This is a genomic window from Pseudomonas sp. EL_65y_Pfl1_R83 (assembly GCF_963970695.1).
Taxonomy (GTDB): Bacteria; Pseudomonadota; Gammaproteobacteria; order Pseudomonadales; family Pseudomonadaceae; genus Aquipseudomonas; species Aquipseudomonas tritici.
Genome location: NZ_CAXAQI010000003.1, coordinates 113,652 through 171,322, shown reverse-complemented (window position 1 = coordinate 171,322; position 57,671 = coordinate 113,652). Strand labels below are relative to the sequence as shown.

At 57.3% G+C, this 57,671-nt stretch carries 49 protein-coding genes and 1 pseudogene (2 of these 50 cut by a window edge); 25 read left to right on the top strand and 25 right to left on the bottom strand.

The genetic code is table 11. The features are described from left to right. The 5 genes from AACY08_RS05185 to rplM form a co-directional block, all read right to left on the bottom strand. Window positions 1–476 carry the 5' portion of a cytochrome c1 gene (locus tag AACY08_RS05185; RefSeq protein WP_065879619.1) on the bottom strand. 304 nt of this gene lie to the left of the window's left edge, so only the first 476 of its 780 coding nucleotides appear in the window; it begins with the start codon at window positions 474–476; its stop codon lies off the left edge, out of view. Continuing rightward, window positions 476–1,687, bottom strand: coding sequence for a cytochrome b (locus tag AACY08_RS05180; protein ID WP_032877803.1), 1,212 nt, complete (start codon window positions 1,685–1,687; stop codon window positions 476–478). The genes AACY08_RS05185 and AACY08_RS05180 overlap by 1 nt, the downstream gene beginning before the upstream one ends. Beyond that, entirely contained in the window at window positions 1,684–2,280 is a 597-nt protein-coding gene (gene petA, locus AACY08_RS05175) for a ubiquinol-cytochrome c reductase iron-sulfur subunit (protein ID WP_339417458.1), read from the bottom strand. The genes AACY08_RS05180 and petA overlap by 4 nt, the downstream gene beginning before the upstream one ends. A gap of 265 nt (window positions 2,281–2,545) precedes the next feature. Continuing rightward, window positions 2,546–2,938 (bottom strand): 30S ribosomal protein S9, encoded by a 393-nt coding sequence (rpsI, locus tag AACY08_RS05170; RefSeq protein WP_003216038.1) that lies wholly within the window; start codon window positions 2,936–2,938, stop codon window positions 2,546–2,548. 14 nt (window positions 2,939–2,952) lie between these two features. Beyond that, on the bottom strand, window positions 2,953–3,381 hold the full coding sequence (gene rplM, locus AACY08_RS05165; RefSeq protein WP_003171742.1) for a 50S ribosomal protein L13: 429 nt from the start codon (window positions 3,379–3,381) through the stop codon (window positions 2,953–2,955). A 248-nt stretch (window positions 3,382–3,629) separates the two neighbouring features. Between rplM and AACY08_RS05160 the strand changes: the two genes are divergently transcribed. Then, entirely contained in the window at window positions 3,630–4,670 is a 1,041-nt protein-coding gene (locus AACY08_RS05160; protein ID WP_339417456.1) for an NADP(H)-dependent aldo-keto reductase, read from the top strand. A 127-nt stretch (window positions 4,671–4,797) separates the two neighbouring features. Here the strand turns inward: AACY08_RS05160 and AACY08_RS05155 are convergent, their stop codons facing one another. After that, complete coding sequence (locus tag AACY08_RS05155) at window positions 4,798–5,934, bottom strand: acyl-CoA dehydrogenase family protein (RefSeq protein WP_339468453.1); 1,137 nt, start codon at window positions 5,932–5,934, stop codon at window positions 4,798–4,800. Window positions 5,935–6,154: 220 nt separating this feature from the next. Between AACY08_RS05155 and AACY08_RS05150 the strand changes: the two genes are divergently transcribed. Further along, on the top strand, window positions 6,155–7,075 hold the full coding sequence (locus tag AACY08_RS05150) for a GlxA family transcriptional regulator (RefSeq protein ID WP_339455585.1): 921 nt from the start codon (window positions 6,155–6,157) through the stop codon (window positions 7,073–7,075). Between the two features lie 67 nt (window positions 7,076–7,142). Here the strand turns inward: AACY08_RS05150 and zapE are convergent, their stop codons facing one another. From zapE to AACY08_RS05135, 3 genes are all read right to left on the bottom strand, one after another. Next, a complete protein-coding gene (gene zapE / locus AACY08_RS05145) occupies window positions 7,143–8,237 on the bottom strand; it encodes a cell division protein ZapE (protein WP_012722199.1) in 1,095 nt (364 codons plus the stop codon). A gap of 79 nt (window positions 8,238–8,316) precedes the next feature. Continuing rightward, entirely contained in the window at window positions 8,317–9,672 is a 1,356-nt protein-coding gene (locus AACY08_RS05140; protein WP_339468450.1) for a tryptophan--tRNA ligase, read from the bottom strand. Window positions 9,673–9,696: 24 nt separating this feature from the next. Then, a complete protein-coding gene (locus AACY08_RS05135) occupies window positions 9,697–10,326 on the bottom strand; it encodes an alpha/beta hydrolase (RefSeq protein ID WP_049710016.1) in 630 nt (209 codons plus the stop codon). 147 nt (window positions 10,327–10,473) lie between these two features. Between AACY08_RS05135 and AACY08_RS05130 the strand changes: the two genes are divergently transcribed. After that, a complete protein-coding gene (locus AACY08_RS05130; protein ID WP_004372274.1) occupies window positions 10,474–10,911 on the top strand; it encodes a YhcB family protein in 438 nt (145 codons plus the stop codon). Window positions 10,912–11,094: 183 nt separating this feature from the next. On the opposite strand, the gene AACY08_RS05125 is transcribed toward AACY08_RS05130, so the two are convergent. From AACY08_RS05125 to AACY08_RS05115, 3 genes are all read right to left on the bottom strand, one after another. After that, the gene (locus tag AACY08_RS05125) at window positions 11,095–12,819 is read right to left on the bottom strand and encodes an ABC transporter ATP-binding protein/permease (RefSeq protein ID WP_339468448.1); all 1,725 of its coding nucleotides are present in this window, start codon (window positions 12,817–12,819) and stop codon (window positions 11,095–11,097) included. A 100-nt stretch (window positions 12,820–12,919) separates the two neighbouring features. Further along, entirely contained in the window at window positions 12,920–13,480 is a 561-nt protein-coding gene (locus AACY08_RS05120) for a response regulator transcription factor (RefSeq protein WP_339417449.1), read from the bottom strand. Beyond that, window positions 13,473–14,735: an ATP-binding protein gene (locus AACY08_RS05115; protein WP_314569373.1), complete on the bottom strand. Its 1,263-nt coding sequence runs from the start codon at window positions 14,733–14,735 to the stop codon at window positions 13,473–13,475. Before AACY08_RS05115 ends, AACY08_RS05120 begins: the two co-directional genes overlap by 8 nt. A 198-nt stretch (window positions 14,736–14,933) precedes the next feature. Between AACY08_RS05115 and AACY08_RS05110 the strand changes: the two genes are divergently transcribed. The 10 genes from AACY08_RS05110 to AACY08_RS05065 all read left to right on the top strand — a co-directional run bounded on the left by AACY08_RS05110 (window position 14,934) and on the right by AACY08_RS05065 (window position 28,335). Next, window positions 14,934–15,647, top strand: a complete 714-nt coding sequence (locus AACY08_RS05110; RefSeq protein WP_339468446.1) for an SIMPL domain-containing protein — start codon at window positions 14,934–14,936, stop codon at window positions 15,645–15,647. Between the two features lie 90 nt (window positions 15,648–15,737). Next, the gene (locus tag AACY08_RS05105) at window positions 15,738–17,339 is read left to right on the top strand and encodes an ABC transporter substrate-binding protein (RefSeq protein ID WP_339468444.1); all 1,602 of its coding nucleotides are present in this window, start codon (window positions 15,738–15,740) and stop codon (window positions 17,337–17,339) included. A gap of 258 nt (window positions 17,340–17,597) precedes the next feature. Further along, entirely contained in the window at window positions 17,598–19,226 is a 1,629-nt protein-coding gene (locus AACY08_RS05100; RefSeq protein ID WP_339468442.1) for an ABC transporter substrate-binding protein, read from the top strand. A 364-nt stretch (window positions 19,227–19,590) separates the two neighbouring features. Continuing rightward, window positions 19,591–21,135: an ABC transporter substrate-binding protein gene (locus tag AACY08_RS05095; protein ID WP_445261419.1), complete on the top strand. Its 1,545-nt coding sequence runs from the start codon at window positions 19,591–19,593 to the stop codon at window positions 21,133–21,135. A 170-nt stretch (window positions 21,136–21,305) separates the two neighbouring features. Beyond that, on the top strand, window positions 21,306–22,700 hold the full coding sequence (locus AACY08_RS05090) for an OprD family outer membrane porin (RefSeq protein WP_339468439.1): 1,395 nt from the start codon (window positions 21,306–21,308) through the stop codon (window positions 22,698–22,700). Window positions 22,701–22,780: 80 nt separating this feature from the next. Continuing rightward, the gene (locus AACY08_RS05085) at window positions 22,781–24,376 is read left to right on the top strand and encodes an ABC transporter substrate-binding protein (protein WP_339468437.1); all 1,596 of its coding nucleotides are present in this window, start codon (window positions 22,781–22,783) and stop codon (window positions 24,374–24,376) included. Between the two features lie 76 nt (window positions 24,377–24,452). Further along, window positions 24,453–25,463 (top strand): ABC transporter permease subunit, encoded by a 1,011-nt coding sequence (locus AACY08_RS05080; protein ID WP_003171721.1) that lies wholly within the window; start codon window positions 24,453–24,455, stop codon window positions 25,461–25,463. A gap of 10 nt (window positions 25,464–25,473) precedes the next feature. Next, entirely contained in the window at window positions 25,474–26,385 is a 912-nt protein-coding gene (locus AACY08_RS05075) for an ABC transporter permease subunit (RefSeq protein ID WP_339437877.1), read from the top strand. A gap of 10 nt (window positions 26,386–26,395) precedes the next feature. Next, window positions 26,396–27,364 (top strand): ABC transporter ATP-binding protein, encoded by a 969-nt coding sequence (locus tag AACY08_RS05070; RefSeq protein ID WP_339417438.1) that lies wholly within the window; start codon window positions 26,396–26,398, stop codon window positions 27,362–27,364. Further along, entirely contained in the window at window positions 27,364–28,335 is a 972-nt protein-coding gene (locus tag AACY08_RS05065) for a peptide ABC transporter ATP-binding protein (RefSeq protein WP_016976250.1), read from the top strand. The genes AACY08_RS05070 and AACY08_RS05065 overlap by 1 nt, the downstream gene beginning before the upstream one ends. A gap of 147 nt (window positions 28,336–28,482) precedes the next feature. On the opposite strand, the gene AACY08_RS05060 is transcribed toward AACY08_RS05065, so the two are convergent. Continuing rightward, a complete protein-coding gene (locus tag AACY08_RS05060; protein WP_339468436.1) occupies window positions 28,483–28,740 on the bottom strand; it encodes a hypothetical protein in 258 nt (85 codons plus the stop codon). 533 nt (window positions 28,741–29,273) lie between these two features. Between AACY08_RS05060 and AACY08_RS05055 the strand changes: the two genes are divergently transcribed. The 4 genes and pseudogenes from AACY08_RS05055 to AACY08_RS30355 form a co-directional block, all read left to right on the top strand. Further along, the gene (locus tag AACY08_RS05055) at window positions 29,274–30,374 is read left to right on the top strand and encodes an alpha-xenorhabdolysin family binary toxin subunit A (protein WP_339468435.1); all 1,101 of its coding nucleotides are present in this window, start codon (window positions 29,274–29,276) and stop codon (window positions 30,372–30,374) included. A 17-nt stretch (window positions 30,375–30,391) separates the two neighbouring features. Next, the gene (locus AACY08_RS05050; RefSeq protein WP_339468434.1) at window positions 30,392–31,393 is read left to right on the top strand and encodes an alpha-xenorhabdolysin family binary toxin subunit B; all 1,002 of its coding nucleotides are present in this window, start codon (window positions 30,392–30,394) and stop codon (window positions 31,391–31,393) included. A gap of 204 nt (window positions 31,394–31,597) precedes the next feature. After that, entirely contained in the window at window positions 31,598–32,587 is a 990-nt protein-coding gene (locus AACY08_RS05045; protein WP_339468432.1) for a hypothetical protein, read from the top strand. A 277-nt stretch (window positions 32,588–32,864) separates the two neighbouring features. Further along, a pseudogene (locus tag AACY08_RS30355) lies at window positions 32,865–33,230 on the top strand (phosphatase domain-containing putative toxin); the annotation flags it as partial. Between the two features lie 131 nt (window positions 33,231–33,361). Here AACY08_RS30355 and AACY08_RS05040 read toward each other — a convergent pair. Together AACY08_RS05040 and AACY08_RS05035 are read right to left on the bottom strand one after the other, a co-directional pair. After that, window positions 33,362–33,607 carry a hypothetical protein gene (locus AACY08_RS05040; RefSeq protein ID WP_339468430.1) on the bottom strand — a complete coding sequence of 82 codons (246 nt, stop codon included), beginning with the start codon at window positions 33,605–33,607 and terminating at the stop codon, window positions 33,362–33,364. 156 nt (window positions 33,608–33,763) lie between these two features. Next, a complete protein-coding gene (locus AACY08_RS05035; RefSeq protein WP_339417435.1) occupies window positions 33,764–35,347 on the bottom strand; it encodes a peptide chain release factor 3 in 1,584 nt (527 codons plus the stop codon). A gap of 359 nt (window positions 35,348–35,706) precedes the next feature. Between AACY08_RS05035 and AACY08_RS05030 the strand changes: the two genes are divergently transcribed. The 5 genes from AACY08_RS05030 (at window position 35,707) to AACY08_RS05010 (ending at window position 40,708) form a co-directional block, all read left to right on the top strand. Then, window positions 35,707–36,396, top strand: coding sequence for an ABC transporter permease (locus AACY08_RS05030; protein WP_339468670.1), 690 nt, complete (start codon window positions 35,707–35,709; stop codon window positions 36,394–36,396). A gap of 19 nt (window positions 36,397–36,415) precedes the next feature. After that, complete coding sequence (locus tag AACY08_RS05025; RefSeq protein ID WP_339468428.1) at window positions 36,416–37,309, top strand: glycine betaine ABC transporter substrate-binding protein; 894 nt, start codon at window positions 36,416–36,418, stop codon at window positions 37,307–37,309. A 15-nt stretch (window positions 37,310–37,324) separates the two neighbouring features. After that, window positions 37,325–37,978 (top strand): ABC transporter permease, encoded by a 654-nt coding sequence (locus tag AACY08_RS05020; RefSeq protein WP_339417433.1) that lies wholly within the window; start codon window positions 37,325–37,327, stop codon window positions 37,976–37,978. Then, window positions 37,975–39,132 (top strand): osmoprotectant ABC transporter ATP-binding protein OsmV, encoded by a 1,158-nt coding sequence (locus AACY08_RS05015; protein ID WP_339468427.1) that lies wholly within the window; start codon window positions 37,975–37,977, stop codon window positions 39,130–39,132. Before AACY08_RS05020 ends, AACY08_RS05015 begins: the two co-directional genes overlap by 4 nt. A 412-nt stretch (window positions 39,133–39,544) precedes the next feature. Beyond that, complete coding sequence (locus AACY08_RS05010) at window positions 39,545–40,708, top strand: type III PLP-dependent enzyme (protein ID WP_032861941.1); 1,164 nt, start codon at window positions 39,545–39,547, stop codon at window positions 40,706–40,708. 49 nt (window positions 40,709–40,757) lie between these two features. Here the strand turns inward: AACY08_RS05010 and AACY08_RS05005 are convergent, their stop codons facing one another. Continuing rightward, window positions 40,758–41,507 (bottom strand): tetratricopeptide repeat protein, encoded by a 750-nt coding sequence (locus AACY08_RS05005; RefSeq protein ID WP_339417431.1) that lies wholly within the window; start codon window positions 41,505–41,507, stop codon window positions 40,758–40,760. A gap of 1 nt (window position 41,508) precedes the next feature. Next, window positions 41,509–42,189: a Fe2+-dependent dioxygenase gene (locus tag AACY08_RS05000; RefSeq protein WP_339468426.1), complete on the bottom strand. Its 681-nt coding sequence runs from the start codon at window positions 42,187–42,189 to the stop codon at window positions 41,509–41,511. A gap of 204 nt (window positions 42,190–42,393) precedes the next feature. On the opposite strand from AACY08_RS05000, the gene AACY08_RS04995 reads away from it, so the two are divergent. Together AACY08_RS04995 and AACY08_RS04990 are read left to right on the top strand one after the other, a co-directional pair. Next, on the top strand, window positions 42,394–44,679 hold the full coding sequence (locus AACY08_RS04995; RefSeq protein ID WP_339468425.1) for a TonB-dependent receptor: 2,286 nt from the start codon (window positions 42,394–42,396) through the stop codon (window positions 44,677–44,679). 136 nt (window positions 44,680–44,815) lie between these two features. After that, a complete protein-coding gene (locus tag AACY08_RS04990) occupies window positions 44,816–47,341 on the top strand; it encodes a sulfite reductase flavoprotein subunit alpha (protein ID WP_339468424.1) in 2,526 nt (841 codons plus the stop codon). A gap of 70 nt (window positions 47,342–47,411) precedes the next feature. Here the strand turns inward: AACY08_RS04990 and AACY08_RS04985 are convergent, their stop codons facing one another. From AACY08_RS04985 to AACY08_RS04955, 7 genes are all read right to left on the bottom strand, one after another. Continuing rightward, window positions 47,412–48,953, bottom strand: a complete 1,542-nt coding sequence (locus tag AACY08_RS04985; protein WP_339468423.1) for an alkaline phosphatase D family protein — start codon at window positions 48,951–48,953, stop codon at window positions 47,412–47,414. A gap of 79 nt (window positions 48,954–49,032) precedes the next feature. After that, window positions 49,033–50,016 (bottom strand): guanitoxin biosynthesis L-arginine gamma (S) hydroxylase, encoded by a 984-nt coding sequence (gene gntB, locus AACY08_RS04980; RefSeq protein ID WP_339468422.1) that lies wholly within the window; start codon window positions 50,014–50,016, stop codon window positions 49,033–49,035. Between the two features lie 203 nt (window positions 50,017–50,219). Then, window positions 50,220–51,335 carry an aminotransferase class V-fold PLP-dependent enzyme gene (locus tag AACY08_RS04975; protein WP_339468420.1) on the bottom strand — a complete coding sequence of 372 codons (1,116 nt, stop codon included), beginning with the start codon at window positions 51,333–51,335 and terminating at the stop codon, window positions 50,220–50,222. Next, the gene (locus AACY08_RS04970) at window positions 51,332–52,552 is read right to left on the bottom strand and encodes an MFS transporter (protein ID WP_339468418.1); all 1,221 of its coding nucleotides are present in this window, start codon (window positions 52,550–52,552) and stop codon (window positions 51,332–51,334) included. Before AACY08_RS04970 ends, AACY08_RS04975 begins: the two co-directional genes overlap by 4 nt. Then, window positions 52,549–53,853, bottom strand: coding sequence for a hypothetical protein (locus AACY08_RS04965; RefSeq protein ID WP_339468417.1), 1,305 nt, complete (start codon window positions 53,851–53,853; stop codon window positions 52,549–52,551). Before AACY08_RS04965 ends, AACY08_RS04970 begins: the two co-directional genes overlap by 4 nt. Further along, window positions 53,850–54,971, bottom strand: coding sequence for a threonine aldolase family protein (locus AACY08_RS04960; RefSeq protein ID WP_339468416.1), 1,122 nt, complete (start codon window positions 54,969–54,971; stop codon window positions 53,850–53,852). Before AACY08_RS04960 ends, AACY08_RS04965 begins: the two co-directional genes overlap by 4 nt. After that, entirely contained in the window at window positions 54,922–55,884 is a 963-nt protein-coding gene (locus tag AACY08_RS04955; protein WP_339468415.1) for a proline dehydrogenase family protein, read from the bottom strand. The genes AACY08_RS04960 and AACY08_RS04955 overlap by 50 nt, the downstream gene beginning before the upstream one ends. A gap of 458 nt (window positions 55,885–56,342) precedes the next feature. Here AACY08_RS04955 and AACY08_RS04950 point away from each other — a divergent pair, with 458 nt between their 5' ends. Then, window positions 56,343–57,284 (top strand): LysR family transcriptional regulator, encoded by a 942-nt coding sequence (locus AACY08_RS04950; protein WP_339468413.1) that lies wholly within the window; start codon window positions 56,343–56,345, stop codon window positions 57,282–57,284. 108 nt (window positions 57,285–57,392) lie between these two features. Here AACY08_RS04950 and AACY08_RS04945 read toward each other — a convergent pair whose 3' ends face one another. After that, window positions 57,393–57,671 carry the end of a PTS fructose-like transporter subunit IIB gene (locus AACY08_RS04945; protein ID WP_339468411.1) on the bottom strand. The gene runs 1,428 nt beyond the window's last position, so only the last 279 of its 1,707 coding nucleotides appear in the window; its start codon lies off the right edge, out of view — the gene reads right to left on this strand; it ends in the stop codon at window positions 57,393–57,395.

Genomic DNA, 57,671 nt, shown 5'->3' with positions numbered 1-57,671 from the left:
CCTTGCAGGCCGACCAGAACGTTAGGCATGCCGACGTTCGGGAACACGCGGTTGTTGACCTGGTAAGGACGCGCCGGGTCTTCATAAAAGGATTTCAGGTAGCCATACAGCCAATCGGTACCGCGCACGCGCGCCACCAGGGTCAGGTCAGGCGGTGCAGCACCGAACCAGGCCTTGGCATCCGCAGGCTTCATGCCGATGTTCATGTGGTCGCCGATCTTGGCACCGGTGAACACCAGCTTCTCCAGCATCGTTTCATGAGGAATGCCGAGGTCATCGGCGACACGCTCATAACGCTGGAACTTGGCGCTGTGACAGCCCATGCAGTAGTTGGCGAACGTCCGCGCGCCGTCTTGCAGGGCGGCTTTATCCGAGACGTCGATATCGACTTTTTCCAGTTCCGGGCCGCCGTGTTCGGCAGCGAAGGACAGTAGCGGCAAGGCCGCAAGCATCAATGCAACAAATAACTTTTTCATCAGCCAGTCACCCTTTCCGGAACCGGTTTGGTCTTCTCGAGCCGGGTATAGAACGGCATCAGAATGAAGTAGGCGAAGTACAGGAAGGTGCAGACCTGCGACAGCAACGTACGCTCAGGCGTCGGCGCCAATACGCCCAGCACACCCAGGATCACGAACGAAATGCAGAACACCCACAGCCAGATCTTGCTCAGCCAGCCCTTGTAGCGCATGGACTTGACCGGGCTGCGGTCGAGCCAAGGCAACACGAACAGCACCGCAATGGCCGCGCCCATGGCGATCACGCCCATGAGTTTGTCGGGGATTGCGCGCAAGATTGCGTAGAACGGCGTGAAGTACCAGACCGGGGCAATGTGCTCAGGTGTCTTGAAGGCGTTAGCCTGTTCGAAGTTAGGTTTCTCCAGGAAATAACCGCCCATCTCCGGGAAAAAGAACACGATCGAGCAGAACACGAACAGGAACACCACTACGCCGACAATGTCTTTGACGGTGTAGTAAGGGTGGAACGGAATGCCGTCCAGCGGGATGCCGTTTTCGTCCTTGTGCTTCTTGATGTCCACGCCATCAGGGTTGTTGGAACCCACTTCGTGCAGCGCCAGGATGTGCAGCACTACCAGGCCGAGAATCACGATCGGCAGGGCAACAACGTGCAGCGCAAAGAAGCGGTTCAAGGTAATACCAGAGATCAGGTAGTCACCGCGAATCCACTGGGTCAGGTCGTTGCCGATTACCGGGATCGCGCCGAACAACGAGATGATCACCTGGGCGCCCCAGTACGACATCTGGCCCCAGGGCAGCAGGTAGCCCATGAAGGCTTCGGCCATCAGCGCCAGGTAGATCAGCATGCCAAAGACCCACACCAACTCGCGCGGCTTCTGGTACGAACCGTAGAGCAGGCCACGGAACATGTGCATATACACGACGATAAAGAACGCCGACGCGCCCGTGGAGTGCAGCAGGCGCAGGATCGAGCCGTACTCGACGTCACGCATGATGTATTCGACGGAAGCAAACGCTTCCTCCGCCGACGGCGTGTAGCTCATCGTCAGCCATACGCCGGTGACGATCTGGTTGACCAGCACCAACAGGGCCAGGGAGCCGAAGAAGTAGAAGAAGTTGAAGTTTTTCGGCGCGTAATATTTGCTGAGATGGTCTTCCCACATTTTAGTGGCGGGGAAGCGCGCATCTACCCAATCCATGAACTTACTCATGACGCGTTCTCCTTATCGAGGCCAATGACAATGATGTCGTCAGATTCGTACTCGTGCGGAGGAACCGGCAAGTTCAAAGGCGCAGGCTGGGACTTGTAGACGCGGCCGGCGAGGTCGTAGTGGGAACCGTGGCAGGGGCAGAAATAACCTCCGACCCAATCCTTGCCCAGGTCCACAGGAGCGACTTCCGGGCGGAAGGTCGGCGAGCACCCCAGGTGGGTGCACAGACCAACCACCAGCAGGATCTCTGGCTTGATCGAACGTGCTTCGTTCTTGGCGTAGGCGGGTTGGTCGGACTTCTCGGACTTCGGGTCAGACAACTGGCCCTCGATCTTCTTGAGATTCCCCAGGATTTCCTCTGTACGACGAACAATGAAAACCGGCTGGCCGCGCCATTCAGCAATCATCTGCTGGCCTGGCTCGATTTTGCTGATATTCACCTTCACCGGTGCACCTGCGGCTTTCGCCTTGGCACTGGGAAACCATGACCCCACGAACGGGACCGCAGCCCCCACCGCTCCTGCAGCACCCACCACGGATGTGGCTGCTACCAAGAAGCGACGCCGGCCTGCATTCACGCCGTCATTGCTCATTCAGTCCTCTCCCATCAGCTTTTTGGCCTGTTAAATCAGGCGTCTACTAAGTATTAAATCTGAACTTATAAAAATTTTGCCGAATGGTAATGAAAAGCCCCACGTATGACAAGGGAATTGCCCGGGGCTCCGCCTCCAGGCCTTGTAGTATAGGGGGTCTACGGATGTGGCAAGTTGTCACGGCGATTTTTATGCATAAATCGCAGGCAATAAAAAACGCCCAGCTCCGTGAGGAGGCTGGGCGCTTTGTGGAACGTAAAGCGAATTAACGCTTCGAGTACTGCGGACGCTTACGCGCTTTACGCAGACCGACTTTCTTACGTTCAACTTCACGGGCATCACGAGTCACGAAGCCAGCTTTGCGCAGAGCGCCACGCAGGGTTTCGTCGTACTGCATCAGAGCGCGAGTGATACCGTGGCGGATTGCGCCAGCTTGACCACTTACACCGCCACCGATAACGGTGACGTAGATGTCGAACTTTTCAACGGTCTCGGTCAGTTCCAGCGGCTGACGAACTACCATGCGGGCAGTTTCGCGACCGAAGAAGTTTTCCAGAGTGCGGTTGTTGATCGAGATGTTACCAGTGCCCGGACGCAGGAAAACGCGTGCGGTTGCGGTTTTGCGACGGCCAGTGCCGTAATTTTGAGTCGCCGACATAATGAACTATTCCGTTAAAACTTCAGTTCTTGGGGCTGCTGAGCAGCATGAGGGTGTACAGCGCCCGCATAGACTTTCAGCTTGCGAAACATATCGCGACCCAGTGGGCCCTTCGGCAGCATGCCTTTGACCGCGATTTCGATCGGGGCTTCAGGCTTCTTGGAAATCAGACCTTCGAAGTTCGAAGACTTGATACCGCCTGGGAAACCGGAGTGACGGTAGTACATTTTGTCTTGCGCTTTGTTGCCGGTAACACGTACCTGCTCAGCGTTGATGATCACGATGTAGTCACCGGTGTCAACGTGAGGGGTGTACTCAGGCTTGTGCTTGCCACGCAGACGGCTGGCGACTTCAGTGGCCAGACGACCCAGGGTCTGACCAGCGGCGTCGACGACAAACCAGTCGCGCTGAACTGTTTCCGGTTTTGCAGTAAAAGTTGTCATTCTTTAATAGCCTCAGGGGCCGCCCTGTAAATTAGACGGCGGATCTTACTGAATAGTGCGTACTTTGACAAGTCAAAGGCAGCCGGATACAGACGCTATCGGGGGCTCGGGTCGGCGCGTCCGTTCAACGGCAAGATTCTTCGGCAGACGGCGCATCACTTCCACTGCAGAAAGAGGTGGGCAATTATGCAGATTGCGAAAAAAAATTCAACCTGCTTTTATGATTGTTTTCCCTGAAGGAGTACCCGATGGATTATCGACAGCTGGGCCGTACGGATCTGAATGTGAGCGCGATAGCCTTGGGCACCATGACCTGGGGCGAGCAGAACAGCGAGGCAGAGGCCTTCGCACAGATCGAGCGAGCCAAGGCCGCGGGGATAAACTTCCTCGACACGGCCGAAATGTACCCGGTGCCGCCCAAGGCCGACACCTATGCCACCACCGAGCGTTATATCGGTAATTACTTCAAAAGCCGTGGCGACCGCGCCGACTGGATCCTTGCCAGCAAGATCGCCGGCCCCGGCAACACCATTGATTACATCCGCGACGGCCACCTGCGCCACAACCGCAAGCACATCGTTGAAGCCCTGGATGCCAGCCTCAAGCGCCTGCAGACCGACTGGATCGACCTTTACCAACTGCACTGGCCGGAGCGCAGCACCAACTTCTTCGGCCAACTGAGCTACAAGCACAAGGACGAAGACGACCTCACCCCGCTGGAGGAAACCCTCGAAGCGCTGGACGAGCAAGTGAAAGCCGGCAAGATCCGCCACATCGGCCTGTCCAATGAAACGCCGTGGGGCACCATGAAATTCCTCGCCCTGGCCGAAGCCCGTGGCTGGAGCCGCGCGGTGTCGATCCAGAACCCGTACAACCTGCTCAACCGCAGTTTTGAGGTGGGTTTGGCGGAAGTCGCGATTCGTGAGCAGTGCGGTTTGCTGGCGTATTCGCCACTGGCGTTCGGCATGCTCAGCGGCAAGTACGAGAACGGCGCGCGCCCTGCAAAAGCACGACTGACGGAATACAGCCGCTTCAGCCGCTACTTCAACCCGCAGTCGGAAGCGGCGTGCAGTCGTTATGTGGCGCTGGCTCGGGAGCATGGTCTGGACCCGGCACAGATGGCCTTGGCGTTTGTCACGCAGCAGCCGTTTGTGACCAGCAACATCATCGGGGCGACAAGCCTGGAGCAGTTGGACAGCAACATTGCCAGTGCTGATCTGAAGCTCACGAAGGAGGTGCTGGAAGGGATTGAGGCGATTCAGAAGGATCACCCAAATCCTGCTCCCTGATTGACCGGTAGACCGCTATCGCAGGCAAGCCAGCCCCCACATTTGACCGAGTACATCCATTTGTAATGCGGTTGAATGTGGGAGCGGGCTTGCTCGCGAAGAGGTCCTAAGCATCGCTACAAAACCATCAAAGCGCCCGCGCAATAATTTCCTTCATGATCTCATTGGTCCCCGCATAAATCCGCTGCACCCGCGCATCCGCCCAGGCCCGGGTGATCGGGTATTCCCACATGAAGCCGTAGCCGCCGTGCAGCTGCACGCACTCGTCGAGCACCTTGCACTGTAAGTCCGTGGCCCAATACTTGGCCATCGCTGCCGTAGGCACATCCAGCTTGCCTTCCAGGTGCAACGCCATGCACTTGTCCACAAACACGCGGCCGATCTGAATCTCGGTGGCCATCTCCGCCAGCTTGAAGCGGGTGTTCTGGAAGTCCGCAATCGCCTTGCCGAACGCCTTGCGCTCGCGGGTGTATTCCAGGGTCCACGCCAACGCCGCCTCGGCCGACGACAGCGCGCCGATCGCCACCGTCAATCGCTCCTGAGGCAACTCCTGCATCAAGTACGCGAAGCCCATGCCCGCCTGGCCCAACAGGTTTTCCTTGGACACACGCACGTCCTGGAAGAACAGCTCCGATGTGTCCTGGGCCTTCATGCCTACCTTCTCCAGGCGCTTGCCCTTGGCGAACCCCGGCGTGTCGGCTTCCACCAGAAACAGACTGATGCCTTTGGCGCCGGCCTTGGGGTCGGTCTTGGCGACGACTATTACCAGCTCGGCCAGATAGCCGTTGGTGATGAAGGTCTTGGAACCATTGATCACATACTCATCGCCCTCCAGCACCGCCGTGGTCTTGACCCCTTGCAGGTCGGAACCCGCCCCCGGTTCAGTCATGGCAATAGCCGTGACCCTCTCGCCGGAGATCAACTTGGGCAGGTATTTGTGCTTCAGCGCCTCACTGCCGTAATGCAGGATGTAAGGCGCCACAATATCCGAGTGCAGGGAAAAACCGATGCCAGTGAGGCCCAGCCGGCTGATCTCCTCGATCACCACCGCGCTGTACAAAAAGTCCGCGCCCAGCCCGCCGTATTCCTCCGGCAGATGAGAACACAGCATCCCCGCCTCCCCCGCTTTGCTCCACAAATTTCGGTCGATGTAGCCCTGTTTCTCCCATTGCCCATGGAACGGCGCGGCGTCTTTTTCAAGGAAGGTACGCACGCTTTCGCGGAAGAGTTCGTGTTCCGGGCTGAACAAGGTTCTGGGAATCATGGGTCACCTGCATGGATTGTCGGACAAAGACGAACCCACAGAGACTATGCCGCGAAGGCATCACGGGACACTGGACACATGCGACAAAAAATAAGACGATCCAGCCGTCTGGTGACCACTTTCCCCTATAAGAATAAATGAAATTATGTCTAACCAAATCTCCACGCCGTTGCGGCGCATCAGCATTTTGGCCATTGATCGGGTATTCGCTTCAACCCTCATGCAAGCCAAGGATTTTTTCCACCTCGCCAGCCTGCGTTACGGCAAGCAACTGGGCCAGGGCCTGACCCCTGCGTTCGAGACAAGGCTGGTCAGCCCCGACGGGCACTCGGTGCGCAGCTTCAGTGATGTGATCATGCCGGTGGACGGCGGCCTGGAAGACGCCGACATCATCGTATTACCGGCCTTCTGGGATGACTTCGACGCCTTGTGCGCGCGCTACCCTCAAGTGCTGCCGTGGCTGCGCGAGCAACATGCCCGCGGTGCGGTGTTGTGCGGCGAAGCCACCGGGGTGTTCTGGCTGGCGGAAGCCGGCCTGCTCGACGGCAAGGAGGCGACCACCTACTGGCGTTTCTTCAACGCCTTCAGCGAGCGCTTCCCCAAGGTCCAGCTCAACCAGGACAAGCACCTCACCGACGCCGACAACCTGTATTGCGCTGGCGGCACCACCTCGGCGTGCGACCTCTACATCTACTTGATCGAGCGTTTCTGCGGCGCCAACATCGCCCAGGCCGTGGCCCGCGACATCCTCTACGAAGTGCAGCGCAGCTATGCACCTGGACGCATTGGGTTTGGCGGGCAGAAGCTGCACCAGGACGTGATCATCCTGCAGATCCAGCATTGGCTCGAAGAGCATTTCGCAGACAAATTTCGCTTCGAAGATGTGGCACGGGAACACGGCATGAGCATCCGCAATTTCATGCGCCGCTTCCAGACCGCCACGGGTGACAAGCCGCTGCATTACCTGCAGCGGCTGCGAATTGAGACGGCGAAGGGACTGCTCTCGGGCAGCCGCAAGAGCATCAAGACCATCAGTTATGAGGTGGGTTATGACGATGCGAGTTTCTTTGCGCGGCTGTTCAGGCAGCACACCGAACTGTCGCCGAACCAGTATCGCCAGCAGTTCCAGCAGGCTGCCTAAGTTAGGTTGAACGCGGTAAAAATGTGGACGCGGGCTTGCTCGCGGCCACATTTGATTTACATCATTCTTAAGGTTTGTGACCGCGCGACAGGAACTCGTGGGACTGCATTTCCAACAAGCGGCTCAGCGTGCGCTGGAACTCAAAGTTCAAACGACCGCCGGTATACAGGTCCTTCAGCTCGACTTCCGCCGAAATGATCAGCTTGACGTTACGGTCGTAGAACTCGTCGACCATATTGATAAACCGTCGCGCGATGTCGTCGGTGGTCACGCTCATCTGCTCCACGCCGCTCAAAATCACCGCGTGAAAGATCTTGCCCAGTTCGATGTAGTCGTTCTGGCTACGCGGGCCGTCGCACAGTTGGCGGAACTCGAACCAGGCCACATCATCGCAGGTACGCAATGCGATGATTTCGCGGTTCTCGATCATCAGCTTGTCGTTTTCCACCGCCTGGGTGCATTCCGGCGTCAGCGCACGGAAGCTTTTTTTCAAGCTTTCATGGGCCGCTTCGTTCAACGGGAAGTGAAACAGCTCCGCTTGCTCCAGGTGGCGCAGGCGGTAGTCGACGCCGCTGTCGACGTTGACGATCTCGGTGTTCTGCTTGATCAGCGCGATGGCCGGCAGGAAGCGTGCGCGTTGCAGGCCGTCCTTGTACAAACCGTCAGGCACGATGTTCGAGGTGGCGACCAGCGTCACGCCGTTCTTGAACAGTTCTTCCATCAGCGTGCCAAGGATCATGGCGTCGGTGATGTCGGAGACGAAAAATTCATCGAAGCAAATCACCCGCGCCTCATCAGAAAAGCGCTTGGCGATGATGGTCAGCGGGTTTTTCTCGCCCGGCAGGGTCTTCATCTCTTCGTGCACACGCTTCATGAAGCGGTGGAAGTGCGTCCGCACCTTTTCCTTGAACGGCAGTGCTTCGAAGAACGTATCGACCAGGTAGGTCTTGCCACGGCCCACGCCGCCCCAGAAATACAGGCCCTTGACCGGCGTGTGGTCTTTTTTGCCAAACAGCTTGCTGAACATACCTGGCTTGCTTTGCGAGGCCGCGACCAGGTCGTCGTACAGGCGCTGCAAATGACGCACTGCCGTTTCCTGGGCCGCGTCATGGAAGAACTCAGGGCGTTTCAAATCAGCTTGATATCGTTCTAGGGGCGTCATAATTTCGTTAGCAAGGCAACAAAAACGGGCCGTCACTGTAACGACGGCCCTGGATAATGGCAATCAACCCTTGGTCGGGTTAATCCTCGAGGGGGGTCAACGCGACGCGCAGCGCGGCGATGGCGGCATCGCGGGACGCTTCGTCGGCGAACTCGGCGCTGTCCGCTACCGCGCTTCCGTCCAGCCATACGCTGAAGCTCACGGCCTCAGGGCGCACATCCAGCGCGTCACCGTTTTGCAGTTGCTTGGTCACGGCACCGGCGGCCTTGCCGTCGGCGAAATGACGCGACAGCAATAATTGCTCGCCATCGGCGGCCAACAGGCGGAAGCGGAAGCTGCCGTCGTCTTCGCGAAAGCTCACAAAGCGCGCGGCTTTTGCGGCTTTCTTCTTCGCAGCGACCGGCGCCGCAGCTTGCTCGACAAACGAACGCAGGCCAACCGCTTCACGCAGCTCGGCGAGGAACGGCGCCGCCACGGCACGGGCCTTTTTGGCGCCGACCAGCAGCAGGTCTTCCATATCCGATGGGCGCGACATCAGCGCGTGGTAGCGCTCGCGCGCTTCGCCCAACTGCCCATCCAGCAGCTGGAACAGACGGCTTTTCGCCTCACCCCAGCCCAGGCCTTGTTGCAGCTCGGCGCGGAATTCTTCTTCCTGGGCCTGACTGGCAAACGCCTGGTACAAGGTGAAAAGGTGCGAGTTGTCCGGGTCCTTGGCTTCGCCTGGCGCGCGGGAGTCGGTGACGATCCGCGAGATGGCGTCCTTCATGTCCTTGGCGCTGGTGAACAACGGAATGGTGTTGTCGTAGCTTTTCGACATCTTGCGGCCGTCCAGGCCCGGCAAGGTGGCGACGCTTTCTTCGATCAACGCCTCAGGCATGGTGAAGAATTCTTTGCCGTTGCCAAACAGGTGGTTGAAGCGCTGGCCGATGTCGCGGGCCATTTCCACGTGCTGGATCTGGTCACGGCCGACCGGCACTTTGTGCGCATTGAACATCAGGATGTCCGCCGCCATCAGCACAGGGTAGCTGTACAGGCCCATGGTGATGCCCGCGTCCGGGTCTTCACCGGTTTCTACGTTTTTGTCCACCGAGGCCTTGTAGGCGTGGGCGCGGTTGAGCAGGCCCTTGGCGGCCACGCAGGTCAGCAGCCACGTCAGCTCGGGGATTTGCGGGATGTCCGACTGGCGATAGAACGTCACCCGGTTTACATCCAGGCCACCGGCCAGCCAGGTCGCGGCGATTTCCATACGCGAACGCTGGATGCGCTGCGGGTCATCGCATTTGATCAGGGCGTGGTAGTCGGCCAGGAAGTAGAAGGAGTCGGCATTGGCGTCCTGGCTGGCAAGGATCGCCGGGCGGATCGCACCGGCGTAGTTGCCCAGGTGCGGCGTGCCGGTGGTGGTGATGCCGGTGAGGATACGGGTACGAGTCGTCATGGGTAATCGCTTATCAGACTGCTATCAATTCGAGAGGCGCGGCAGGACCAGATCCTTGAGATCGGTGAGCTTGCCATGAAAAAAGTGTCCGCATTCTGCCACTTTCAGCAGCTCATGGGGGCGTTTCAAGGCGGCGGACCAGTCGTAGACGAGTTGTGGGTCGACCACTTCATCGGTTTCAGGCTGGATCAGGGTCAATGGGCAACCCTGGGGCAGCAGGTCGTTATCGCTCAAGCGCATCACCGCAGCGGCCACCATGAACAGATGTGACAGTTTTTCGCCCTTGGCTTCCAGGCGGCCGCCGAGGCTGGCAGCGACGTAGCCACCGAAGGAAAAACCGAGCAAGGTGATCGGCAGCTCGGGGTGTTTTTCCCGCAGCCAAGCGGCGGCCGCTTCGGCATCGTCCACTTCACCGGTGCTCATGTCGTGGGTGCCGGCACTTGCGCCGACACCACGGTAATTGAAACGCAAAGTAATCAATCCAGCATCGCGGGCAGTGCGCTGCAGGGTCGACACAACTTTATTAAGCATGGTCCCACCCTGCACCGGGTTAGGGTGGCAGATCAACGCCAGGCCACGCGGCTCGGGGTGATCCAGATACAGGGCTTCCAATTGGCCTACCGGGCCATCGATCAAAACGGGGGTTTCACGCATGAGCAAGAGATGAACTCCGTGACCTCTCAATGGGTCGACTCGTCTAGCTAAAAGTCTGTGCTTGGCATCATTGCGAGCTTAATCGCGGTATACAGCGCAGGTTTGAGCCGTTAACGTAAAGCAAAGCCGTTTATAGAGGAAGGACTCGTGGAACACTCGCTCTTAGTTTGGTTGTTGCCGACTCTTGCCCTGGTTGCCGGTGTCGCCATTGGATTCCTGGTTGCTCGCCTGTTGCCGAATGCCGCGCCTAACCGCACGCAGCGTCAGCTGGATGACATTCAGGAACGTTTTGACAGTTATCAGAATGAGGTGGTTACCCACTTCAACAGCACCGCGACCCTGGTCAAGAAGCTCACCCAGAGCTACCAGGATGTACAGGACCACCTCGCCGATGGTGCCAACCGCCTGGCCCTCGATGACATTACCCGTCAGCGTCTGCTGGCCGCGTTGCATTCCGATGCACCTCAAGCGCCGCGGGAGCGCCTGACCCCGCCGCGGGAAAACCAGGAGCCTCCACGGGACTACGCGCCAAAAACGCCGAACGCCCCTGGCATGCTGGATGAGCATTACGGCTTGAAGAAGTAACTCGTCTTCAAGCAACAAAAAACCCGGCTGATCGATGATCAGCCGGGCTTTTTTGTGAGTCTCACAAACAACATCAATCAAATGTGCGGGCTTGCTCGCGACAGCGGTGGGTCAGTCAGCACATCGGTAACGGATAGACCGTATTCGCGAGCAAGCCGACTCCCACATTGACCGAGTTTGACCTTACGCCAATGGTTGTTCTTGCAACCGCCCACCCTCAATCCGCACATGCCGCCCATGGAAACGCTTGAGGCTGCTGCGATGCCCCACACTGACAATGCTCAGCCCCGGCAGCTCATCAATCAACGCTTGATACAGCGTTGCCTCATCCTCTTCATCCATAGCCGACGTCGCCTCATCCATGTACAGCCATTGCGGCGCATACAACAACGCACGGGCGAAGGCCAGGCGCTGCTGCTCGCCCGGTGAGAGCATGCGCTGCCAGTGGTTGGCGTCGTCCAGACGAGCAACCAGATGGGGTAGACGGCACGTCTCGAGGGCCTGTGCATAACGTTCTGCCGGGTAGACGCTGTCGTCCTGTGGATAACTCAACACCGCCTTCAGCGTGCCAATCGGCAAGTACGGTTTTTGCGGTAGGAACAGATAGCGCTCGGCCGGCAGGCGAATATTACCGTGGCCGTTGGGCCACAGGTTGCCCATGGCCCGCAGCAAGGTCGACTTGCCGCTGCCGGAACGACCGCTGAGCATCAAGCGCTCACCCTCGGCGACGGTCAGGTCGGCGCCCTGCAGCAAATGACGGCCGTCGGCGAGGTCCAGGCTCAGGTCCTTGACCTGCAAATCCCCGCCTTGATGTTGCAAGCCAATGCCCATGGTGCGGTTTTGGTTGTCTTGCATGGCCTGGCCGAAACTCAGCAGACGATCACAGGTGGCGCGCCAACTGGCCAGCATCGTATAGGCGTCGACAAACCAACTGAGGCTGCCCTGCACACTGCCAAACGCCTGGGCCACCTGCATCAGTACGCCCAGTTCGATTTTGCCGGAAAAATAACGCGGCGCCGCGACCACAAAAGGAAAGATGATCGCGATCTGGGAGTAACCACTGGTAAAGAAATTCAGGCGCTTCTTGAGCTGCATGATGCTCCAGAAATTGCTCCACACCCGCCCGAAACGCGCACTCAATTGCTGGTGTTCGTTGCGTTCGCCATTGATCAGCGCGATGCTTTCCGCGTTTTCGCGCACCCGCACCAGGCTGAAACGCAAGTCGGCCTCGAACCGTTGTTGACGGTTGCTCAGGCCGATGAGTTTTCGACCAATCAAGTGGGTCAACCAACTGCCGACCACCGCGTAAACCAGCGCCGCCCAGAACATGTAGCCGGGAATGGTGATGCCCCACACGTCGATACTGCCGGACACGCCCCACAGAATCACCGAGAACGACACCAGGCTCACCAGGTTGCTGATAAAACCCAGCCCCAGGTTGAGGGTGCTGCTGGTAAAGGCGTTGAGGTCTTCGGAGATACGCTGGTCGGGGTTATCGGTGTAGCCGCCGTATTCCAGGTGGTAGTAATTCTTGTGGCTCAGCCATTGGGCAAAGTAGGTTTCCGTCAGCCAGCGGCGCCAGCGGATGGTGAGCATCTGTTGCAAATAGGAGGTGAACACACCGGTCACGATTGCTACCACCGCAATCACGCTGAAGTACATCAGCAGATGGGTGAAGGCGTCGTAGTCCTTGTGCTCCAGGGCGTTATAGAAATCGCGGTTCCAGCTGTTGAACCATACCGACACGGCGACGCTGAACAGCGAAAGCCCCAGCACCACCAACAGCAGCAGCCAGGCTTTGCCCTTCTCTTCGCTGCGCCAATAAGGCGTGATCAGCCCCCACACCCGCCGTAAAAATTGCCCACGCACCGCGTCGTTGACCGCGGAGTACTCAGCGTTCTGATTCATCGTTCAGGCTCGGTAGGGATAAGGTCACAGGCGTATGAACCGATCATAAGTGATCGGTTCAGGGCTCTGTGCGGCCTGAAGCAGACTGTTCAGCTTAGGTTCAGCGACGTACCGGGCGCTTCTGCAACTTACGCTGCAAGGTGCGGCGATGCATGCCCAGGGCACGGGCAGTGGCGGATATATTGCCTTCGTGCTCGGTCAGCACGCGCTGGATGTGCTCCCACTGCAAGCGGTCCACCGACATCGGATTTTCCGGCACCAGGGTGTCGAGGTCAGCGTGCTCGGACAGCAAGGCGGCCAGTACGTCGTCGGCGTCTGCCGGCTTGCACAGGTAGTTGCACGCGCCGCGCTTGATGGCCTCGACGGCAGTGGCAATGCTGGAGTAACCGGTGAGGATCACCACACGCATTTCCGGGTCGAGCTCCAGCAGCTTGGGCAACAGCACCAGGCCGGAGTCACCGTCCATTTTCAGGTCGAGCGCAGCGTAGTCCGGCAGGTCGGCCTGGGCGATGATCAGGCCCTCTTCGGCGGAACCTGCGGTGCTGACGCGGAAACCACGACGGCTCATGGCGCGCGCCATCACGCGGGTAAAGGTGGCGTCGTCATCTACCAGCAACAGGTGCGGCAGTTCTTCACCTTCGACTTGGATCTCGTCACTCATCGATATCTCCTCGTGCGACACGGGGCAGGCGCAGCTCGGTGAGCGTACCGCCTTCCTCATGACTATAGAGTTTCACTGAGCCGCCCGCGCGGGTCACGCTGGCCTTGCTCAAAAACAGGCCGAGGCCGAAGCCTTTGCCCTTGGTGGTAAAGAACGGTTTACCGATCTGCTCGGCAATCGCCAGCGGCACACCTGCACCGTGGTCACGAATACTGATGGTCACGTTCTCGGCATCCCAATCCAACTGTACGCCCAGGCCTTCGGGGCAGGCGTCGGCGGCGTTGTTCAGCAGGTTGAGCAATGCCTGGGTCAAATCCGGTGGCGGCGCCATGCGCGGCACGCTGCCCTGCCCCAGCAGATGAAAACGGTAACTGGCTTCGGGGCGCATCAGGTGCCAGCGGTTCAGCGCTTCGTCGAGCCACTGGGTCACATCCTGCATCTCCACCGCCAGGCGGCGATTGGCTTCGGCGGCCCGCACCAGTTGCTGCAAGGTCTGCTTGCACTGCTTGACCTGCTCCTGCAACACGCTCAAGTCATCTTGCAGGGCCGGGTCGTGATGGTCTTGGGTCATTTCCTTGAGCAGCACGCTCATGGTGGCCAACGGCGTACCCAATTCATGGGCGGCGCCGGCGGCTTGGGTGGCGACGGCCAGCAGTTGTTGGTCGCGCAGGCCCTCTTCACGGCGAATGGCGCGCAGTTCTTCCTGGCGACGCAGTTCTTCGGCCATGCGTGCGGCGAAGAAGGTGATGACCGCAGCAGACAGGGCAAAACTCAGCCACATCCCGTAGATCTGCAGATTTTCGCGGGCGATAGGAAAAGTTTGCAGCGGGTAGAACTGCGCCAGCAGCAACGTATACAGGGTCAGCGCGATGCCCGACAGCACCACCGAGTAGCGCCACGGCAAGGTCACGGCGGCAATGGTCAGTGGCACCAGGTAATAAGACACAAACGGGTTGGTGGAACCACCGGAGAAATACAGCAACACACTGTGGATAAACAGATCGCAGGCCAGTTGCAGCGCGTATTCCAGCTCGGTGACCGGCCAGGTGGTACGCAAGCGGATCGCGGTAAACACACAAAGGACGATGGAAAACCCGAGGGTTACGCCCAGTTGCAGCCAGGGCAGTGGCAGCAGGTCAAACCAATAGGCAAGCCCCACGGAGCCGGCTTGTGCGGCCAGTACCAGGGTACGTATGAACGTCAGGCGCCAGAGGTTCTGGCGGGTGGCGGAAGTCAGTTTTACGGCGGCGAGCATGAGCTCTCCCGGTGAGCGCTGCAGGCGGATCGGCAGGAGTATAAACGAAGCAGCGCCTTGGGCATTGGGTGTGTGGCTCTTTGACGCAGTGGGCGCCGCCGCTTGAAGCTTGCAGCTTTTTTTTCTAATTCCTAAACCCGAAGAACCCAACGCCATCGTCTACAGTCTTACCGAACACGAACATCCCAAGGAGCTTTCATGTCTCGTTTCACTCGCAGTGCAGCCGTTATCACGCTCAGCGTCAGCGCCCTGGCCAGCCTTCCGGCCCTGGCTGGCGATGAGCTGCATTACAACCAGATCTCCCTGCGCGCCGAGGCCAGCCAGGAAGTGGCCCGCGACAAGATGATCGTCACCCTGTACACAGAATCCCAGAACAGCGACCCGGCCAAACTCGCCGCCGAAATCACTGAAACGATGAACAAGGCCCTCGGCCAGGCCAGCGAAGTCAAAGCCGTGACCCTGCGCCAAGGCAGCCGTAACAGCTACCCGATCTACGACAACAAGAACCAGAAGATCACCGGCTGGCGTGAGCGTGCCGAACTGCGCCTGGAAAGCGCGGACTTCCCGGCGCTGTCCAAGCTCACCGGCGAACTGCTGACCACCCTGAAAATGGACAGCATGGACTTCGCCATCGCCGACGCCACGCGCAAGTCCAGTGAAGATGCACTGCTCAAGGATGCGGTTGCCGCCTTCAAGGCTCGCGCGCAACTGGCCACCGATGCATTGGGCGGCAAGGGCTACAAGATCGTCAACTTGAACTTCAACACCAACGGCTACCCAACGCCTTATGCCCGTGGCGGCATGATGATGAAGGCAGCGATGGCCGATTCGGCACCGACACCGGAGGTCGAAGCCGGCACCAGCCAAGTCACCATGAGTGCCGATGGCGTGATCGAAGTGCAGATGCAGTGACCCCTACCTGACAAACCTGAACGGCGTTACCCTCGGTGACGCCATTTTCGTTTGGGCAGCTTATGTATGCCTGCCACTTCAGGGGTCTCCATGGAAAGAATCGCCTTAAAGCCGCTCCTCCTCGCCGCAGGCCTGCTGGCCTTTATGCCGTTGGCCCAGGCGGCCAGCACCCTGGTCTACTGCTCCGAAGCCAGCCCCGCCGGTTTCGATCCCAGCCAGTACACCAGCGGCACCGATTTTGATGCATCTGCCGAAACCGTGTTCAACCGCCTGACCCAGTTCAAGCGCGGTGGCACCGAAGTCGAACCTGGCCTGGCGACAAGTTGGGATGTTTCCAAGGACGGCCTGACGTATACCTTCCACCTGCGCGATGGCGTCAAGTTCCACACCACGGATTTCTTCACGCCTACCCGCGACTTCAACGCGGATGACGTGCTGTTCACCTTCAATCGCCTGCTGGATGCCGAAAGCCCGTTCCGCAAGGCCTACCCTTCCGAGTCGCCTTACTTCACCGACATGGGCTTGAACACCACGATCAAGAGCGTCGACAAACTCGACGAACACACCGTGCGCTTCAACCTGAACAACGTCGATGCGTCGTTCGTGCAGAACCTGGCCATGAGCTTCGCTTCAGTGCAATCCGCCGAGTACGCCGCGCAACTGCTCAAACAAGGCACAGCCTCCGACATCAACCAGAAGCCGGTGGGCACTGGGCCGTTTGTGTTCAAGCGCTACCAGAAGGATTCGCAGATCCGCTACGTGGCCAACAAACAGTATTGGAAGCCCGAGGATGTGAAACTCGACAACCTCGTGTTCGCCATTACCCCGGATGCCGCGTCACGCCTGCAAAAGCTCAAGGCCGGCGAATGTCAGGTCAGCGGCTATCCACGCCCCGCCGACATCGAAGTGATGAAGCAGGACCCGAACGTGCGCGTGCTGCAGCAAGCCGGTTTCAACTTGGGCTTTTTGGCCTACAACGTGACCCATCCGCCGCTTGACCAGCTCAAGGTGCGCCAGGCCCTGGACATGGCGATCGACAAGCCCGCGATTATCAAAGCCGTGTACCAGAGCGCCGGGCAATTGGCGCAGAATGCACTCCCACCTGCGCAGTGGTCTTATGACCCCGCGATCAAGGACGCGCCCTACGACCCGACCCAGGCCAAAGCGCTACTAAAAGAAGCAGGGGTTGCACCAGGTACCACCATCAACCTGTGGGCAATGACCGTCCAGCGCGCGTCCAATCCGAATGCGCGCATGTCGGCCCAAATGATTCAACAGGATTGGGCAAAAATTGGCATCAAGGCCAACATCGTCAGCTATGAATGGGGCGAATACATCAAGCGCGCCAAAAACGGCGAGCACGACGCGATGATTTATGGCTGGACTGGCGACAATGGCGACCCGGATAACTGGCTTGGCGTGCTCTACAGTTGTGCCGCGGTCAAGGGCAGCAACTACGCTAAATGGTGTAACCCGGCGTACGACAAACTCGTTCAACAAGCCAAGATCAGCAATGACCGCGAGCAGCGCATCAAGTGGTATCAACAGGCACAGAAAATCCTTAAGGAACAAGTACCTATAACACCTATCGCAAACTCGACGGTTTTCCAACCCATGCGCAAGGAAGTCAAAGACTTCAAGATCAGCCCCTTCGGGTTGACGCCGTTCTATGGCGTGAGTCTAGATAAGTAACAGCAACGCCCCAACCGAGTGCGCCAGACGCCTCGGTTGGTCTTTTTTAGTGCGCTGCTTGCACCGAAAAAACCCTCGAAATATGCGCAAATATGTACAAACTTTCATAATTGCGACATTCCTGTACGTTCGTACCACTCTTTCACCCTCGGAACGGTTCAGCATCTTGCAATGGGTATGGCGCCTGCATAAGTATCCGCAGGCCGGCTCACGAGGTCGCCCTCACCATCAAAAATGACAACAAATCATGAGGCCAACATGCTTAGAAACGCAGTCATTCCGTTAATTGTTAGCGCTGGCCTAATGGCCGCGGCACCTTTCGCCCAAGCGGCGACTAACCTGGTGTTCTGCTCCGAAGGGAGCCCGGCCGGTTTTGATCCAGGCCAGTACACCACCGGAACAGACTTCGATGCCTCGGCCGAAACCATGTTCAACCGCCTGACCCAGTTCGAACGTGGCGGCACCGCTGTGATTCCTGGGCTGGCCACCAGCTGGGAAGTGTCCTCGGATGGCTTGACCTACACCTTTCACCTGCGTGATGGCGTCAAGTTCCACACCACCTCGTACTTCAAGCCGACCCGTACCTTCAATGCCGATGACGTGCTGTTCACGTTCAACCGCATGATCAACAAGGACGATCCGTTCCGCAAAGCCTACCCCACTGAGTTCCCGTACTTCACGGACATGGGGATGGACACCAACATCAAGAACATCGAGAAAGTCGATGAGCACACCGTCAAGTTCACCCTTGGCACTGTGGACGCCGCGTTCATCCAGAACCTGGCAATGAGCTTCGCCTCGATCCAGTCGGCTGAATACGCCGCTCAACTGCTCAAGGAAGGCAAGCCTGCGGACATCAACCAGAAGCCAATCGGCACTGGCCCGTTCGTGTTCAAGAGCTACCAGAAAGACTCGAACATTCGTTACACCGGCAACAAGGACTACTGGAAACCTGAAGACGTGAAGATCGACAACCTGATCTTCGCCATCACCACCGACCCGTCGGTGCGTATCCAGAAACTCAAGAAAAACGAATGCCAGATCACCTTGTTCCCACGCCCGGCCGACCTCAAGGCGCTGGGTGAAGACAAGGACTTGAAACTGCCGCACCAGGCCGGTTTCAACCTGGGTTACATCGCCTACAACGTTATGGACAAGGTCAAGGGCAGCGACCAGCCAAACCCGCTGGCCGACCTGCGCGTGCGCCAGGCGCTAGACATGTCGGTGAACAAGCAGCAGATCATCGACTCCGTGTACCAGGGCGCTGGCCAACTGGCCGTGAACGCCATGCCACCGACCCAATGGTCGTATGACACCACCATCAAGGACGCCAAGTTCGACCCTGAGAAAGCCAAGGCGCTGCTCAAGGAAGCCGGCGTCAAGGAAGGTACCGAAATCGTTCTGTGGGCCATGCCGGTTCAGCGTCCGTACAACCCGAACGCCAAGCTGATGGCTGAAATGCTGCAAAACGACTGGAAGAAGATCGGTCTCAACGTAAAAATTACCAGCTACGAGTGGGGCGAGTACATCAAGCGCTCCAAAGGTGGCGAGAACCAGGCCATGATCATTGGCTGGAGCGGTGACAATGGTGATCCAGACAACTGGCTGAACGTGCTGTTCGGCTGCGACTCGCTGTCGGGTAACAACTTCTCCAAATGGTGCGACAAGAAATTCGACGGCATCGTGAAAGAAGCCAAGGCTACGTCGGATGTCGCCAAACGCACCGAGCTGTACAAGCAGGCGCAACATATCCTCAAAGATGCTGTCCCGATGACACCTATCGCGCACTCGACGGTGTATCAACCCATGCGCAACACCGTGCAGGACTTCAAGATCAGCCCGTTTGGCTTGAACTCCTTCTACGGCGTGAGCGTCAGCGGCAAGTAAGGACCAATAACGGCGACGTTGCATAACGTCGCCGTTATTGCATCCGCCTGACCCGTAGGAAACAGACCACGCTTGCAATCGTTGCTTCCTACAGCAGCGAACTGCGATGCGCGACTCCGTTACCTACAAGGTCAATCCGATTTGGTGCATTTACTGCCAGGTCCGCGACCCATAACGTCGTAGGACAGCAGAGGCACCAACCTCGGAAGGGTACTTGCTGCGTGTGGGATCAGTGATGTCCCCCTGGCCGAACGCCAAGGTGATTGCTCGCTGATGACAACTACAAACAAGGATCGGGATCGTCATGCGCCATACCACCGTTCTATCCGCAATTTTTGGCACCAGCCTGCTGGCTGTGGCCACGATGGGCCAAGCCGCCGAAAAGAAGAGCCTGGTGTTCTGCTCGGAAGGCAGCCCAGCAGGTTTTGACACCGCGCAATACACCACCGCCACCGATAACGATGCGGCCGAGCCGCTGTACAACCGCTTGGTTGAGTTTGAAAAAGGCGCGACCAATGTGGTGCCCGGGCTGGCTACCAAGTGGGATATTTCCGAAGACGGCCTGACGTACACCTTCCACCTGCGCGAAGGGGTGAAGTTCCATAGCAACAAGGAGTTCAAGCCAACGCGGGACTTCAATGCTGACGACGTGCTGTTCACGTTCAACCGCATGCTTGACCCTGAGCATCCGTTTCGCAAGGCCTACCCCACCGAGTTTCCGTACTTCAACGGGATGAGCCTGAACAAGAACATTGCCAAGGTCGAGAAAACTGACCCGCACACCGTGGTGATGACCTTGAACACGGTCGACGCTGCGTTCGTGCAGAACATTGCCATGAGTTTCGCTGCGATCCTGTCGGCCGAATACGCCGAGCAGTTGCTCAAGAGCGGTAAGCCGAGCGATATCAACCAGAAGCCGATCGGCACTGGCCCCTTCGTTTTCCAGCGCTATCAGAAAGATTCGCAGATCCGTTATTTGGCCAACAAACAATACTGGGACCCTAGCCGGGTCAAGCTCGACCAGTTGATCTTCGCCATCAACACCGACGCTTCGGTGCGGGTGCAAAAACTCAAGGCCGGCGAATGCCAGGTAACCCTGCATCCGCGCCCGGCTGACGTGGACGCCCTCAAGGCGGACCCGAACCTGCAACTGCTGACCAAGCCAGGCTTCAACCTCGGCTACATCGCCTACAACGTGCGCCACAAGCCATTCGACCAACTCGAAGTGCGCCAGGCACTGGACATGGCGGTGAACAAGCAGAGCATTCTGAATGCCGTGTACCAGGGCGCTGGGCAACTGGCGGTCAACGCCATGCCGCCGACGCAATGGTCCTACGACGACAGCATCAAGGACGCCGCCTACAACCCGGAAAAAGCCAAGGAACTGCTCAAGGCCGCCGGCGTGAAGGAAGGTACCGAGATCACCTTGTGGGCAATGCCGGTACAACGGCCGTACAACCCCAACGCCAAGCTGATGGCCGAGATGCTGCAAAGCGACTGGGCCAAAATCGGCCTCAAGGTCAAGATCGTCAGCTACGAGTGGGGCGAATACATCAAGCGCACCAAGAACGGTGAGCACGACATCAGCCTGATCGGCTGGACCGGCGACAATGGTGACCCGGACAACTGGCTGGGCACTCTTTATAGCTGCGACGCCATCGGCGGGAACAACTACTCCATGTGGTGTGACCCGGCGTACGACAAGTTGATCAAGCAAGCCAAGGTCGTGACCGACCGCGAACAAAGGACTGTTCTGTACAAACAGGCGCAGCAACTGCTCAAGCAGCAGGTGCCCATCACGCCAGTCGCCCACTCGACGGTCAACCAGCCGTTAAGCACCAAAGTCGAAGGTTTCAAAGTGAGCCCCTTCGGCCGCAACGTGTTCTCGGGCGTCAGTATCACCCCATAAGAAAATAACCGGATTGCGCAGGGCGAACATCGCCTTGCTGCAAACGTGCGGCCTTCTATTAGGATTTTTCCTACGGCAAACGTTTGCATAGGCTTGAACGAGTTACACAACCAATAGCCGGATCACCAAAAAAGACCGGCATTAAAAAGAGAACCAAAGGAGCTTCATTCATGAAACTGAGCAGCAAAGCGCTTCTGGCCCTGGCCATCAGCAGCATCACGGCCACCGCCTACGCTGAACCCGTCAGCCAGGACTTCGTTCCGACTACCCTGGCCGGCACCAGCGCGCAAAGCGAGGCCAAAGGCTTTATCGAAGACTTCAGCCTGGGCGGCACGACGCGTAACTGGTACGCCCACGAAAGCAAATACCGTGGCGGCACCTTCACATACAAAAAGCATGGCCAGACCCTGACTGACCGTAACCGTACCAACTGGGTACAGGGCACGATCATCAACGCCAGCTCGGGTTTCACCCAGGGCACCGTAGGCGTCAAGACTGAATTGGCGGTGTACAACGCCGTGGTCCTGGACCGCAGCAAGCGTGATATCAAGGGCGGCTCCAACCGTACCCTGGCTGACTCCGACGGTGATGCAGTAGACCAATGGAGCAAACTGGGCCTGGCCAACGTGCAGTTCCGTGTGTCGAACACCACGTTGACTGCCGGTCGTCAGAACTTCAGCAGCGGCATCGTCGACACCATCGGCAACCGTGCACTGCCATCGAGCTTTGAAGGTGTGAGCTTCAACAGCGAAGAGTTCAGCAACCTGTCGTTCCAAGGTGGCGTGTTTGACCGCGTTTCGCCACGTACCGAACAGAGCTTGTCGAAATTCCGCAGCGAATACGGCAATGGCGCGGAAACCGACAAGGTGTCCACCCTGGGCCTGAACTACCAGCCGCTGAAAAGCCTGAAAGTCAGCGTCTTCGGCGCCAACGTGAAGGACTTCTGGAACCAGTACTACTTCGGCGCAACCCACGAGTTGGGTGATGCCCAGCAACTGGCGCTGACCACCGGTTTCAACTACTACAAGACTGTCGATGAAGGCAAAAAAGAGATGGGGGAAATCGACAACGATACCTACTCCCTGTCCCTGGGCCTGGCTCACCAGGCGCACAGCCTGACCTTCTCCTACCAGGCTGTGAACGGTAACGAATACTTCGACTACCTGCACGAAACCAACGGCATCTACCTTGCCAACTCCCTGACCTCTGACTTCAACGGCCCGAACGAGAAATCGTTCCAGGTTGCCTATGCCATCAACATGGCCGAATACGGCGTGCCAGGCTTGAAGTTCAACATCTACTCGGCGCGTGGCTGGGGCATCGACGGCACTCACTACACCGGCAACAACGGTCGGGCCAATTTCGCCTACGCCGGCATCCAGAACCAGGACGGCGAAAAACACCAGGAATACGGTGTCGGCAGCTCTTACGCCATCCAAAGCGGCCCACTCAAGGCCACCACCGTGCGCGCAACCTATGTTGAGCACCGTGGCAGCGAGTTCCAGGCAGATGGCAGCATCAAAGAGTTCCGTCTGGTCACCACCGTTCCATTCAACATCCTTTAATTAGCACCAGGTAGACGGCGGGCTCAGGACGAGCCCGCCGTCTACGTTTGTCTGGTCCCATCGATTGCAGAGGGCTCCGAATGAAATTGCTCCCACTACAAGCCGCCATGGCTGCCGCGCTGTTGAGCGTGGCGATCGGCGTTTCGGCCAAACCACTGGTGGTCTGCACCGAAGCCAGCCCGGAAGGTTTCGACCCGGTCCTATACACCACAGCTGTGACCGCTGACGCTGCCGCTGAAACCATGTTCAACCGTTTGGTGGACTTCAAGCCTGGTACCACTGAAATCGTTCCCGCGCTCGCCACGTCCTGGGAAATCAGCGACGACGGCCTGACCTATACGTTCCACTTGCGCGATGACGTCAAGTTCCACACTACCGACTACTTCAAACCCACGCGCAACTTGAATGCCGATGACGTGCTCTGGAGCTTCCAGCGCCAGTTGGACCCGAAACACCCTTGGCATAACAAATCCGCTACGGGTTTCCCCTATTTCGAAAGCATGGGCTTTAAGGAACTGCTCAAAAGTGTCGAGAAGACTGATGACCACACAGTGGTCTTCACCCTGACTCGCCCTGAAGCACCGTTCCTGGCCGATGTCGCGATGCCGTTTACCGCCATCCACTCCGCTGAATACGCTGACAAGCTGCTCGCCGCCGGCAAGACCGATGAGCTCAACAGCAAGCCGATCGGCACAGGCCCGTTCATCTTCATCCGCTACCAGAAAGATGCCCAGGTACGCTTCAAGGCCAACCCGGAGTACTTCCGTGGCAAGCCGCCGGCCGATCCGTTGATCCTGGCCATTGCGGTCGACAACAACGTGCGCCTGCAGAAGCTCAAGGCCAACGAGTGCCAGGTCGCGCTGTATCCCAAGCCCGATGACCTGCCCAGCATCAAGAAAGACCCGAACCTGAAGGTCGATGAACTGGCGGCGATGACCACCGCCTACACCGCCCTGAACACCACCCACAAATACATGAGCGACGCGCGGGTGCGTCACGCGATCAACATCGCGTTCGACAAAAAGGGCTACAACGAATCGCTGTACGGCAAAGGTAACGCTGTCGATGCCACTGGCCCGTTTCCACCTACGCTGCTGGGTTTCAACGACAAGCTGAAAAACCCACCGCGCGACCTGGACAAGGCCCGCGCCCTGCTCAAGGAAGCCGGGGTGCCGGAAGGCACCGAGTTCACTCTGTTCACTCGGAATGGTGGCGGCCCGACCAACCCTAACCCGATGCTCGGCGCACAGCGCATGCAGGCAGATCTGGCGCAGATTGGTCTGAAGGTGAATATCAAAGTCATGGAATGGGGCGAGATGCTCAAGCGCGCCAAAGGCGGCGAGCACGACATGGTTTCTGCCGGTTGGGCGGGGGATAACGGGGACCCGGATAACTTCCTCACGCCGAACCTGAGTTGCGATGCAGCGAAAAACGGCGAAAACTACGCGCGCTGGTGTAACGAAGAGTTTCAAGGCTTGATCGACAAGGCGCGCGCTGTCGCTGAACCCGCACAACGCGCTGCACTCTATGAACAAGCAATGGACGTTTTCGACAAGGACCAACCATGGATTCCCATGGCTTACCCGAAAATGTTCACCGCCATGCGCAAGAACGTCGAGGGTTATACCCAAAGCCCTCTGACGAACAATAACTTCGCCACCACCCAGGTGAAGTAAATAAGAAAAACGCTCGGCGCCGTCGCTATTGACGGCGCCGGACCTGCCTAACCGGCTGATCGAGGTACACAACAAGATGTTTAGTTTTATTGCCCGCCGACTGGGGTTACTGATCCCCACGTTCTTCGGCATCACGTTGCTGACGTTTGCGTTGATTCGCATGATCCCTGGCGACCCCGTCGAAGTCATGATGGGCGAACGACGAGTCGACCCCGAGATGCACGCACAGGCAATGGAACGCCTTGGCCTTAACAAGCCGCTGTATGCCCAATATCTGGACTATGTCGGCAAGCTCGCCCAAGGCGACCTTGGCGAATCGCTGCGCACCCGCACCAGCGTGTGGACCGAATTCACCGCCCTCTTCCCGGCGACCCTGGAACTGTCCATGGCCGCCCTGTTGTTCGCCGGTATCCTGGGCCTGCTGGCCGGGGTGATCGCGGCACTTAAACGAGGATCCCTGTTCGACCACGGGGTGATGGGCATCTCCCTGGCGGGATATTCGATGCCGATCTTCTGGTGGGGCCTGATCCTGATCATGTTCTTCTCGGTGAGCCTGGGCTGGACTCCGGTTTCCGGGCGTATCGACCTGCTCTACGACATCGAGCCGCGCACCGGCTTCATGCTGATCGACACCCTGCTGGCTGACGAGCCGGACGCATTCTGGGATGCACTGCACCACCTGATCCTACCGGCCATCGTGCTTGGCACCATCCCGCTGGCAGTGATCGCGCGGATGACCCGGTCGTCGATGCTCGAAGTACTGCGCGAAGACTACATCCGCACCGCCAAGGCCAAGGGCCTGTCGCCGGCGCGCGTGGTGTTCGTGCACGGCCTGCGTAACGCGTTGATCCCGGTATTGACCGTGGTCGGCCTGCAAGTCGGCACGCTGCTGGCCGGTGCGGTCTTGACCGAAACCATCTTCTCGTGGCCCGGCATCGGCAAATGGCTGATCGAAGCCATTGGCGCACGAGACTACCCGGTGGTGCAAAACGGCATTCTGCTGATCGCCTGCCTGGTGATCCTGGTGAACTTCGTGGTGGATATCCTCTACGGCTTCGCCAACCCACGCATCCGTCACCAGCGCTGAGATCATGACCATGACCACACCTACTCCAGTGTCAGCAGTCGATCAAAGCCTGCTGTACCCGTCTCCGTACAAAGAATTCTGGCAAGCCTTCTCCAAGAACAAGGGCGCGGTTGCCGGCCTGTTATTCATGTTGCTGATCGTGTTCTGCGCGATCTTCGCGCCCTGGGTTGCGCCGCATAACCCAAGCGAGCAATACCGCGACTTCCTGCTGACCCCGCCGGTCTGGCTGGAAGGCGGGCAGATGCAATTTCTGTTGGGCACCGACGAGTTGGGCCGTGATTTGCTCTCACGCCTGATTCAGGGCTCGCGTCTGTCGTTGCTGATCGGTTTGTCGTCGGTGGTGATGTCGCTGATCCCGGGGATCCTGCTGGGTCTGTTCGCCGGGTTCTTCCCGCGCTTGCTCGGCCCGACCATCATGCGTTTGATGGACATCATGCTGGCCTTGCCCTCGCTGCTGCTGGCCGTTGCCATTGTCGCGATCCTCGGCCCTGGCCTGATCAACACCGTGATCGCCATCGCTATCGTCTCGTTGCCGTCCTACGTGCGTCTGACCCGCGCTGCGGTGATGGGCGAACTGAACCGCGACTACGTGACCGCCGCCCGCCTCGCCGGCGCCGGCCTGCCACGCTTGATGTTCATCACCGTGCTGCCCAACTGCATGGCGCCGCTGATCGTACAGGCCACCTTGAGTTTCTCCTCGGCGATCCTCGATGCCGCGGCCCTGGGCTTCCTCGGCCTTGGCGTTCAACCGCCAACCCCGGAGTGGGGCACCATGCTGGCTTCGGCCCGTGACTACATCGAACGCGCCTGGTGGGTGGTGAGCCTGCCGGGTCTGACCATTTTGCTCAGCGTGCTGGCAATCAACTTGATGGGTGACGGCCTGCGCGATGCGCTGGACCCGAAACTCAAGAACGCCGCCTGAGGAGATTCCCATGTCACTGTTAGAAATCAAGAATCTCAACGTCCGCTTCGGCGACAAGACCGCCGTGCCGGTGGTCGATGGCCTCGACGTTTCGGTCGACAAAGGCGAAGTACTGGCGATCGTTGGCGAGTCGGGTTCGGGTAAATCCGTGACCATGATGGCGCTGATGGGCCTGATCGAGCATCCCGGCATCGTCACCGCCGACGCGCTGAACTTTGACGGCAAGGACATGCTCAAGCTGAGCAACCGCCAGCGTCGCCAGATCGTCGGCAAAGACCTGTCGATGGTGTTCCAGGACCCGATGACCGCGCTGAACCCCAGCTACACCGTGGGTTTCCAGATTGAAGAAGTCTTGCGCCTGCATTTGAAGATGTCCGGCAAGCAAGCGCGCAAGCGTGCCATCGAACTGTTGGAAAAGGTTGAAATCCCAGGCGCCGCCAGCCGTATGGACGCCTACCCGCACCAACTGTCCGGCGGCATGAGCCAGCGTGTGGCCATCGCGATGGCGATTGCCGGCGAGCCGAAGCTGCTGATCGCCGACGAACCGACCACCGCGCTGGACGTGACCATCCAGGCGCAGATCATGGAACTGCTGCTGGCCCTGCAGAAAGAACAGAACATGGGCCTGGTGCTGATCACCCACGACCTCGCGGTCGTGGCGGAAACCGCCCAGCGCGTGTGCGTGATGTACGCCGGCCAAGCCGTGGAAGTCGGCCAGGTGCCGCAGTTGTTCGACATTCCGGCGCACCCCTACAGCGAAGCGCTGCTCAAGGCGATCCCGGAGCACAGCCTCGGCGCCACGCGCCTGGCCACGCTGCCGGGTATCGTTCCTGGTCGTTACGACCGCCCGCAGGGTTGCCTACTGTCACCACGTTGCCCGTACGTGCAGGAATCCTGCCGTGCCCAGCGTCCTGACCTTGACCCGAAAACCAACAGCCTCGCGCGCTGCTTCTACCCCTTGAACCAGGAGGTGGCGTAATGGCCGTCGTTCTTACCGCCCGCGACCTTACCCGTCACTACGAAGTGTCCCGTGGCCTGTTCAAGGGCCATGCTCTGGTACGTGCGCTCAATGGCGTGTCCTTTGAGCTGGAAGCCGGCAAGACCCTCGCCGTTGTTGGCGAGTCGGGTTGCGGCAAATCCACCCTGGCCCGTGCGCTCACGCTGATTGAGGAGCCATCTTCCGGGTCCTTGAAAATCGCCGGCCAGGAAGTCGCCGGCGCCGACAAGGCCCAGCGCAAGCAATTGCGCAAAGACGTGCAGATGGTGTTCCAAAGCCCCTACGCCTCATTGAACCCACGGCAGAAAGTCGGCGATCAACTCGGCGAGCCGCTGCTGATCAACACCAACCTGTCCGCCGCCGAACGCCGCGAAAAAGTGCAGGCGATGATGAAGCAAGTGGGCCTGCGCCCTGAGCATTATCAGCGTTACCCGCACATGTTCTCCGGTGGTCAGCGCCAGCGTATCGCCCTCGCTCGCGCGATGATGTTGCAACCGAAAGTGCTGGTGGCGGATGAGCCGACCTCGGCACTCGACGTGTCGATCCAGGCCCAGGTGCTTAACCTGTTCATGGACCTGCAGCAGGAATTCAACACGGCCTACGTGTTCATTTCCCACAACCTGGCCGTGGTGCAACACGTTGCCGATGATGTGATGGTGATGTACCTCGGTCGCCCGGTGGAAGTCGGCCCCAAGGAAGACATCTACGCCCGCCCGCTGCACCCGTACACCCAGGCGTTGCTGTCGGCGACCCCGACCATTCACCCGGACCCGAACAAGCCGAAAATCAAGATCGTTGGCGAACTGCCCAACCCGCTGAACCCGCCGCCCGGCTGCGCCTTCCACAAGCGCTGCCCGTACGCAACTGCGCGGTGCAGCACCGAGGAGCCGCAACTGCGCGCCTTGGATAACCGCCAGGTGGCTTGCCACTACGCGGAGCAGTTTGTCGCGTAAGCGCCTGCGCGGGTCTGCTTTTGTGGCGAGGGATGCTCCCTCGCCACAGTAGTCCGACTCCAGGATTGGAGTGATACAGCGTTCTACAACCCTTCCCATCAGGTTGCGCATCAGCCTGGCGGGAGGGGGTTTTCTTTTGGGCGAGGCCTACGTCTGGCTATCGCCTTCGTCGTCCGAATCGTCGCTGTCCGGCTCATCGGTGGTGGAGTCATCGTCGTCCTGGCTGCCGCCCTGGTCCTTGTCGCCGGGTTCAGCCTCGGACTTGGCCAATTGCAGATCCTGGCTGTGCACCGCAGTCAATGCAGCACCGCCCTGCACCGGATTATGCGCCCAGGCCGACGACGTCCCCAACGACAACAGCACCAGCACCTTTATCAACAGCACGACTCGTTGAAAAATACTCATGGTTGATTCCGCCCAGTCAGTAGGTAAATCCCACGCGACAGCCGTTCACCGTCGCCAGCGTTGACGCTAGTCCCAATGCCGGGTTTACGCCAGGCCTCAGGTGTCGCCGTTGTCGTAAGTTTCGCTGTCTTCGCCTTTTGAATCGATGGGTTTCACCACTGTGGTTTGAACAGTGTCGCAGAGCTTGATGCCACGTCCCTAATATCGACGTACCGCACCGTAATAGCTAAACACTGAAGTCCGCATAAGCGGCGTTGAGCTATTTCAATAGATTATTAATCCAAACGTCATTATTCCTAATGCATTGCCCCCAACCACTGAGCAAACAAAGAAACCTTTGTTTATCGAGTGCAAAGCACCCACATTTAAAATCCCCAGCATTCACAACCTATTGTTTTTAAACCCCACTCATCAGTATTTTATAGCTAGCCCAAAAAAACAAAATGTCAACTGTTAAACCTAACAGTATATCGATTTAAAAACGCCTGCTAGATTCAGAACTTAACAAACCCGCTTAACATAAGGAACAATCCATGAGTACCGCTATCGAGTACACCCCACCGAATGCAAAAGTCACCGCCAACGATGTGGAAAAAGTGAAAAAGTACGTAACTCAAGGATTAGCACTTCCGACAACGTTACCGGCTATTGCTTACGCCTATAACGGAACTGTTGTAGACAATGGAATCAGTGACACCGAACTTCTTGCCACGTTTTCAACTATCCATGGGCATGCCGCCAAATGGTCACCTCTGGAGACTGAAATTATAAAAGTAGCTGTTTCCCTCAAAAGGTTTGCAGAAGACCTCAAGGACTATACGGAACCTGCCATTGAAGAGATTAAAGCGTTGCCGGGATACAGCAATTACGCGCTCCAAACGAGTAGCCTGACCGAAGATCAGATCAGTATGTTTAAATCCCCTTTAGATGAAGGGGATACCACGACACAAAACACCTATAAGACCATCGACGAATACGTCGTTGCCATAATTCAATCCATTCAAAACAAACAAGCTGAAGCCACCACGATAAAAAACCAATTAGTGGCCTTCGACATGGACCTGAACGCAATTGAAGTCGATGTAGGTCAAAAGGCAGCGAGAGCATTGGCCTCCCACACATTGACGGAGCTTAGAGATATTACTGCAAGGCTGGTTGCCATTAATAATGAAGTCAGCGATCTAAGAAAAGAATCAAAATACAGTGTTGGCGAGTGGTTTTTATTTGCCACTCTTGTAGTCCCAGTGATCGGTGTGCCCGTGACTGCCGGGTACTTTGCTAGTCGGGACAGTGCCTTTAGCGCCAAAATTGACGCCCTGCATAACGAAGAAAGTATGTTACTGACCCGGCAGGCCGATCTCCAAAAAGTCGCGGCAGTACTGAATAACATTCATTCCGCGATGCGCAGCCTTGGCATTTTTACAAAAGGTGCCATCGACGGCATGATGCAAATCGAAGCATTGTGGACTGCAACGCTCGCGGAAATCATCGCCTCCAAGAACCTACTGAGCAAGACCAAAGACTTCAGCGAACTGGCAATTTTTATTATAAAAATGACCGCCGTGCTCGCCCGGTGGAAGAAAATCAAAGACTACATGAATGACATGACACTTGCCTTTGGCCAAAGAAACTAAGCCTGGAGTACACAAAAATGACCGTTGCATTAATCACGCCGTATAAGCCTGGTATTTTTAAGGCCAGAATCCTCATCCACGAATACGCGAACATCAAACTGAGCAACGCCTATATCCAGGCACTCATCCAGGAACTACAAAGCCTTAAGACCTCTCTTGACAATACTGATCGCGTCTTTAACGATTCTCTAAGCAAAGTTTCGAGCATTTTAGATGTCACCGAGATCAGAAGCTATTTGGACATTCTCAATGGCTCGACGGATGAATCCAGTATCGCTCCCTATAAAAAAGAGCTGAAAAAGGCTCTTGAAGTACTCAAGTCGGAACTTGAAACGCTTTCACGCGACATGAAGTCTTCCTTGGGTAACTTTGAAACAGCCACCATCAGCGACTATTCCGGGGAGATTTCCACGTTAGAGTCTGAACGCACTAGATTGCTTAGTAACCTTCCCGAAGACCAAAAAAAATTAAGCAACCTTCGGGAGCAACGTGATGTGCTTGAAAAGGCAATCATTGAGTTCAAATCAAAGACGTTCATTGATAAAGGAATGCCCATTTTTGACGAAATGCAAAAAGCGGTCACAGAGGTTATTGACCAACCCTCCGAAAAATCGAAAACGGCGGTCAAGGCGGGGATGAACATTGCCAAAGACCTACTGAATATTGCGAATGAACAACTTAAGTTTAATAACTTAGTTGAAGCACGCGACAAATTAGCAGGTGAAATCTCTATTTGGCAGGCACAAATGAGCTATGAGCAAAAACAGGTCGATATTATAGATGATAAAAAATCACAACTAATGGCGCTTTCAGACATTGCTGAGCCTCGCACGCTATATGTAGTGGAGGCACGAAGAATTGTTGACATGCTTGTAGACCTTATAAATAACGTGTTCATCAATAGCGATTTAACTAGCAGAGAAGGGCTTATCGCCGCGACGGATAAGCTTCTGGAAAATTGTCCTGCATTCCCAAATCATATTGATGAAATCGCGTATTATTGGTTACGTAACGTGTAGACAAGCAGATAGCGGTTGCACTAACCAACTAAAAATCCATTTATATTACATCAACACTGCAAAAAATAATTAACGACCGGAACAATGTAAAAGCCCTCCCAGGGGCACAACCCATGCATTACAGTAAGTCGGAATAAGTTGCCTTTTTTCAATCTTGAACTTCGCTGGCCGGTAAAACCCAACACACTCAATGAGGAACTCACCGTGGACAAATTGACCATTGATCTTTTTCTAGTGGAAAACTCCTCCAACTGCTTAAAACCAAAATGGAATTACTGGACTTTAATTGACATAATAAATGACGGATGGGAAGTTACACTTTTAGACTCTGTCAAATGGTTCGAAGAAATCTGGCCTGGCAAATCTCACTATTGGTCAGGCGACCAAAAAAAACTTGAACAATTCGCTAAAGACCTGAATACCTATGCAGATACCTACGACGATCTTGACGTAGAAACCTTGGCTGTTCGGAACGACCTTTTAATTATCGCCGAGAAAATAAATTTATTTGGCGACTCAGTTATTAAAGTCATCGATAACACGTCAGCTGGCACCAACACTCAAAATTTCACACAAGCACAAATAGATGCGCTTGACGCTTCGTTATTGAGCGTCAATGACTGCGCCTGTGTTCTGAGTTTTTCGAGTTACATGGATGCATTAAGCAACGCAACCTCTAACGCGGTCGACCAGGTTTCCGCATATCAAAAAAAGATTTCCGATCTGAAATTACTTTTAGCCAACAACGTGCGCCCTACTGTTGACGGCGCGTTAGCCCTATGTGGCAAAACCGTAAACAACGTTCTAAACAATGCTCGTACTGTAATACACGACGCGAACAACAACGGAACCTCTTCAAGCGTAGCGTTGACTTTGGAAAAGATGTACTCGGACCTACAAGACGCTGTGAACTCAGATAATTATTATCCAGACCCATCCCCATTGTCTTATGATAATGTATTAGAAGCATTTATCGAACTTTCCGAATCTTTATCCCTCGTACAGCCAGCACTATCCCAATTTGAACTGCTTTGGATAGAAACGCACAGTTTCATTCTAAACTCCAAACAAAATTCCGACACAATTCAAGATGTAAAAATGCTTAAAGTTTTCAGAACCAGAATGCAAAAAATAATGAATGATTGGAGTAATGTGAAAACCCTTCTAGGCGCACAGCCCATCCCCCTACAGTGAGACAACACCTTCTTGATACAACCGCCTGCGCAAGCGTTTCAGCCACCCAATAGCACTTAAGCCAACCCATTAACTTGAGAACACCAAAATGAAAAAGAGCGTCAGCACCCTCCCAGGTTATGTTGCAAACCTCTCTCACAACAAAGTGATCGTGTTCCAAAATTGGATCACCTTCGTTCAAGGTACGACCCGAGTATTCCGAAGCTCGCAACCCTACTATAACGGCACAGATGACACGCCTTAAAAATTTGATGCTGCCGCAGTTGCGCTCTTAAATAACTACGGAATCAAAGGCCTTATCAGCCTAAATAAAAAACTGCTAGACAGCACCAGTGCAGCGGTAATAAGTGCGGCTAACATCACCTACCACCACCTTGCGGTCAAAGACTTTGATGCACCCACAGCTCCAGAGCTTTTGCAGGGTTGCAAGTCAATCGATAGTGCGTTGAGCAAAGGCAATGTTTTGGTTTTCTGTGGTTTTGGCCAAGGAAGAACAGGAACGATGATCACGGCTTATGAGATATATAAACTACCCAAAGGCAGTGCGACCTCCAAACTGGACGCCATCATCGCCACCTCTACCGCAGAGACCAATGACCAGGAAGCAAGTCTGCGATCACTCTACAAGCTGCTAAACCCCTAGAAAGCCTGCGTTGCGTTGAGCATAAGAGTGGCCATCGTGGCCACTCTCTATCTTATCAATCAAACCTTGCAGCGCTGGCGCGGCATAGCAGTCTCGAGGCGAAGTACGAGATACCGGATTTACGCCAGGGATCAAGTGTCGCCGTCGTCGTAGGTTTCGCTGTCTTCGCCTTCGTTATAGGGGTTTTCTGCGTCTTCCTTCGGGGCGGGCTGGACTTGCGGCTGCCAGCTGCCGGAGTTGACTTCTTGTTGCTTTTTCTTGGAGACGGGGCCGGTGTCTTTCCACTGCGGTGTACCCGCGTCTGCTAGTACAGCGACGGCGGACAATCCCAAGCCTGCGAGCAATACCAAGTGGATGATGCGTTGAACACTGCGCAAAGCGATCTCCTTTTCAGTTCCTGGATAGAGCAACGCTAGACCGGATGCGAGTTTCTCGCCAATCCCATGCCGAATGAAAATCGAAATGTGAGTTTTGCATTGTTCATAAAAAAGGGTGAAGCCATCACAGCTTCACCCTTCGATACCGCTCAGACCTTAGTGATGCTCACGCGTCGCACGGAATTTCACATCCGGCCAGCGCTCTTCCATTAGCGCCAGGTTGACCCGCGTCGGCGCCAGGTAGGTCAGGTGACCACCGCCGTCGATCGCCAGGTTTTCTACGGCCTTGTTGGAGAACTCTTCCAACTTCTTCTTATCGCTGCAATCGATCCAGCGCGCGGAGTACACGGTGATCGGCTCGTAGGAGCACTCGACCTTGTATTCCTCTTTCAGGCGGCTGGCGACCACATCGAACTGCAGCACACCGACGGCGCCGAGGATGATGTCGTTGCTGCGCTCGGGGAAGAACACCTGGGTGGCGCCCTCTTCCGCGAGTTGCTGCAAGCCTTGGCGCAGTTGCTTGGATTTCAGCGGGTCGCGCAGGCGCACGCGGCGGAACAGTTCCGGGGCGAAGTGCGGGATACCGGTGAAGCCCAGCGCTTCGCCTTCGGTGAAGGTGTCGCCGATCTGGATGGTGCCGTGGTTGTGCAGACCGATAATGTCGCCGGCGTAGGCTTCTTCGAGCTGTTCACGCTCGGAGGAGAAGAACGTCAGGGCGTCGCCGATACGCAAGTCCTTGCCGGTGCGCACGTGGCGCATCTTCATGCCTTTTTCGTATCTACCGGAGCAGATGCGCATGAAGGCAATACGGTCGCGGTGTTTCGGGTCCATGTTCGCCTGGATCTTGAACACGAAGCCGGTGAATTTCTCTTCAACAGGCTCAACTGTGCGCTCGTTGGCAACACGAGCCAGGGGTTTGGGTGCCCAGTCCACCACGGCGTCGAGCACGTGGTCGACACCGAAGTTACCCAAGGCCGTCCCAAAAAACACCGGGGTCAGCTGACCGTCGAGGAATTCTTGCTGGTTGAATTCATGGCAGGCGCCCTGCACCAGTTCCAACTGGTCGACGAAGCGGTCGTACTCGTCACCCAGGTGGGCGCGGGCTTCGTCCGAATCGAGTTTCTCGATGATCTTGACGTCGGTGCGCTCGTGACCGTGGCCGGCGGTGTAGACAATGATGTAATCATCGGCCAGGTGGTACACGCCCTTGAAGTCGCGGTAGCAACCAATCGGCCAGGTGATCGGCGCGGCCTTGATCTTCAAGACGGCTTCGATTTCATCCAACAGCTCGATCGGGTCGCGGATGTCGCGGTCGAGTTTGTTGATGAAGCTGACGATCGGCGTATCACGCAGACGGCACACGTCCATCAGCGCGATGGTCCGTGGCTCGACACCTTTACCGCCGTCGAGAACCATCAACGCGGAGTCGACCGCGGTCAGGGTGCGATAGGTGTCTTCGGAGAAGTCTTCGTGGCCCGGGGTGTCGAGCAGGTTGACCATGTGGTCGCGATACGGGAACTGCATGACCGACGTGGTAATGGAGATACCCCGTTGTTTTTCCATTTCCATCCAGTCAGAGGTGGCATGGCGGTCGGATTTGCGGGATTTCACCGTGCCTGCCACCGCGATTGCCTTGCCCATCAGCAACAGCTTCTCGGTGATGGTGGTTTTACCGGCATCGGGGTGGGAAATAATGGCGAAAGTGCGGCGTTTCGCGACTTCGGCGGCCTGGTGGGTCATGGGAAATCGCCTGGCAGGTGAGTCAAAAAAGGGCGGCGAGTATAGCGCAAACCCAGGCGGCCAGACCACCATTCAGCCCATTGGGGGTGGCTAAATGCTGCCAAGTGTGGAACCTTTTAAAAGGTAGAGACGTCCACTCCCCTCATGCCGTACTCGGAACAGGGGCTGATAAATCAGCAAGTTAGCCTGACGAGGCTGCGCTCATGGCTCGATCGCATACCGCGTTGCCGGTATCGGCGAGCTGCATTTCGCGACCACATTCAGAGGCAGCCAGCAATGGCATTGCCGCTCGGAAATGTGGACGCCGACAGAAGAAAAAAAGGAGTCCGCCTGTGGCTATTCGCTATGGCAAAGGGCTTATGGGAGGAGCGGTTGTCGTCGCTCTCCTGGCCCTGCTGGTCCACTGGATCGGCATAGACACGATCGAACGGTACCACGACGATTTGTTGTTTTACCTGCAAGCTCATTTGATCCTGGTGCTTGTCTCCATGCTGGCCGCCCTGATTGTGGGCATCCCCGCCGGTATCCTGCTAAGCCGACCGAACATGGCTGGGCGCGCAGAACGCTTCATGCAGATCTTCAACATCGGCAACACCGTCCCGCCCCTGGCCGTACTGGCCATCGCCCTGGGCGTCCTCGGCATCGGCAGCGGGCCGGCGATCTTCGCGCTGTTCCTCGCTTCCCTACTGCCCATCGTGCGCAACACCTACGAAGGCCTGAAAAACGTCCAGGGCTCCCTGAAAGAAGCCGCCACCGGCATTGGCATGACGCCGCGCCAGGTGCTGTTTCGCGTGGAACTGCCCAACGCTGTCCCAATCATCATCGGCGGTGTACGCGTGGCCCTGGCGATCAATGTGGGGACTGCACCGCTGGCGTTCCTGATTGGCGCCAACAGCCTCGGCAGCCTGATCTTCCCTGGCATAGCCCTGAACAACCACTCGCAGTTGCTGCTCGGTGCCGCATGCACCGCGTTGTTGGCATTGCTGCTCGACGCTTTGGTGACTATGACCAGCCGCCTCTGGCTGGAACGCGGGTTGCGTCCGTCTTAGGCCTGAAACAGGAACCAACATGAAAAAACTGACCTTGATATTGAGCTGCGTCCTGCTGTTCGCAGGTTTTGCGCAAGCCGCTGAAAAGCCGGTGATCCGCATCGGCGCCCGCGTCTTCACCGAGCAGACCTTGCTCGCCGAAATCACTGCCCAGTACCTGCGCACCAAGGGCTACGACACGCGCGTAACCGGCGGCCTGGGTAGCAATCTGGCACGCAGTGCCCAGGAAAGCGGGCAACTGGATATGCTCTGGGAATACACCGGGGTGTCACTGGTGAATTACAACCATGTGGACGAGAAACTCAACAGCGAACAGTCCTACGCACGAGTGAAGGAACTCGACGCGAAAAAAGGCCTCGCCTGGCTGTCGCCGTCGAAATTCAGTAACACCTACGCGTTGGCGCTGCCAGAAAACGTGGCCAAGGAATTTCCGCAGATCAACACCATCAGCGACTTGACCCGAGCCCTGGCGCAAACCACCAAAGGTACACGCCTGGTAGCCCTTGACACAGAGTTCGCTAACCGCTCCGACGGTATGGACGGCATGGTCAAGCTGTACGACATGAACCTGACCCGCGAAAACACACGCCAGATGGACGCCGGCCTGGTCTATACCGCGCTACGTAATGGCCAGGTGTTTGCCGGTTTGGTCTACACCACCGACGGTCGCCTAAGTGCCTTCAAATTGAAGCTGCTGGAAGACGACAGACATTACTTCCCCGACTACACCGCCGCGCCGGTGGTGCGCCAGGCGTACCTCGATGCTCACCCGCAACTGGCGGCTGACCTCAAGCCGTTGGCCGCGCTGTTCGACGATGAAACCATGCGCCAGTTGAACGCACGCGTCGACGTCGACCATGAAAGCCCGTCCAGCGTGGCCGCAGATTTCCTGCGCCAACATCCGATCAACTAATTAAGAGGAGAAGACATGGAATTTCTGAACGCCTTTTCCCATCTTGATTGGGTACTCGTCCTGCATCTGACCTGGCAGCACATCACCTTGGTCGGCCTCGCCGTGATCCTGGCGATTGTCGTCGGCGTGCCCCTGGGCGTACTCATGACGCGTTTTCCAACCCTGGCCGGCCCACTGCAGGCAAGCGCCACAGTGCTGCTGACCGTGCCCTCCATTGCACTGTTCGGCCTGTTGCTGCCGTTTTACTCCAAATTCGGCCAGGGCCTGGGGCCCATGCCGGCGATCACCGCCGTGTTCCTCTACTCCCTGTTGCCGATCATGCGTAACACCTACCTCGCCCTCACTGGTGTGGAACCGGGCATCCGTGAAGCCGCCAAAGGCATCGGCATGACCTTCGGCCAGCGCCTGCGCATGGTCGAGCTGCCTATCGCCGTGCCGGTGATCCTCGCCGGTGTACGCACCGCCGTGGTGATGAATATTGGCGTAATGACCATCGCCGCCACCATCGGCGCCGGTGGCCTGGGTGTACTTATTCTGGCTTCCATCAGCCGCAGCGACATGTCGATGCTGATCGTTGGCGCCGTGCTGGTCAGTCTCCTGGCCATCTTCGCCGACCTGCTTTTGCAATGGCTGCAACGCTCGCTGACTCCAAAAGGACTGCTCAAATGATCGAACTTCAACACCTGACCAAGACTTTTCAAAGCAACGGCAAGACTGTTTCTGCCGTCAACGACGTAAGCCTGACCGTCAACGAAGGCGAGATTTGCGTATTCCTCGGCCCTTCGGGCTGCGGCAAGAGCACCACGCTGAAAATGATCAACCGCCTGATCAAGCCCACCTCGGGCAAGATTCTGATCAACGGCGAAGACACCACCGACCTCGACGAAGTGACACTGCGCCGCAACATCGGTTATGTGATCCAGCAGATCGGCCTGTTCCCAAACATGACCATCGAGGAAAACATTGTGGTCGTGCCCAAACTACTGGGCTGGGACAAGCAGAAATGCCACGACCGCGCCCGCGAGTTGATGAGCATGATCAAGCTGGAACCCAAGCAATACCTGCATCGCTACCCGCGCGAATTGTCGGGCGGCCAGCAACAGCGTATCGGCGTGATCCGCGCACTGGCGGCCGATGCGCCGCTGCTGCTGATGGATGAGCCGTTCGGCGCGGTCGACCCGATCAACCGCGAGATGATCCAGAACGAATTCTTCGAGATGCAACGCGCGCTGAACAAGACCGTGATCATGGTCAGCCACGACATCGACGAAGCCATCAAGCTGGGCGACAAGATCGCGATCTTCCGCGCCGGCAAGCTGCTGCAGATCGATCACCCGGACACCTTGCTGGCGCACCCGGCCGACGAGTTCGTCAGCAACTTCGTGGGCCAGGACAGCACCCTCAAGCGCCTATTGCTGGTGAAAGCCGAAGACGCAGCGGACAACGCGCCGTCTGTGAGCCCGGAAACACCGGTGGCCGAAGCATTGGAATTGATGGATGAAACTGACCGCCGCTATGTGGTGGTCACTTGTGCCGAGAACAAGGCGCTGGGGTACGTACGACGTCGCGACCTGCACCGTCAGACCGGTACTTGCGGGCAGTACCTGCGCGAATTCAACGCCACGGCGGCGTATGACGAGCATTTGCGCATCCTGTTGTCGCGCATGTACGAGTTCAACCGCTCGTGGTTGCCGGTGATGGATGCGGAGCGGGTGTTCCTGGGCGAGGTGACACAGGAGTCGATTGCTGAGTACCTGAGCTCGGGTAAATCGCGTGGGGGCAAGACCAGTATCGTTTCGCCTGCTGAGACTGCTTTAGCCTGACCTGACACAACTCGGTTAAAACTGTGGGAGCAAGCCCGCTCCCACATTTGGATCTGCCGGGTGTCAGCAATTCCCGCGAATTCGCCCGCTTCGGGGAACATCATTCCGTCACACCGGTCGGTTACATAAGTAGCTGTACCGGTCCTCGCGACGAACGCGTGCAAAAACGCGACATTTTTAGTTGATCTATGGCCCCTCACGCCCTAAAGTTCGCGCCGAACGTCCATGCTGGAAACGATCCATCCGGCTCAAGTACTGACGACGAGACAGCAAGGCCAAGGGAAGCGGTTGATCCCATGGCCTTTTTGCTTTCGGCGACATGCCTTGGGAAGTAGGCGAACCAAAGTGGGGATACGGAGGACGTTCATTTGCACCCATTGACTAAAACAGTTTGCCCTTAGGAGTTCCCAGCATGTCGATCAACGTCGAAGATTATTTCGCGCGCGCCACTTTTGACAAAATGAAGGCATTCGCCGACAAGCAAGAAACCCCGTTCGTGGTGATCGACACCGCGATGATCAGCCAGGCCTACGATGACCTGCGCGCCGGTTTCGAATTCGCCAAGGTCTACTACGCAGTCAAGGCCAACCCGGCCGTCGAGATCATCGACCTGCTCAAGGACAAAGGTTCGAGCTTCGACATCGCCTCGATCTACGAGCTGGACAAAGTGATGGACCGCGGCGTCAGCGCCGACCGTATCAGCTACGGCAACACCATCAAGAAATCCAAGGACATCCGCTACTTCTACGAGAAGGGCGTGCGCCTGTTCTCTACCGACTCCGAAGCCGACCTGCGCAACATCGCCAAGGCCGCGCCGGGTTCGAAAGTGTATGTGCGTATCCTCACCGAAGGCTCGACCACGGCTGACTGGCCTTTGTCGCGCAAATTCGGCTGCCAGACCGACATGGCCATGGACCTGCTGATCCTCGCCCGCGACCTGGGCCTGGTGCCTTACGGCATTTCGTTCCACGTTGGCTCGCAACAGCGCGACATCAGCGTGTGGGACGCGGCGATCGCAAAGGTCAAAGTGATCTTCGAACGCCTGAAAGAAGAAGACGGCATTCACCTCAAGCTGATCAACATGGGCGGTGGCTTCCCGGCCAACTACATCACCCGCACCAACAGCCTGGAAACCTACGCCGAGGAAATCATCCGTTTCCTCAAGGAAGACTTTGGCGATGAACTGCCGGAAATCATCCTTGAGCCGGGCCGTTCGTTGATTGCCAACGCCGGTATCCTGGTCAGCGAAGTCGTGCTGGTCGCGCGTAAATCGCGCACCGCCGTCGAGCGCTGGGTTTACACGGACGTGGGCAAATTCTCCGGCCTGATCGAAACCATGGACGAAGCCATCAAGTTCCCGATCTGGACCGAGAAGAAAGGCGAGATGGAAGAAGTGGTCATCGCCGGCCCGACCTGCGACAGCGCCGACATCATGTACGAAAACTACAAGTACGGCCTGCCGCTGAACCTGGCGATTGGTGATCGTTTGTACTGGCTGTCGACCGGCGCGTACACCACCAGCTACAGCGCGGTTGAGTTCAATGGGTTTCCGCCGTTGAAGTCGTTCTACGTGTAAGACGGCTGCCAATAAAAAACCCATGACATGTCATGGGTTTTTTTATGCGTCAGCAAAGGCTGTCGGCACGTTGCAGGTAGGCGTCTGCCATTGCCCTGACCTGCGGATCACTTGCCGCCGCCAGAGCCTTGTGTGCCGTTCGCAGAAACTTCAAATTCCCGCCACTCAACGCCTTGCGCAACCACGCCAGCGCCGTCTCAATCTGGCCTCTGTCCGCCAGCACCGCCGCGTAACTGAACTGCCCGCGAAAATCACCGCCTTCTGCCGAGCGTCGGTACCAGTGCACTGCAGCATCCAGGTCCCGTGGGCAGAATTGGCCCTCTTCCAGGTAACGGCCCAGCAGATTCATCGACTTGGCGTGTCCTTGTTCGGCTGCCTGCAGATACAAGGCCAGTGCGTGTAGTGGGTCCTCGGCAACCCCGCGCCCGGTGGCCAGCAGATTGGCGTAGTTGTACTGGCCCCAATCCAACCCGGCCTCGGCGGCCATACGGTATTCGCGTGCAGCGGCCGCCTCGTCCGCAGCGCATCCCCAGCCATGTTCCAGGCAACGCCCGGCCATATTGCGCGCCATCAAATGCCCGCCCTGTGCCGCGATCTGAAACCAGCGCAACGCCAGCGCCTCATCGCGCGCAATGCCGCGCCCTTGCAGCAAGATTTGCCCGAGCAGCGCCTGGGCATCGACCACACCCTCCTTCGCCGCGATCAAGATCGCCTGGGCAGCGCGTACCGGCGAGTCGTCGAGCATGCTTTGCAGCTGCTCAATGTTGAGCACTTCTTCACGTCGCAATAAAAAGCCCATGTCAGACCTCGACCCAGCGGCGCAGCAGGTTGTGGTAAGTGCCCGTAAGCTGGATCAGCGCCGGATGGTCGGGGACATCGGCGGTCAGTTGCTGGATCGCGCCGTCCATTTCGAACAGCAAGGTGCGCTGGCTGTCTTCGCGCACCAGGCTTTGGGTCCAGAAGAACGAGGCGTAACGCGCGCCACGGGTCACGGCGTTGACTTTGTGCAGGCTGGAACCGGGGTACAGCACCAGGTCACCGGCCGGTAACTTCACGCGCTGCAGGCCGAAAGTGTCCTGGATCACCAGTTCGCCACCGTCGTATTCGTCCGGGTCGCTGAAAAACAGCGTGGACGACAGATCGGTGCGCACGCGCTCGTGGCTGCCTTTGGGCTGGCGCACGGCGTTGTCGATATGAAAGTCGAAACTGCCCCCCGCGGTATAGCAGTTGAGCAACGGCGGAAAGACCTTGTGCGGTAACGCCGCTGACATAAACAACGGGGTTTGCCACAAACGCTCAAGCATCGCCGCGCCGATTTCCTTGGCAAGCGGGTGGCCCTCAGGTAACTGCAGGTTGTGCTTGGCCTTGGCAGATTGATGCCCGGCGGTGATTTTACCGTCGGCCCAATCGGCATTTTCCAGGGCTTGGCGGATGCGCTGTACTTCCTCGCGAGAGAACAGGCCGGGGATGTGCAGCAGCATGGGCAATACCTGGGATCAGAGAAGCGCCAATGGTATTGATTCTTATCCGCCCTGTAAAACAGGTCGACGAATGAGTTCGTAAATACCGTAAGCAAAAAGTGTAAAGAATGTAAATTCAGTGCAATTAGCAATATATCTCAATTGATAGAAATACTTGTTACCACTATATTCCGCGGCCTCACATCCTTGGGGAAAGGACACGTCATGTCGCCCACTACTACAAAAATACCTGCCAGTTCACCACGCATGCTGGCTTCGGCCATCGGCGTTGCGCTCAGCGCCAGCTCTGTTGCCCATTTGGCGCAGGCGGCTGAAGACACTGAACAAAAAGGCCAGCGCAACAGCATCTCCCTGGGCGCCACCAGCATCACCGGGGAAGAACAGGACAACACCTCCTACCAGGTCGAAAAAGCCTCGTCGCAGAAATACACCGCGCCGCTGGTCGACACCCCGCGCTCGGTCACCGTGGTGCCACAACAAGTGCTCAAGGACACCGCGGCCACCTCGTTGCAGGACGCCTTGCGCACCGTACCGGGTATTACCTTCGGCGCCGGAGAAGGCGGGAACCCCCAGGGCGACCGTCCGTTCATCCGTGGTTTTGACGCCCAGGGCGACACCTACCTGGACGGCGTGCGCGACACCGGTGGCCAGAGCCGGGAGATCTTCGACATCGAGTCGATTGAAGTCAGCAAAGGCCCGAACTCTTCCTTCGGCGGCCGTGGCTCGGCCGGTGGCAGCCTCAACCTGGTGAGCAAGACCCCGCAAGCGCGGGACTTCACCAACGGTGGCTTTACCTACGGTTCCGACCAGACCCGACGCTATGTGCTCGACGTAAACCGTCAGTTCCTCGACGACAGCGCCGCGTTCCGCCTGAACCTGATGAGCCACGAGCAGAACGTGGCGGGCCGCGACGCGGTGAATTACGACCGTTGGGGCGTAGCGCCGTCGCTGACGTTTGGTCTGGGCACACCGACCCGCGTCAACCTCAGCTACTACCACATGGAAAGCAACGATCTGCCGGACTCGGGGATTCCCTACGGCTACAGCTCGTCGACCGCGACCGCTCACGTGCATGACAAACCCACCGACGGCGGCGACAGCAACAACTTCTACGGCCTCAAGAGCCGCGACTTCCGCAAGACCCGCGCCGATATCAGTACGTTCTCCATCGAGCACGATTTGAACGACAACATGACCCTGAAAAACACCCTGCGTCATGGCAGCACCGGCCAGGATTACGTGCTGACACAGCCGGACGACAGCAAGCTCAACGTCAACAAATACGGCACCGTGTGGCGTCGTGCCAACACCCGCGTATCGACCACCACCACGACCACCAACCAGACCGACCTGTTCGGCAGCTTCCAGGCCTTGGGCTTCAAGCACAGTTACTCCACAGGCCTGGAATTCACCGGTGAAGAAACGCGTGTCAGCGGCTATACCGTAAGCCCGAACACCAACCCGACCTGCACCGTGGCCGGCGGAGGACGGGGTGGCCAGTGCACCTCGCTGAGCAATCCGAACCCGGATGACGCCTGGACCGGTAGCGTCGCGCGCAACTACAACGGCACCCACACCAAGGCCACCAGCCGTGGCGCCTATGTGTTCGACACCATCGAACTCGATCCGAAATGGCTGCTGAACGTCGGCCTGCGCTACGACACCTTTGACACGGTAGCCAACACCAACGCGACCACCGGCCGTACCACGATCAAGGAAGACAGCCAGTTCTTCAACTGGCAGGCCGGCCTGGTCTGGAAGCCTGTGGAAAACGCCAGCATCTATGCGTCCTACGCAACTTCGGCAACGCCGGCTGGCGGCCTGGTAGGTGAAGGTTCCGACGGCAACCCACTGTCAGCCGGTGCCGCCACCAGCGATCTGCAACCGGAAGAAACCGTCAACTACGAGCTGGGCACCAAGTGGGACCTGTTCCACGATCGCCTCTCGCTGACTGCCGCCGTATTCCGTACCGAGAAGAAAAACACGCGCATCCTCGTCGATGCCTTGACCTACGAGAACGCTGGCGAATCCCAGGTCGACGGCCTGGAGCTATCGGCCAGCGGCAAGCTGACCGACCAATGGCAGGTGTTCGCCGGGTACAGCTACCTTGACAGCGAGCTGGTCAAATCCGGACGTAATGGTCGTAACGGTGTGATCAGTGCCGGCTCCAATGAAGGCAACCAAATGCCAAACACGCCGAAGAACACCTTCAGCCTATGGACCACCTACGACGTCACCTCCAAACTCACCATCGGTGGTGGCGCGTTCTACGTTGACGACGTTTACGGCGACGCCGGCAACACCGTTTACGTACCGTCCTACACCCGCTACGACGCCATGGCCAGCTACAAGCTGACCAAGAACGTCGACCTTCAATTGAACGTGCAAAACCTGACCGACAAGGTTTACTACGACAAGGCATTCTCGACCCACTTCGCCAACCAGGCAGCCGGTCGCACGGCACTGTTGACCACCAGCTTCCACTTTTAAACAGCAGCGCCACGCATCAAAAAGCCCCACGCATCGGATGCGTGGGGCTTTTGCGTGTTACACAGAATGTTTCTCGACAAGCCACGGCATAATGCGCGCCGTGCCCTACATATTCAGATAGACGAGGCGGTCAGACGTGTTGAAGAAAACCCTGTTCCAGTTGCACTGGTTCTTTGGCATTACTGCCGGGCTGGTGCTGGCCTTGATGGGGATCACCGGAGCTGCGGTTTCGTTTCAGGATGAGATTCTGCGGGCGCTCAACCCCACGGTACTGAGCGTCGAGAAGCGCGAAGCGGGTGTGCTGCCGCCCGCCGAGCTGGTGCGCAAACTGGAGGCCACTGAAGGCAAGACCGTGTCCATGCTCTGGGTGGAAAGTGAAAGCAGTAACGCTGCGCGCGTGTTCTTCACCCCGCCGCCCGGCGAGCGCCGTGGCCAGATGCGCTACTTCGACCCCTACACCGGCGACTACATGGGCGACGCCGTCGGCCAGGACGCGTTCGGTTTTATCCTGCAACTGCACCGTTTCCTGGTCATGGGCGAAACCGGCCGGCAGATCACCGGCGCCTGCACGCTGATCCTGGTGTTCTTCTGCCTCTCCGGCTTGTACCTGCGCTGGCCGCGCCAAGTGGCGAGCTGGCGGGCCTGGCTGACGTTGGACTGGCGCAAAAAGGGGCGCAGCTTCAACTGGGACCTGCACTCGGTATTCGGCACATGGTGCCTGCTGGCCTATCTTCTGTCGGCACTGACCGGGCTGACCTGGTCCTACGACTGGTACAGCCAGGGCCTGACCAAACTGTTGTCCGACGCACCTCACAATGAAAGGGTTCGCAAGCGCGGCCCGGCGCCCGACGGCGCGGCACCAGTGGCCAACTACGACGCCATCTGGAGCAGCATCTACAGCAACGCCGGCCCAGGTTTGAGCGCCTATAACATCCGCATGCCAGCGGTCGCGGGGCAACCGGCCACGGTCTATTACCTGCTGAGCAACTCGCCCCATGACCGCGCGCTGAACCAGATCAACCTGGACCCGGCCACCGGCGAGGTTAAATCCCACGACCAATACGCCAGCAAGACGCTCGGCGCCCAATTGCTGACCAGCGTTTATGCGCTGCACACCGGCAGCTATTTTGGCCTGACAGGGCGGATTATCCTCACGGTCAGCTCATTGCTGATGCCGTTGTTCTTCATCACCGGCTGGCTGCTGTACCTGGACCGTCGTCGTAAAAAACGCCAGGTGCGCGATGCACGTCAAGGCCTCACTGCCAATACCAGCGATGCCCCGGCCTGGCTGATCGGCTTTGCCAGCCAGAGCGGTTTTGCCGAACAGCTTGCATGGCAAACGGCTGGGCAACTACAAGCAGCAGGCTTGCCGGTGAAGGTGCAGCCCCTGGGCAGCGTCAGCCAGGATGACTTGCGCCAGTCGGAAAATGCGTTGTTCGTGGTCAGCACCTTCGGTGACGGCGAAGCCCCCGACAGCGCCCGTGGTTTCGAGCGCAGCGTGCTCGGTCAGGACCTGTCTCTCAAAGGTCTGAACTACTCGGTACTGGCATTGGGCGACCGCCAATACGAACACTTCTGCGGTTTTGCACGGCGCCTGAATTTCTGGCTGACCCACCAGGGCGGCAACCCCCTGTTCGCGCCAGTGGAAGTAGACAGCGGTGACACCAGCGCGCTGCTGCACTGGCAACAACAGCTTGGACAACTCACAGGCCACACCGCCGTGGCAGCCTGGCCGACCGCCCAGTACGAAAACTGGACGCTCAGCCAACGCACCCTGCTCAACCACGACAGCAGCGGCTCGAACGTGTATTTGCTGGGCCTCACCTCGCCGTCCCCTCAAAGCTGGCAAGCCGGTGATCTGGTGGAAGTGCTGCCACGCAATTGCCCCTGGGCCATCGAACACTTCCTCGGCGGCCTCGGCCTGGTCGGCAGCGATGGCGTATTGATCGACGGCATGGCGCAGTCCCTCAACCAGGCGCTCGCCACGCGCCAACTGCCGGACAACCGCACCCACTTGGTCGGCCTGCACGCCCAGGCCCTGGTGAACGCGTTGGTGCCCCTGGGCATGCGCGAATACTCCATCGCCTCGATTGCCAGCGAGGGCGTGCTGGAGCTGATCGTGCGCCAGGAACGCCACCCCGACGGCAGCCTGGGGTTGGCCAGCGGCTGGCTCACCGAACACGCCACCATCGGGTCAAGCATCAGCCTGCGCCTGCGTCGCAACAGTGGCTTCCACCTGCCGGAGGCACCGGTGCCGCTGATCCTGCTGGGCAACGGCACCGGCCTGGCAGGCCTGCGCAGCTTGCTCAAGGCGCGGATTGCCGACGGGCAGCAACGCAACTGGCTGCTGTTCGGCGAACGCAATATCGCCCATGACTTCCTGTGCCAGGACGAGCTGCAGGGCTGGTTGGCCAGTGGTGATCTGGCGTTACTGGACCTGGCGTTTTCCCGCGATCAGACCGATAAGGTCTACGTGCAGGATCGTCTGCGGGAATCAGCCGACGTGCTGCGTAAGTGGCTGAGCGAAGGCGCGGCGATTTATGTGTGCGGGAGTTTGCAGGGGATGGCGGCTGGGGTGGATCAGGCGCTGGTGGATATTCTCGGCAGTGAAGCCGTAGCGCGGTTGATCGAGCAAGGTCGCTACCGCCGGGATGTCTACTGACTTAATCACAATGAAGATCTAAATGTGGGAGCGGACTTGCTCGCTCCCACAGTTTTGATTGCATTCCAAGTCAGGCGGGTTGCAGCTTTTGCTCGAATACGCAGACGCCATCCAGATCACGAAGGATGACCGTCAACTCCGCCGTCTGCCCATCAATCTGCACCTCGCCAAAAAACTGGAATCCGGCAAACGGTGAGGTGTTCTGTGCCGGTGGTGCCTTCTCGAACACCACCTCGGGCCCAAAGGTTTTATCCAGCGGATTAGGCCCGAAACTCCCCGCGTTCAGCGGCCCGGCGACAAACTCCCAGAACGGTTCAAAATCCTGGAACGCGGCGCGATCCGGGTGGTAGTGATGCGCCGCGCAGTAGTGCACATCCGCCGTCAACCACACATGGTTGCGCACCTTCTGAGCCCTTAAAAAGCCCAGCAATTCGGCAATTTCCAACTCGCGACCTTGCGGCGCACCCGGGTCATTGTTAGCGATGGCTTCCCAGCGCGCTACACCGGGGCTCACCTCACCGTCAGGCACGCCAAGACCAATGGGCATGTCGGCGGCGATCACTTTCCACTGCGCCTGGGACGCCTTGAGTTCGCCCTTGAGCCAGTCCAATTGCTCACGACCGAGGAAGGGTTTTTCGCCGCCCAGGTTGTCATCGTTGGGGCCACGATAACTGCGCATATCCAGCACGAACACATCCAGCAACGGCCCATAACTGAGCTTGCGATAAATCCGCCCGCCGCCATCGGCGCTTTGCCGGCGCATCGGGGAATATTCCAACCAGGCCTGGCGCGCGCGGCCGACCAAGGTGTTGATGTCCTTGTTCTGGTAACGCTCATCGAGCTGCTTGCTCGGCGACCAGTTGTTCACCACTTCGTGGTCGTCCCATTGCCAGATCTGCGGCACCTCGGCGTTGAAGCGCCGCACGTTTTCGTCCATGAGGTTGTAGCGGTAATTGCCGCGATACTCATCCAGGGTTTCGGCAACTTTGCTCTTGGCTTCGGTGGTGATATTGCGCCAGATGCGCCCGCTTTCGGTGGTCAGCTGCGCCGGCACCGGGCCGTCGGCGTAGATGGTGTCGCCGCTGTGGATAAAGAAGTCCGGCAGGCGCAGGCGCATGGCTTCGTAGATGCGCATGCCGCCGATATCCGGGTTGATGCCGAAGCCTTGGCCGACGGTGTCGCCGCTCCACACAAAACGAATATCACGGCGCTGTTGCGGCACGCTGCGCAGGTGGCCGAACCAGGGTTCGCTGGCGACACCGGTCTGGGCGTCTTCGAAATGCACGCGGTAGAAAATCGCCTGGTCGGCGGGCAGCCCGGTGAGTTCGACACGGGCGGTAAAGTCGGTGCGATTGTCGGCAAGCGGCGAGATGAATGTGCGCGGGTTGCTGAACACGCTGCGGGTGTCCCACTCCACCACCATGCGCGCGGGGCGGTCGCTGCGGCTCCAGATCATCGCGCGGTCGCCGAGCAGGTCGCCGGACTGCACACCGTCAGTGAGTTGCGGGCGGTCCTTCACTGAGGCGATCACTGCCGGGGCCAGGCCCGGCAGTAACAGGCCGGCGCCGACGGCTTGCATCACGCGGCGGCGACCGAGATCGAAGTGGCTCATGCAGGTGCCCTCTGACTTTCAAAAGGACAACTTAAACATGGCCGGATGAAGCGACTATGACAGTCCAGCCGAGAATGCGTCAGGCGACGGTAACGGCGCTGATTTTTCCGCTGCGATAAGCCTCGAATATTTGATCAATGCTGGATTTGGCATCGCCCTTTGCCGTGAAAATCCCACCGCAACCTTGGTTGGCGGCGGCGTAACGCTCGTCGTCCATCAACACCTGATGCGCTTTCTTCAAGTTCCAGAATGGGATACCGGCAAACAGGTGGTGGGTCAGGTGGTAGTTATCGCCATGCATCCCGATGATCGAACGCTCAAGCAGCGTGGGGAAGCGATTGCGCGTGAGCTGCACCTCTTCTTGGTAGAGGCCAAACATACCGAAGTGCTCGGAGACTTCAGATAACCAGCCAATGACCTGGAACACCGTGAAATACGGCACCAGCCAAAACAATACATAAGCCCATGGACCGACGAAGTAGCTGAAAACCAGCAACAGTACCGTGTGAACGCCCAGCAATTTCAAACCTTGGGACGGGTTGGCCAGGATATCCCCGGCCCGGTTCTTCACCAGGTAGAGGAAGTAACGATAGGTATTGGCCAGTGTCAGGCTCTTGAGCAAATGTCCGATCAGGAAATCGAAGCGGTCAGTCGCGTTATACAGGCCCGATTCGATGTAATAGCGGTGGTCCGGATCTTTATAGGGGTCACCGAGATTGTGATGGTGAAGCTGCACGTGGGAGCGACGGTAAGCCTCATAATTCTGGAAGATCGGGTAGCCGAGCAAATACTCGCCGATGACTTTGTTGAGCTTTTTACTTTGGGTCAGCGTCATGTGCGCCGCTTCGTGCAGAAGCGAGGCCAAGGCCCGTTGTCGGGAGCCTATGAACAGGAGAGCCAGTGGGTACAGGTAGTTGTAGCGATCTGCAAAAAACACCGCCAGCGAGATAACGGCCAGGTCGGCCAGCACCGCCACCATCCAATGCCAATTGTCCTTTTTATAAAGTGCACGCAGTCGTTGTTTCACTTCATTGGCAGGATTGAATTTGTTTACTTTACTCATCAGAATTCCTTTTCCTCAGTACGAGGCGCTCAGTGCAATTGCCCCAGATGCGCGAAGTTATAAAAACGAGCCTTGCGACGCGAGTTTGATTACCACACCTCAATTCGCGAAGCCACTTAATAAAGTGCAACTGCTTTAGCTGACAGACAGATAATCGGCGATCATCGCCTTCCCATCTCCACGACATTTATATAATCCGAATGTTACATTTTTGCCAACAGATCCATGAATACCTGCACATCTTCAAGACTGTTTTTATTATTAATCGACAGGCGCACAAAGCGATCATGCCCTTGCCCCAACATATAGTAAGGCGTATGCGAGGCATACCCCGGCCAGCCATTCACGCCCCGCGTGCGCATATAAGCGACAAGTTCAGTTGCCGAATAATTAGCATGGGTCAATGAAATGATCCCCGCTTGTTGTGCACCAGGAGCGATGACACTGATGTGCGCCGTTTGTGCCAGTTGCTGATAAAGAAACCGGTAGGTCCCACGCTCAACGTTATAGGCCACAGACAGACGCTCTTTGATCGCCTGGTTCAAGCCAACCACTGCCGCATTGTTACGCTCGGCATACTCATAACGCCGGGCATCCTCAACCCCCAGGCTCACCTCCCCGCGCACATCAACACTGGCCCTGCTCAAGTCAGTGAAGCGCGGTTGCGCAGCCGCCATAAAATCCTCGGACAGGTAGGCAAACCCCGTGCCTCTGGGCCCGCAAAGAAACTTCCTGCCGGCGGCGGTCAGCACATCGGCACCCATCGCGCGCACATCCAGAGGCAGCATGCCCGCCGACTGACAGGCATCGACAAAGTAGAAACACGGGTAATCACGCAAAATATTACCCACTGCCTCAACATCGTTCACGATGCCGCAGCACGACGGCACGTGCACCACCGAGACCAGCATGACTTGCGCGCTCATGTGCTGTGCCAGCCATTGCAGGTCCAGGTCACCATTTGCGAGCAACGGCATCACATCAACCACAACGCCATATCGGCGCTGCAACTCGGACAGTGCGATCAGATTGCCGGCGTACTCATAGGGCGTGACCACGACACGCGCCCCCTTGGGCCAGCGCAGCACGTTCAACGCCGTTACCCAAGCCTTGGTAGCGCCATCGAAAAGAGCAATATTTCGTGCGTTTGTGCCAAGCAACCGGGCGATGTTTTCATACACTTCGCCGTCCAGCGTTGCGGCGTAGGAAAGTTCGGTTTCATACGCGCCGATTGCATATTCCTCTTGTAAGTAAACCTGCATCAGATGCAACGTTTCAGAAGAAATACGACCCGCCCCTGCCGTATTAAAGTGAATCATCCATCAGCCCTTTGTCGTGAGCCCATAAAATAGAAACCGCTCGCCACCACGATGCACATCGATAAGACATAAAACATCGCCTGGGGGGCATAAAGCGATAACGCAACGCCACACAATACCGGACCGAGGGCCGCCCCCAGATTCGACAAGTTCTGCGCACCGTAGTAAACGCCGCGCATATCCTCCGGCGCAATATAATCAATAAACAAGTATTCCGCCGGAATAATGATGATTTCACCCACGGTAAAAACAATCATCGCAAGTACCCAAATAGCCGGCATCTGCGCGTAGGCGAAACCCATCAGCCCTATCACAAAGAACAGCATTCCCAGCATCAACATGCGAAACAGGTTGTGCTGGTTGATCCGGGAGCCGATCAAATATTGAAGACTGATAACCACACAGGCGTTAGTAGTGACCAGGTAATTGATAATCCGATACGCATTTTGCGGATCGCTCGTCACGATCAGGTATTGCGACAGGTAGGCCGTGAACTGCCCAAACACAATGGCGCTGAGAATGCCGCCGATCGTGAAACACACCAGCCGATAGTTCGTAACCAAATGCACCAGTACGTTGACAAAACTCGATCCGCTACCGCCACTCACACCGCCAGACGAACGAGGAATTCGGCCACCCACCAGCCCATACAGCACGACAAAGACCGCCCCGATCAATGCAGCCACCGCAAATGGCATCCCGGGGCTGACTTTGGCAAACATCACACCGAGAAAAGGGCCGATGGCATAGCCGACGTTGGTCAGGGTGTACTTCAGCGAGAACACCCCGCCGCGCTTGTCCGGCGCCACCAGAAAACCTATGCCGGATTTGACCGCGATATCCACCACCGCATAGGCCAGGTTCACTACCACAATCGCGATGATGAACGGCACCAGGCTGGTCACCTGGAAGGCCACCGCGAACGCAAGCGAGAACACTGTCGCGGCAGCGAGCATGATCCGGTAGTTGGAGAACCTGTCTACCAGGAACCCGCCATAGACCCCCAGGATTGAACTGACGATCAATGCCCCGCCAACCGCGATACCGATATCCGCAACGCCCAGGCCGAATGCCTCGGAGAAGTAAATAACCAGATAGGGCAACGCCAGTGCCCTGGCAACGGTCAGGATGAAGGTCGCCGACAGCAGCAAAATCACCGTTCTGTCATAGACTCTGGCCTGACTCTGGACTACCAACCCCTCCGAGACGTTCTTCATGCCAGCATTTCCCTGTATACGCTTGCCTCGTGCTCACGCAGCACTTCAATACTGTGCTGAATGTTCGCTCGGTTGCTGTCGAGGATGAATACATGACCGGGGCTGTTTTCCAGGGAAATGGTCGGCTTGAGTACACCGTCATCCTGGATCTTTATGCTGTGCACCCCAGGGATCGCCTTCCATGCTGTGATGTCCGGCGTACGCTTGATCGGCCCCGCATGCCGTGAGATGAGAAACACACAGCTGGAATGAAAGTAGAGATTTTTTCGCGACCGTTGGCGGTAGTCGAGAAAGGCCTCTGGGTTAATCAACGAGTCGATCCACAGACTCAACTGGTTATGCCCCAGGGCTCGGGTATAGGCCGAAAGATCGATACCGCCCGGCATGCGCGCAGCCGTCTCCAGCAATACCGGTTCGTCATTGACGATCATCAATTCGCTATGCCCGACGCCGTGCCGGATGCCCAGCGCGTCGAGTACGGAGAATATGTAACCGGACAGTCGACTATAGACATCGGCATTGTCCACCGGGCACATCAACTGGTTGTAATCATGCACCGGCGAGGCACCGATACGGGTGCGGTAGACACGGATAATTTCGCTGACATAGTGCAGGCCATCGATACTCACCGTATTGACGCAGTACTCGATGTCGACGTCTTTGGACTTGCTGAGCAACAACTCCGAGTTGAAATCCGAGTTGTCCAGGTATTGCTGCACCAGGATTTCTTCATTACTTTCCAGAAAGATATTGCGACTGGATTTGATAACCTCGAAGGCGTGTTCAATCTGGCTGACGTCGGTGCAAATGTGGATGTTGTCGGAACCGGCGCTTTTAACCGGTTTCAATACCACCGGCAGCATCTGGTTTTCCTTGACCCAGTCCAGAATGCCCGGCAGCGCATCTGACTTGAAGTGCTTGATCGAACGTACACCCGCCCGGAACAACGCCTCGTGCATTTGGTACTTGTCACGCCAGCGCACGGCGTGGGCTGGATTGTTATGGCGCGGGACGTTGAATAGGGCAGCCAGATGAGCCGCTAACTCGACGCCGAACTCACAACCGGCCAGTACGAATTGCACGTTGTACTCAGACAGTGCCTGCTGCAACTCTGCATCCGAACGATAAAGCAGGTCGTTGATGAAATCCCCGGTGCGCAACCAAGCCTCATAAAACGCATTCACGTCGGCGGTCGAACGCACGTGCACACATTCATACCCCCGTGACATGAACGCAGGCGCGATCAAACTGCCAATCGAGTAGGCGTCGACAATCAATACGATATTTTTCTTATAGATCATTTGATTGCCTCCTGTGATGAACTCAATTCACGCACGGCGGTTTTGATTATGCCCGCCGCCCTGAGGATGTCGGCGCGGCTGATATTGATATGCGGCATAAAGCGCATTTCCCGTGCGTTATAGGGCAAGCCGGCGACACCTTGTTGGCTCAGGTGAATGCCAAATTGCATCGGTGTCATGCCCAACGAAGAAATGTCCAGGGTCACCATATTGGTGCCCTTGTAGTGCGCAGGCGTCTCATCGATATCGCTGAGCAGGCGGTGCAGCAGGGCCGCATGCTCATGATCCTCGGCCAGACGCTCAATATTGTTATGCATCGCATAGAGCCCGGCCGCAGCCATCATGCCGGCCTGATGAAGATCGCCGCCAAACCATTTACGGTATTTCCTGGCGCGCTGGATCAGCTCTTTGGAACCCACCATGATCGAGCCCACAGGTGCGCCAAGAGCCTTGGATAGACACATCGACATGAGGTCGGCGTTTTCCGTGTAGGAGGTCACATCAATGCCGGAAGCGATAGAGGCATGGAGGATGCGAGCACCATCCAGGTAACGATAGGCGTCGATAGTCTTGGCATAACCGAAGACTTCGTTCATCTGCGCCAGAGGAAAAATCGCGCCGCCTTTGCACCCAAGGGTGTTTTCAATCACCACCACACGCGGCAAGGCGTAATTCTGGTTCCAGCGGCAGCGCGAGGCATACAACTTTTCCAGGTCACTGATATCAAACAACCCGTTGTCGTGGGCCGACAATGAAAAGTTGACCCCGGAAAACGCCGAGGTTGCGGCGGCCTCGTAATAGTTGATGTGGTAGGAGGCATCCAGAAAAATCTCATCACCGGGCTGGGTGAGGGACTTGATCGCGAGTTGGTTGCTCAGTGTGCCGCCGGTAGTAAAGAGTGCTGCTTCCTTCTGGAAGTAGTTGGCGCAGAACGCTTCCAGGGCACGCACACTCGGGTCTTCGCCGAAACATTCATCCCCGACTTCCGCCTGGTAGATAGCCTTGCGCATGCCTTCCGTTGGCTTGGTGACGGTATCGCTTCTGAGATCGATAAACATGACTGCTCCTTTAATAACCAGCGCCGAAGGTGATACGCGAGGGGTCGTAGAAGTCGGCAAGTGCCTCAAGGACGTTGTCCGGCGACTCCGCCAGGCGGTGCAGGAAATGCAGGTACCAGCTATCACCATAAACTGCGGCAATCCGGCAGGTCAGGCCCCCCTCCCTGACGCTGCGCAACACATCCGGTTGCACGCCGTGGAGCATCTCCAGTTCCTGGATCTTCAAGTGATAAACACCGTCGAAAAGACGCTTGATCAAGTTGGGATCTTGCGTTGCACAACTCACAGGAATATTGGCGACCAGTAAATCGTCAAGTAACGCCAGGTAGCGTTTATCCAGTTCTTCACCACGAGGTAGAGCAATTTCAGGCGCCTCGTTGTAAACCCCTTTGACCAATCTGACTTTACGGCCATAGCTGATGATGCGCGGTAAATCCTCGACGGTCCTATGCAAATGCGCCTGCACGGTAATACCGACATTGTGATGGGCCGGGGCAAGTTCGGCATACACTTGCAGAATTTTATCGACTGCCGAAGAGTGCTCCATACTGATCATGACGGGGATATCGTGCTCCGCCGCCGCCGACAGGATAGTGACAGCATTGTGATAAGCCGTTTCCTGGGAAATGAGCATACCCACGGCACTTAAATCAAACCCCAACTGTGGTTTTAAATTAGCGCGGGCAAACGTTTGAATGGCACTCAGGTATTCGCTGACAAAGCCTTTTACAACTTGGGGATCATGATTCTCTTCACCCACATATTCAACACCGAGCTGATAGCCTTTTGCCGCAAGCTGATGCAGCTTACCGCTCAGCTCCTGCGCGTCCGACGCGATAATGTAACGATGGGCGGCGTGCTCGAACAATTTGAAAAACAATGAGTTTTTATCGAACGCTTCGCGACACGCCTGGTTGAGTGCCAACTTCTTCAACCCTGCACATGCCAGTGTATAAACTTCCTTGGAAAGCATTTATTGCTCCTTGCCGACAATGGTTTGCGCAAACACAACTTATTTTTTACAAAACAGCAAACTTTATTTACTGCGGACTCCGCGGCCGACATCACCCACGCGATCGCGCCCTGAACAGGGAGGCGCCATTAATGACCTATAAGGAGTTTTGCCCTATTTCTGCTGCATGAGAATGCTCGGAAATATAAAGCAAAGCTGTCCCCCAAACAGGTGACTCAGCGATTGCTCATAAAGTGGTCGATATACGAAGTGCTGAGAAAGAGCACTTAACGTCGTCAGATTCCTTTTAAAGGTGACCAGCATCCTCGCCTCTTCGATCCAATAGGTCATTTTTATGACATTGCGAATAGCGAATCACTCACAGGTATTCGTGCTTCTAGCTTACCGCCGCGCCACGTTCTGATTTATGATAATTTTTACCAGATAGGTGGAACTAAATTCATGGATACAGGGTTCGTATGTTTTCCTCAGAGCGCTTGAAAGGGATTGATGTGTTCGTCTGCGTCTCGGAGACCGGCAGCTTCAAGGCAGCTGCCGAGAGAATGAATTTGACAGGCTCCGCGATCAGTAAAAGTGTCGCCCGGCTGGAGAGCCGATTGGGCACCCGGCTTTTTCAACGCACGACCCGACGCCTTGCGCTGACCGATGCAGGGATCGCGTTCTATCGCACCTGCACCGGTGTGCTCGCCGACCTTGAAGAGGCAGAGTTGTCACTGCAAATCGACAATATCGAGCCGCGTGGACGGATTCGAATCGACCTTCCAGGCGCGTTCGGCCGCGCACAAGTGCTCCCTACGCTCCTGCAGTTCATGCAGGATCACCCACTGGTGATACCGCACATCACGTTCTCCGACGGGCTGATCGACCCGTTCCAGGAGGGCGTGGATGTGATGGTGCGCATTGGCGGGGCTGATGTCTGGCCCGAACGAGTGGCGCATCGTTACCTGGCCAGTGAGTGGCATACCTTCTGCGCATCGCCGAGCTATTTGGCCAGGCACGGCACGCCGCTCACAGAGCAGGATCTGGAGCATCACCAGTGCATCGCCTATGGCTGGGTGGATGGCGTTATCACCCCGTGGAGTTTCGCAGGTGATCATCCGGGCAGGATAAAACGCCAGCCGGTGGCTGCGGGGTTGGTGATCGGCAATGGCGAAGGCTTGTTGATGGCGGTATTGGCTGGCTGTGGTATCGCGCAATTGCCATCGTGGCTGATTAATCAGCAGCTGGAAGAGGGCACCTTGGTGGAAGTGTTGCCCCACCTGGCAACCGAGGGCATTCCGATCAATCTTGCCTGGATCAAAAGCCGTCAGGCACTGCCGAAGGTCAGTGCCTTGTTGGATGCATTGACGGCCAGCCTGACGCCAGTGGGCGGCATATTAAGGGGGCTTAGACGAACGTGACCCCCTTGAGGCTCCAGGCGACCCCGAGGCCGCCTTTCCATGCCGATGCTCAGCCGCGAACACCCCCGCGCTGCCACGACACCTTGCCCCTAGTGCCGGCGCTGGCCATCAGGTCGGCGCGACCACCAGTTCTACAGCCTCCGGACGCTTGATCAGCGCGTACACCAACCCCGTCAACAGGCTACCGGCAACGATTGCCAGCAGATACAACAGCGCATGGTTCATCGCATTCGGGATGATCAGCACAAACAACCCACCATGGGGCGCCGCCAGTTTGCAGCCGAAGTACATCGACAGCGCACCGGTCAAGGCGCCGCCGGCGATGCTGGCCGGGATAACGCGCAGCGGGTCCTTGGCGGCAAACGGGATCGCGCCTTCAGAGATAAA

Excerpts from the sequence above, each read along its gene's own strand:
- AACY08_RS05180 (WP_032877803.1), bottom strand. The coding sequence starts at position 1,687 with ATGAGTAAGTTCATGGATTGGGTAGATGCGCGCTTCCCCGCCACTAAA.
- petA (WP_339417458.1), bottom strand. The coding sequence starts at position 2,280 with ATGAGCAATGACGGCGTGAATGCAGGCCGGCGTCGCTTCTTGGTAGCA.
- rpsI (WP_003216038.1), bottom strand. The coding sequence starts at position 2,938 with ATGTCGGCGACTCAAAATTACGGCACTGGCCGTCGCAAAACCGCAACC.
- rplM (WP_003171742.1), bottom strand. The coding sequence starts at position 3,381 with ATGACAACTTTTACTGCAAAACCGGAAACAGTTCAGCGCGACTGGTTT.
- AACY08_RS05160 (WP_339417456.1), top strand. The coding sequence starts at position 3,630 with ATGGATTATCGACAGCTGGGCCGTACGGATCTGAATGTGAGCGCGATA.
- AACY08_RS05155 (WP_339468453.1), bottom strand. The coding sequence starts at position 5,934 with ATGATTCCCAGAACCTTGTTCAGCCCGGAACACGAACTCTTCCGCGAA.
- AACY08_RS05150 (WP_339455585.1), top strand. The coding sequence starts at position 6,155 with ATGCAAGCCAAGGATTTTTTCCACCTCGCCAGCCTGCGTTACGGCAAG.
- zapE (WP_012722199.1), bottom strand. The coding sequence starts at position 8,237 with ATGACGCCCCTAGAACGATATCAAGCTGATTTGAAACGCCCTGAGTTC.
- AACY08_RS05140 (WP_339468450.1), bottom strand. The coding sequence starts at position 9,672 with ATGACGACTCGTACCCGTATCCTCACCGGCATCACCACCACCGGCACG.
- AACY08_RS05135 (WP_049710016.1), bottom strand. The coding sequence starts at position 10,326 with ATGCGTGAAACCCCCGTTTTGATCGATGGCCCGGTAGGCCAATTGGAA.
- AACY08_RS05125 (WP_339468448.1), bottom strand. The coding sequence starts at position 12,819 with ATGAATCAGAACGCTGAGTACTCCGCGGTCAACGACGCGGTGCGTGGG.
- AACY08_RS05120 (WP_339417449.1), bottom strand. The coding sequence starts at position 13,480 with ATGAGTGACGAGATCCAAGTCGAAGGTGAAGAACTGCCGCACCTGTTG.
- AACY08_RS05115 (WP_314569373.1), bottom strand. The coding sequence starts at position 14,735 with ATGCTCGCCGCCGTAAAACTGACTTCCGCCACCCGCCAGAACCTCTGG.
- AACY08_RS05110 (WP_339468446.1), top strand. The coding sequence starts at position 14,934 with ATGTCTCGTTTCACTCGCAGTGCAGCCGTTATCACGCTCAGCGTCAGC.
- AACY08_RS05105 (WP_339468444.1), top strand. The coding sequence starts at position 15,738 with ATGGAAAGAATCGCCTTAAAGCCGCTCCTCCTCGCCGCAGGCCTGCTG.
- AACY08_RS05100 (WP_339468442.1), top strand. The coding sequence starts at position 17,598 with ATGCTTAGAAACGCAGTCATTCCGTTAATTGTTAGCGCTGGCCTAATG.
- AACY08_RS05095 (WP_445261419.1), top strand. The coding sequence starts at position 19,591 with ATGGGCCAAGCCGCCGAAAAGAAGAGCCTGGTGTTCTGCTCGGAAGGC.
- AACY08_RS05090 (WP_339468439.1), top strand. The coding sequence starts at position 21,306 with ATGAAACTGAGCAGCAAAGCGCTTCTGGCCCTGGCCATCAGCAGCATC.
- AACY08_RS05085 (WP_339468437.1), top strand. The coding sequence starts at position 22,781 with ATGAAATTGCTCCCACTACAAGCCGCCATGGCTGCCGCGCTGTTGAGC.
- AACY08_RS05080 (WP_003171721.1), top strand. The coding sequence starts at position 24,453 with ATGTTTAGTTTTATTGCCCGCCGACTGGGGTTACTGATCCCCACGTTC.
- AACY08_RS05075 (WP_339437877.1), top strand. The coding sequence starts at position 25,474 with ATGACCACACCTACTCCAGTGTCAGCAGTCGATCAAAGCCTGCTGTAC.
- AACY08_RS05070 (WP_339417438.1), top strand. The coding sequence starts at position 26,396 with ATGTCACTGTTAGAAATCAAGAATCTCAACGTCCGCTTCGGCGACAAG.
- AACY08_RS05065 (WP_016976250.1), top strand. The coding sequence starts at position 27,364 with ATGGCCGTCGTTCTTACCGCCCGCGACCTTACCCGTCACTACGAAGTG.
- AACY08_RS05060 (WP_339468436.1), bottom strand. The coding sequence starts at position 28,740 with ATGAGTATTTTTCAACGAGTCGTGCTGTTGATAAAGGTGCTGGTGCTG.
- AACY08_RS05055 (WP_339468435.1), top strand. The coding sequence starts at position 29,274 with ATGAGTACCGCTATCGAGTACACCCCACCGAATGCAAAAGTCACCGCC.
- AACY08_RS05050 (WP_339468434.1), top strand. The coding sequence starts at position 30,392 with ATGACCGTTGCATTAATCACGCCGTATAAGCCTGGTATTTTTAAGGCC.
- AACY08_RS05035 (WP_339417435.1), bottom strand. The coding sequence starts at position 35,347 with ATGACCCACCAGGCCGCCGAAGTCGCGAAACGCCGCACTTTCGCCATT.
- AACY08_RS05030 (WP_339468670.1), top strand. The coding sequence starts at position 35,707 with ATGGGAGGAGCGGTTGTCGTCGCTCTCCTGGCCCTGCTGGTCCACTGG.
- AACY08_RS05025 (WP_339468428.1), top strand. The coding sequence starts at position 36,416 with ATGAAAAAACTGACCTTGATATTGAGCTGCGTCCTGCTGTTCGCAGGT.
- AACY08_RS05020 (WP_339417433.1), top strand. The coding sequence starts at position 37,325 with ATGGAATTTCTGAACGCCTTTTCCCATCTTGATTGGGTACTCGTCCTG.
- AACY08_RS05015 (WP_339468427.1), top strand. The coding sequence starts at position 37,975 with ATGATCGAACTTCAACACCTGACCAAGACTTTTCAAAGCAACGGCAAG.
- AACY08_RS05010 (WP_032861941.1), top strand. The coding sequence starts at position 39,545 with ATGTCGATCAACGTCGAAGATTATTTCGCGCGCGCCACTTTTGACAAA.
- AACY08_RS05005 (WP_339417431.1), bottom strand. The coding sequence starts at position 41,507 with ATGGGCTTTTTATTGCGACGTGAAGAAGTGCTCAACATTGAGCAGCTG.
- AACY08_RS05000 (WP_339468426.1), bottom strand. The coding sequence starts at position 42,189 with ATGCTGCTGCACATCCCCGGCCTGTTCTCTCGCGAGGAAGTACAGCGC.
- AACY08_RS04995 (WP_339468425.1), top strand. The coding sequence starts at position 42,394 with ATGTCGCCCACTACTACAAAAATACCTGCCAGTTCACCACGCATGCTG.
- AACY08_RS04985 (WP_339468423.1), bottom strand. The coding sequence starts at position 48,953 with ATGAGCCACTTCGATCTCGGTCGCCGCCGCGTGATGCAAGCCGTCGGC.
- gntB (WP_339468422.1), bottom strand. The coding sequence starts at position 50,016 with ATGAGTAAAGTAAACAAATTCAATCCTGCCAATGAAGTGAAACAACGA.
- AACY08_RS04975 (WP_339468420.1), bottom strand. The coding sequence starts at position 51,335 with ATGATTCACTTTAATACGGCAGGGGCGGGTCGTATTTCTTCTGAAACG.
- AACY08_RS04970 (WP_339468418.1), bottom strand. The coding sequence starts at position 52,552 with ATGAAGAACGTCTCGGAGGGGTTGGTAGTCCAGAGTCAGGCCAGAGTC.
- AACY08_RS04965 (WP_339468417.1), bottom strand. The coding sequence starts at position 53,853 with ATGATCTATAAGAAAAATATCGTATTGATTGTCGACGCCTACTCGATT.
- AACY08_RS04955 (WP_339468415.1), bottom strand. The coding sequence starts at position 55,884 with ATGCTTTCCAAGGAAGTTTATACACTGGCATGTGCAGGGTTGAAGAAG.
- AACY08_RS04950 (WP_339468413.1), top strand. The coding sequence starts at position 56,343 with ATGTTTTCCTCAGAGCGCTTGAAAGGGATTGATGTGTTCGTCTGCGTC.